Annotated in this window: 47 protein-coding genes and 1 pseudogene (2 of these 48 cut by a window edge); 37 read left to right on the top strand and 11 right to left on the bottom strand. The window is 38.4% G+C overall.

Features of this window, described 5'->3' with window-relative positions; all coding sequences use genetic code 11:
• The 5 genes from IGL37_RS11845 to IGL37_RS11825 form a co-directional block, all read right to left on the bottom strand.
• On the bottom strand, positions 1-1,106 hold the 5' portion of the coding sequence (locus IGL37_RS11845; protein WP_195757644.1) for a helix-turn-helix domain-containing protein. Its footprint begins 334 nt before the window's first position; only the first 1,106 of its 1,440 coding nucleotides appear in the window; its start codon is at positions 1,104-1,106; its stop codon lies beyond the left edge, outside the window.
• Between the two features lie 147 nt (positions 1,107-1,253).
• Positions 1,254-2,435: a hypothetical protein gene (locus IGL37_RS11840; protein ID WP_002370060.1), complete on the bottom strand. Its 1,182-nt coding sequence runs from the start codon at positions 2,433-2,435 to the stop codon at positions 1,254-1,256.
• Positions 2,436-2,478: 43 nt separating this feature from the next.
• Positions 2,479-3,903, bottom strand: a complete 1,425-nt coding sequence (locus tag IGL37_RS11835; RefSeq protein WP_002355045.1) for a DUF1116 domain-containing protein — start codon at positions 3,901-3,903, stop codon at positions 2,479-2,481.
• On the bottom strand, positions 3,890-5,449 hold the full coding sequence (gene fdrA / locus IGL37_RS11830) for an acyl-CoA synthetase FdrA (protein WP_033918089.1): 1,560 nt from the start codon (positions 5,447-5,449) through the stop codon (positions 3,890-3,892). Before fdrA ends, IGL37_RS11835 begins: the two co-directional genes overlap by 14 nt.
• On the bottom strand, positions 5,427-6,293 hold the full coding sequence (locus IGL37_RS11825; RefSeq protein WP_002365307.1) for a DUF2877 domain-containing protein: 867 nt from the start codon (positions 6,291-6,293) through the stop codon (positions 5,427-5,429). The genes fdrA and IGL37_RS11825 overlap by 23 nt, the downstream gene beginning before the upstream one ends.
• A 127-nt stretch (positions 6,294-6,420) precedes the next feature.
• Here IGL37_RS11825 and IGL37_RS11820 point away from each other — a divergent pair, with 127 nt between their 5' ends.
• From IGL37_RS11820 to IGL37_RS11805, 4 genes are all read left to right on the top strand, one after another.
• Entirely contained in the window at positions 6,421-8,082 is a 1,662-nt protein-coding gene (locus tag IGL37_RS11820) for a PucR family transcriptional regulator (protein ID WP_002371685.1), read from the top strand.
• Between the two features lie 103 nt (positions 8,083-8,185).
• Entirely contained in the window at positions 8,186-9,775 is a 1,590-nt protein-coding gene (locus IGL37_RS11815) for a type I restriction-modification system subunit M (protein ID WP_033918088.1), read from the top strand.
• An 8-nt stretch (positions 9,776-9,783) separates the two neighbouring features.
• Positions 9,784-10,998 carry a restriction endonuclease subunit S gene (locus tag IGL37_RS11810; protein WP_430598794.1) on the top strand — a complete coding sequence of 405 codons (1,215 nt, stop codon included), beginning with the start codon at positions 9,784-9,786 and terminating at the stop codon, positions 10,996-10,998.
• 123 nt (positions 10,999-11,121) lie between these two features.
• Positions 11,122-11,613 (top strand): hypothetical protein, encoded by a 492-nt coding sequence (locus IGL37_RS11805; RefSeq protein WP_033918085.1) that lies wholly within the window; start codon positions 11,122-11,124, stop codon positions 11,611-11,613.
• 35 nt (positions 11,614-11,648) lie between these two features.
• Here IGL37_RS11805 and IGL37_RS11800 read toward each other — a convergent pair whose 3' ends face one another.
• The gene (locus tag IGL37_RS11800; protein ID WP_033918086.1) at positions 11,649-12,578 is read right to left on the bottom strand and encodes a site-specific integrase; all 930 of its coding nucleotides are present in this window, start codon (positions 12,576-12,578) and stop codon (positions 11,649-11,651) included.
• Positions 12,579-12,661: 83 nt separating this feature from the next.
• The gene (locus tag IGL37_RS11795; RefSeq protein ID WP_202583909.1) at positions 12,662-13,684 is read right to left on the bottom strand and encodes a restriction endonuclease subunit S; all 1,023 of its coding nucleotides are present in this window, start codon (positions 13,682-13,684) and stop codon (positions 12,662-12,664) included.
• A gap of 162 nt (positions 13,685-13,846) precedes the next feature.
• On the opposite strand from IGL37_RS11795, the gene IGL37_RS11790 reads away from it, so the two are divergent.
• The 3 genes from IGL37_RS11790 (at position 13,847) to IGL37_RS11780 (ending at position 18,956) form a co-directional block, all read left to right on the top strand.
• On the top strand, positions 13,847-16,990 hold the full coding sequence (locus IGL37_RS11790; protein WP_033918084.1) for a type I restriction endonuclease subunit R: 3,144 nt from the start codon (positions 13,847-13,849) through the stop codon (positions 16,988-16,990).
• Between the two features lie 76 nt (positions 16,991-17,066).
• The gene (locus tag IGL37_RS11785) at positions 17,067-18,275 is read left to right on the top strand and encodes a chloride channel protein (RefSeq protein WP_033599308.1); all 1,209 of its coding nucleotides are present in this window, start codon (positions 17,067-17,069) and stop codon (positions 18,273-18,275) included.
• Between the two features lie 24 nt (positions 18,276-18,299).
• Positions 18,300-18,956 carry a glucose-6-phosphate 1-dehydrogenase family protein gene (locus IGL37_RS11780; RefSeq protein WP_010707056.1) on the top strand — a complete coding sequence of 219 codons (657 nt, stop codon included), beginning with the start codon at positions 18,300-18,302 and terminating at the stop codon, positions 18,954-18,956.
• Positions 18,957-19,007: 51 nt separating this feature from the next.
• On the opposite strand, the gene IGL37_RS11775 is transcribed toward IGL37_RS11780, so the two are convergent.
• Positions 19,008-20,075 (bottom strand): choloylglycine hydrolase family protein, encoded by a 1,068-nt coding sequence (locus tag IGL37_RS11775; protein WP_002384771.1) that lies wholly within the window; start codon positions 20,073-20,075, stop codon positions 19,008-19,010.
• 176 nt (positions 20,076-20,251) lie between these two features.
• Here IGL37_RS11775 and IGL37_RS11770 point away from each other — a divergent pair.
• Positions 20,252-21,912 (top strand): annotated as a pseudogene (locus tag IGL37_RS11770) (SulP family inorganic anion transporter).
• 164 nt (positions 21,913-22,076) lie between these two features.
• Here the strand turns inward: IGL37_RS11770 and IGL37_RS11765 are convergent.
• Complete coding sequence (locus tag IGL37_RS11765; protein WP_033918082.1) at positions 22,077-22,769, bottom strand: hypothetical protein; 693 nt, start codon at positions 22,767-22,769, stop codon at positions 22,077-22,079.
• 192 nt (positions 22,770-22,961) lie between these two features.
• Here IGL37_RS11765 and sylA point away from each other — a divergent pair, with 192 nt between their 5' ends.
• The 6 genes from sylA (at position 22,962) to allE (ending at position 29,613) form a co-directional block, all read left to right on the top strand.
• A complete protein-coding gene (gene sylA, locus IGL37_RS11760) occupies positions 22,962-23,414 on the top strand; it encodes a transcriptional regulator SylA (RefSeq protein WP_002370053.1) in 453 nt (150 codons plus the stop codon).
• An 18-nt stretch (positions 23,415-23,432) separates the two neighbouring features.
• A complete protein-coding gene (locus tag IGL37_RS11755) occupies positions 23,433-23,945 on the top strand; it encodes a GNAT family N-acetyltransferase (protein ID WP_002391365.1) in 513 nt (170 codons plus the stop codon).
• A 594-nt stretch (positions 23,946-24,539) separates the two neighbouring features.
• Positions 24,540-26,036 (top strand): allantoin permease, encoded by a 1,497-nt coding sequence (gene allW, locus IGL37_RS11750; protein ID WP_002396656.1) that lies wholly within the window; start codon positions 24,540-24,542, stop codon positions 26,034-26,036.
• On the top strand, positions 26,037-27,401 hold the full coding sequence (gene allB / locus IGL37_RS11745) for an allantoinase AllB (RefSeq protein ID WP_002406026.1): 1,365 nt from the start codon (positions 26,037-26,039) through the stop codon (positions 27,399-27,401).
• A gap of 181 nt (positions 27,402-27,582) precedes the next feature.
• The gene (gene allC / locus IGL37_RS11740; protein WP_002383320.1) at positions 27,583-28,806 is read left to right on the top strand and encodes an allantoate deiminase; all 1,224 of its coding nucleotides are present in this window, start codon (positions 27,583-27,585) and stop codon (positions 28,804-28,806) included.
• A gap of 21 nt (positions 28,807-28,827) precedes the next feature.
• Complete coding sequence (gene allE / locus IGL37_RS11735; RefSeq protein ID WP_002384779.1) at positions 28,828-29,613, top strand: (S)-ureidoglycine aminohydrolase; 786 nt, start codon at positions 28,828-28,830, stop codon at positions 29,611-29,613.
• A gap of 117 nt (positions 29,614-29,730) precedes the next feature.
• Here allE and IGL37_RS11730 read toward each other — a convergent pair whose 3' ends face one another.
• Entirely contained in the window at positions 29,731-31,356 is a 1,626-nt protein-coding gene (locus IGL37_RS11730; protein WP_002361079.1) for a PucR family transcriptional regulator, read from the bottom strand.
• A gap of 171 nt (positions 31,357-31,527) precedes the next feature.
• Here IGL37_RS11730 and IGL37_RS11725 point away from each other — a divergent pair, with 171 nt between their 5' ends.
• Together IGL37_RS11725 and IGL37_RS11720 are read left to right on the top strand one after the other, a co-directional pair.
• Positions 31,528-32,736: a pyridoxal-phosphate-dependent aminotransferase family protein gene (locus IGL37_RS11725; RefSeq protein WP_002355061.1), complete on the top strand. Its 1,209-nt coding sequence runs from the start codon at positions 31,528-31,530 to the stop codon at positions 32,734-32,736.
• A 97-nt stretch (positions 32,737-32,833) separates the two neighbouring features.
• Complete coding sequence (locus tag IGL37_RS11720; protein ID WP_002368361.1) at positions 32,834-34,093, top strand: MFS transporter; 1,260 nt, start codon at positions 32,834-32,836, stop codon at positions 34,091-34,093.
• 45 nt (positions 34,094-34,138) lie between these two features.
• On the opposite strand, the gene IGL37_RS11715 is transcribed toward IGL37_RS11720, so the two are convergent.
• Positions 34,139-34,399 carry a metal-sensitive transcriptional regulator gene (locus IGL37_RS11715; RefSeq protein ID WP_002355063.1) on the bottom strand — a complete coding sequence of 87 codons (261 nt, stop codon included), beginning with the start codon at positions 34,397-34,399 and terminating at the stop codon, positions 34,139-34,141.
• A gap of 168 nt (positions 34,400-34,567) precedes the next feature.
• Between IGL37_RS11715 and IGL37_RS11710 the strand changes: the two genes are divergently transcribed.
• From IGL37_RS11710 to IGL37_RS11610, 21 genes are all read left to right on the top strand, one after another.
• Positions 34,568-34,882 (top strand): rhodanese-like domain-containing protein, encoded by a 315-nt coding sequence (locus IGL37_RS11710; RefSeq protein ID WP_002365287.1) that lies wholly within the window; start codon positions 34,568-34,570, stop codon positions 34,880-34,882.
• On the top strand, positions 34,883-36,532 hold the full coding sequence (locus tag IGL37_RS11705) for an FAD-dependent oxidoreductase (RefSeq protein WP_033918081.1): 1,650 nt from the start codon (positions 34,883-34,885) through the stop codon (positions 36,530-36,532).
• Entirely contained in the window at positions 36,525-36,824 is a 300-nt protein-coding gene (locus tag IGL37_RS11700) for a rhodanese-like domain-containing protein (protein ID WP_002355066.1), read from the top strand. The genes IGL37_RS11705 and IGL37_RS11700 overlap by 8 nt, the downstream gene beginning before the upstream one ends.
• A gap of 171 nt (positions 36,825-36,995) precedes the next feature.
• Positions 36,996-38,162 carry an efflux RND transporter periplasmic adaptor subunit gene (locus IGL37_RS11695; RefSeq protein WP_002359132.1) on the top strand — a complete coding sequence of 389 codons (1,167 nt, stop codon included), beginning with the start codon at positions 36,996-36,998 and terminating at the stop codon, positions 38,160-38,162.
• Positions 38,155-38,829, top strand: a complete 675-nt coding sequence (locus IGL37_RS11690; protein WP_002365285.1) for an ABC transporter ATP-binding protein — start codon at positions 38,155-38,157, stop codon at positions 38,827-38,829. Before IGL37_RS11695 ends, IGL37_RS11690 begins: the two co-directional genes overlap by 8 nt.
• A complete protein-coding gene (locus tag IGL37_RS11685) occupies positions 38,826-40,034 on the top strand; it encodes an ABC transporter permease (RefSeq protein WP_002396661.1) in 1,209 nt (402 codons plus the stop codon). Before IGL37_RS11690 ends, IGL37_RS11685 begins: the two co-directional genes overlap by 4 nt.
• 380 nt (positions 40,035-40,414) lie before the next feature.
• On the top strand, positions 40,415-41,080 hold the full coding sequence (locus IGL37_RS11680; RefSeq protein WP_033918080.1) for a helix-turn-helix domain-containing protein: 666 nt from the start codon (positions 40,415-40,417) through the stop codon (positions 41,078-41,080).
• A 96-nt stretch (positions 41,081-41,176) separates the two neighbouring features.
• On the top strand, positions 41,177-42,625 hold the full coding sequence (locus IGL37_RS11675) for an amidase (protein WP_010710917.1): 1,449 nt from the start codon (positions 41,177-41,179) through the stop codon (positions 42,623-42,625).
• A 65-nt stretch (positions 42,626-42,690) separates the two neighbouring features.
• Positions 42,691-43,218 (top strand): histidine phosphatase family protein, encoded by a 528-nt coding sequence (locus IGL37_RS11670; protein ID WP_002393993.1) that lies wholly within the window; start codon positions 42,691-42,693, stop codon positions 43,216-43,218.
• Positions 43,219-43,339: 121 nt separating this feature from the next.
• On the top strand, positions 43,340-46,153 hold the full coding sequence (locus IGL37_RS11665; protein ID WP_033918079.1) for a sigma 54-interacting transcriptional regulator: 2,814 nt from the start codon (positions 43,340-43,342) through the stop codon (positions 46,151-46,153).
• Between the two features lie 71 nt (positions 46,154-46,224).
• Complete coding sequence (locus IGL37_RS11660; RefSeq protein WP_002365282.1) at positions 46,225-46,626, top strand: PTS sugar transporter subunit IIA; 402 nt, start codon at positions 46,225-46,227, stop codon at positions 46,624-46,626.
• 19 nt (positions 46,627-46,645) lie between these two features.
• Positions 46,646-47,140, top strand: coding sequence for a PTS system mannose/fructose/N-acetylgalactosamine-transporter subunit IIB (locus IGL37_RS11655; RefSeq protein ID WP_002355078.1), 495 nt, complete (start codon positions 46,646-46,648; stop codon positions 47,138-47,140).
• 23 nt (positions 47,141-47,163) lie between these two features.
• The gene (locus IGL37_RS11650; RefSeq protein WP_002355079.1) at positions 47,164-47,913 is read left to right on the top strand and encodes a PTS mannose/fructose/sorbose/N-acetylgalactosamine transporter subunit IIC; all 750 of its coding nucleotides are present in this window, start codon (positions 47,164-47,166) and stop codon (positions 47,911-47,913) included.
• Positions 47,913-48,764 (top strand): PTS system mannose/fructose/sorbose family transporter subunit IID, encoded by an 852-nt coding sequence (locus IGL37_RS11645; RefSeq protein ID WP_010827792.1) that lies wholly within the window; start codon positions 47,913-47,915, stop codon positions 48,762-48,764. The genes IGL37_RS11650 and IGL37_RS11645 overlap by 1 nt, the downstream gene beginning before the upstream one ends.
• Positions 48,765-48,775: 11 nt before the next feature.
• Positions 48,776-49,879 (top strand): DgaE family pyridoxal phosphate-dependent ammonia lyase, encoded by a 1,104-nt coding sequence (locus tag IGL37_RS11640; RefSeq protein WP_014525054.1) that lies wholly within the window; start codon positions 48,776-48,778, stop codon positions 49,877-49,879.
• A gap of 3 nt (positions 49,880-49,882) precedes the next feature.
• Positions 49,883-50,626 (top strand): 2-dehydro-3-deoxy-phosphogluconate aldolase, encoded by a 744-nt coding sequence (dagF, locus tag IGL37_RS11635; RefSeq protein WP_016635077.1) that lies wholly within the window; start codon positions 49,883-49,885, stop codon positions 50,624-50,626.
• Positions 50,627-50,972: 346 nt separating this feature from the next.
• The gene (locus tag IGL37_RS11630; RefSeq protein WP_002355085.1) at positions 50,973-52,886 is read left to right on the top strand and encodes an endonuclease MutS2; all 1,914 of its coding nucleotides are present in this window, start codon (positions 50,973-50,975) and stop codon (positions 52,884-52,886) included.
• Positions 52,887-52,973: 87 nt separating this feature from the next.
• Positions 52,974-54,419, top strand: coding sequence for an alkaline phosphatase (locus IGL37_RS11625; RefSeq protein WP_002392525.1), 1,446 nt, complete (start codon positions 52,974-52,976; stop codon positions 54,417-54,419).
• 111 nt (positions 54,420-54,530) lie between these two features.
• On the top strand, positions 54,531-55,502 hold the full coding sequence (locus IGL37_RS11620; protein ID WP_002367340.1) for a dimethylarginine dimethylaminohydrolase family protein: 972 nt from the start codon (positions 54,531-54,533) through the stop codon (positions 55,500-55,502).
• A gap of 425 nt (positions 55,503-55,927) precedes the next feature.
• Positions 55,928-56,617, top strand: a complete 690-nt coding sequence (locus IGL37_RS11615) for a WxL domain-containing protein (RefSeq protein WP_002355089.1) — start codon at positions 55,928-55,930, stop codon at positions 56,615-56,617.
• Between the two features lie 87 nt (positions 56,618-56,704).
• Positions 56,705-57,671 carry the 5' portion of a DUF916 and DUF3324 domain-containing protein gene (locus IGL37_RS11610; protein WP_002385299.1) on the top strand. It continues 167 nt past the right edge of the window, so only the first 967 of its 1,134 coding nucleotides appear in the window; its start codon is at positions 56,705-56,707; the stop codon falls past the right edge of the window.

The raw sequence follows: 57,671 nt of genomic DNA, 5'->3' as shown, positions 1-57,671 counted from the left end.
TCTTCAATCGTGGTGTAGCGAGATAAAATCTCCCAAAGTTCTTGGTTGCTCTTTGATAACGCAAGGTCCTCCGCGGCTTGTTCAGTCATTAATTCTTGATATTCCAATTGAAATTGCTCAGAAAGTGTTGGGGACTCGGTATATTTAATGAATAACAATAACAGATTATCCAATAAATTTGTTTGGATTAAATCAGGCCGGGCTTCTTCAGTGGACAAATTAGTGACAAACTGCTGTAATGATTTTCGCAGCTGACTGTAATGAGTGTGGAGCGCAGAAGCCAACGTTTCGCCATAGACATTATCGTAATTCCAGCTTTCTAAGAAACAAAAGAAGGCAAAAAAACTTTCTTCTCCTTGCAAATAGATGCCTTCAGAAGCATAAAGCTTTGCCAAGGACGGTTGATAAAGTTGAAACAAGACATCTTTTGAGTCAAAAGAAAATTGACTCACTCGGCAATTGGCTTTGTTGCGAATCGTGTTAATAAAAAACCAACAAGCGCCAAAAATTTCTTCCGTTTCCACCGTCAACTCACTACTGTAAACTTGTTTCAAAAATTGGAAATAATGCTCCTCATGAATAGAATAATCGTCAAAAAAATAATTATTATGAGTAAAAGGCACCAATAAACGATGATAAAAAATCCGAATATTGCTTTCTGCCCCGATTAGCTGAATGGTCGTCGTGGTTAGTTGAATCGTTAAATGAAAATCACGTAAGGCCTGATTCATTTTTTTGATATGTCGCTTCAAAGTTTCATAAGAAACACCACTAGTGCTCAAAAAAGAAGTTGTTACTAACTCTTTCGTAAATAGTAGCTCTTTTAATAGCTGAATACTAATGGATTGAGGTAAAAATAATGACCAAAGCTCATTGGTTTGCGCATTCCCCTGATTGCGTAGCCGAATACCACTGCTATCGGTTTCAATGGACCAGTCGGTGGGTAATTGACTGCGAATATACTGTAAATCCGAAAAAACGGTTCGCTCTGTCGTCTGGATTTGCGTGGCTAAACGCTTGGCTGTCAGCTGAGGAACATTTAATAACTGTTCCAACAAACGAATTTGCCGAAGCAAATCTTTTTCCGTTATCACACGTTTCAACATGGAGTACATGGCAAAACCTCCTTTTGCTTAAGAATACGGATAAAAAGGGGATTGGTCAATTAAAAAAAGCCTGGAACAAAAATCACTTTGAATTTTTGTTCCAGGTTCAAAACCTGATAAACGGTTCTGTCCCGACCTTTTTATTCACTATACAAAAATATCAAATGTATGCAAAACGGCTGACAATAAAATGGTTACAACAGCCATTCCTGATACAAAGCCGACAGCACCAGGAACAAACGGAGGTAATCGTTTAGCAATATAGTTACCGACAGGGGCCGCACTGATTCCTGCTAAAACAGCGATGGTCAGGGAAAGCCAAAAGCCACCACCCATCATTAAAATCACACCAGGAACAATACTGACCAGTGGCATAAACGTTGGATACCAACCTTCTTCAGCGAAATGTTTTCGATAAAGAAAAACACCAACAGCCGAAGCAATCATTTGTCCCATTAAAATGTCAGGAACCAAGCCAGAACCATTTGTAATATGATTAATATTGACAAACCAATCTGTCAAAACGCCTAGAATTACCAAACCTCCAACTAACTCATTTCCATAAAACCAAGCTTCGGAGAAGTCAGCAAAAGTGCGTCGTATTGACCATTGAAAGGTTTGCGTATTTTCAATTTTAGGTTGTTTTTGCCGCTTCTGAGCGATTGGTGCAACAGAAGGAACCATCCAAGGGAGTTGATGACAGATGGCTGAAACAATCCAGCCAACAAAAGCCATTGTGGTAACGTTGGAAACTGTCCCAGGTACATTTAAAAGGGGCATCAATTGCGCATTCAGCCAATTGGCAAACGGAAAAGTGAAAAGCGCACTCAACAGAGAAATCGTTCCTAATTTTTTCCAGCCAGGACCATAAACGAGCGTTAAAGCTGGCGGCGTGCCGACCACCACAATAAACGTTGGTAACCACAACACTTCTTTTGTAAAAAAGCGTGTAAAATCAAAAACATAAATAGTTAAAAAGAGGGAAAGTAGCTGAGAAGCAAGTACCCAAGGCCAAGCACCAGAGCCACCAGCAATTGCAAATCCCTGCCATTTTGAATTTTTCCGATAAAGTTGCCAAGCAATCAGACCGCCGATTAGTAAGAAAAGCGTTGTAAAAAGTCCACCGTAAAATTCCCCTTCCGTGAAGTTCATAACAAAATAGATAAATTTGTAAAATCCCTGCTGATTCACTTTGGTAACTACGTCATTGTAAGGAAAAAAGTTAGACACATGTCGAAAGCCATTCATGATCCAATACAGGAACATTCCCAAAAAAATTTTTACAACAAGAGCTAAAACGGCTTCGTAATTGATCGATTTATTTTTCATATGATCGCTCCAAAAAAAATGACATTTTACTAAGTTTTTGAAATTAGTTTATTTTAGCTACTAAAGCTTTTAGTGCCTCGTTAAAGACATTTGCTGGCGGATTAGTCAATCCAGCGCCAATCATACCAATCCCCGGTTCTTTATGAGCAATAGCAGTATTAATGACAGGCAGCATCCCTGTTTCTAAGACTTTTAAGACATCGATGCCTGAAGGAATCCCCATAAAATCTAAAACAGGAATCGTGACATTGGGATTTTCTTTCGTAGTAATTTCCAGCATTTCTTTTGAATAATTCAATGCTTCTGCCACTGTTCCGCCAACTAATGGGACAATTGCTGGTGCAGCTGCCATAGCAAATCCGCCAACACCATACGTTTCTGTAATAGCACTATCGCCCATATCCAAACCAGCATCTTCTTGTGTGTAACCAGCAAACATCGGACCAATCACCCGTTGGGCAGGCCCCGTAAACCAGTGATTTCCGCCAATTCCACTGACACGAATTCCAAATTCGACCCCATTGCGACACATGGTGGTGACAATTGTACTATTCTCCACATTATGACCAGCATCTAACGCACATTTAGCGGCACCCATCCAAGTTGGACCAGAAAAATAGTCAGAACTGCCAAGAAATTCAAATACTTCTTTTAATTGTTCACGAGAAAAATCAGTTTGAACCATGTAAGGTGTTAATGCTTGGACTAACAACGTACTTCCGGCTACATTGCGATTATGGCACTCATCGCCCATATGCAAGGCTTGCGAAAGCATTAAGCGTAAATCAATGCCTTCTGGACAAAAAGTCATGGCATCATGAAGTAATGGACCTAAAACATCGCGCATCCAAATCAGGCGATCCACGACGGATTGATCATTTGCACCAAATCGTAAAACTTTCGCCAATTGTTCACTTAAATTAGTAAAAGCCGTGTTGCCGTACGTTTCATTTTTGATAATATGAACGTACATATTCGGAGAAGTCACGCCAGCCATGGAACCAACGGCATCATGTTCATGACAAGGAGAAAACGTAATCGCGCCAGAACGAGCAACCCGATCGGCATCAGCTAGATCTTTTGCTAATCCTTCAAAAACAAGCGCTCCTTGAACGGCACCTTTCATCGGTCCGCACATATTTTCATAAGTAATGGGTGGCCCAGCATGTAAAATGGTCGTTTCAGTCATATCGGGCATGACATTAATTGCTTTATCAAATCCTACTAAAATAGGTTTTGATTGAATAATGCGGGTAACCGCTTCTTCGTTGGCTTGTTGGATTTTTTCATAAAGTGTTGGATTTTTTAACTGATCCAATAATTTTAATAGCTCTGGGTCGCCATTGGCTGGCGGTGCCCAATTTACTTGATGTGAAGGAATCCCTTGTTTTTTCATATCTTCATGAATAAAGTCAATGCCTACATTGATCGTATCTAAAGGCTGTTTAAAAAGATCATTTCTGCTCATGTTCGTTCGCTCCTTTTACAAAAGTTTTGGTGGCTTCGCAAAGTTGATGACTGCTGTCGACAATGAGAACCTCTAAATCTTCTAAAATTTTCCGCTGTTCATGAATATCTTGTGGATCTTCTTCGGTCCCTAAAACATAGCCAATAATGGCTAACTCACGCCCATCTGCTTTCGCTATTGCTTTGGCTTCCTTTAACGCCTCCGCTAACACGCCAACAGGATTTTCGTGAGAACCATAACCTAATTCAAAATCTAACGCTAAAACTGCCACTTCAGGATCTTTGGCTTCTTGAAGAATGCGAGTAATCCGAGAAGTCGGATCGATCATTGGATGTGGGCGGCCTTCTGTGAAACGATCATCACCGAAATCAATCAATGTATGTGCTTGGCTGTGGTCAGGATTTGCTAATTGTCGTTCAGGAATTTTATGAATATTACTATAAACATCATCAGAGACTTCTGTTAAAGCATATAAAAGTTCATCACAAAGAGTGCCACCACAGAACAACCCACGAACAAATTTTTGAGAAGGGGCTTGTTGCTGTTGGATGGCTGTTAACGTTGCGCCTGTCGGATTTTGATAGAGGCTGTTTTCCGCTTCCTGTGTTTGACTAAATTGAATCACTTTTTGAACTGCATCCAGAGAAGAAGTAGCAACAGTGACGTTGTCTATTTTTCGTTCCGTTTGTTCACTGCCGATAAAATAAATAACAACTGGTTTAGTTGAAACAGCTAATTTTTTTAAAATTTTCTCTGTTACTTCTGGAGCAGGCGGTTTAGAAATAAGCAAAATTGCCTTAGTTTGTTCGTCTACCATTAAAGCATCCAGCCCGTCAAGCATCATCAGCCCACCAATTTCAGCAGACAAATCACGGCCACCAGTACCGATTAATTGTGAAATCCCATAACCATATTTATGGATTTGAACACTAACTTCTTGGCTGCCTGTACCAGAAGCGCCGACAATTCCAATATCTCCTGAACGTACCTCGTTAGCAAAACATAACCCAACGCCATTAATAATCGCTGTTCCACAATCAGGGCCCATCACAAACAGTTCTTTTTCGTGTGCTTTTTGTTTTAACGCTAATTCCTCGTCAACCGTCACGTTATCACTAAAGAGCATGACGTGTTTTTGCTGATCTAAAGCTTTATGCGCTTCTCGTGCAGCAAATTTTCCATTGACAGAAATTACAACTAAGTTGGCATCAGGCTCTTCATGAAGGGCTGAATCTAACGTCTTATAGGTTACTTCAGAAGAAGCGGTTTTCTTTTTCTTCGTAAATAACTCGTCGACTTGCTGTAAAATTTCTTCTGAGTCCGCTTGGTCATCAAGATCTAAAACAATTAATAAATCGCCCGTTGTAACATGATCCAAGGCGGGTGTATATAAACCAACATTCCGAATCACTTCAAGATTCATGTCGGTTCCCATCCCAATCATTGCAGTTTTAACTCCAGCCAGTTCATTGGCTCGTGTTGAAATGGTCATTAAAGTAACTGAATCAAAATAGGCGTTCTCTTTAATTACTGTTTGAATTGTCATGATTATTCTCCTCACAAAATAGTTTTAAACCAAAAATAATGCCGCAAAGTATGTCGCTTCCTGAAGTTGAGCCCACCTCCTCTAAAGCTGAAACCGCTTGAGCCATTTCGTTTGTATTTCCACTTTCAATTGATAAAAAAACACGCTGAACTAGTTGAGAAAACCGCTCGTTCACTGCTTCATGGATTTCCGCATAACTGACCGCATTCGTTCGTTCCTTGGCTAGCACAGCCAGCTGTTGGAAATTCGAGGGAAGTTGCTGTAATGCAGAAAAACTAGCAAGTAATCCTGTGATAAAATCATCGCCAGTGGGGGTTAAACCAATCCCCAATCCCAAAATCTTCGTTAAACAATCAAGAGCTATTTTAAAAGATTTTTGCTCCCAAGCCTGTTGAAAATGAATCATTTCTTTTTGAATCTGGGTCCGACTATAAGAATCAAAAAGAAAGGTTGACGACGAAGCAGGAAAAAGCGCTTGCCAAGGATTGAAACGAGTTTGCTGAATATACGTTAAAAAAATAGCTATTTTTGTTTTACTGGGTGTTAAATAAAGTGGCGTTGGTTGCCAAATTTGGGCATCGGCTAGTGTTAATTGTCGTCGGCCTAACCGGATAAACAGGGGCTCAATTTGGACAGGTAAATCAGCGAAATGGCTAAGTTTTTTTTCATCGAGTATAATCGTGTTAGGTGCTATATGTTCGGGATGCGTTGAAATGGTCAAGAGAATTTCTTGGGTGTCTACATGACCATAATTAATAGCGTGCGTAAAACATTGCAAACTAGTCAATGTTTGATGAGGGAGTTTCGATAAAATCGTTTGGTCATAAGCTAAAATTTTTGTCATTCCAACGACCTCCTTTTTAATAGCGCTTTCACAACTTCATAATAAAAGAATCCAGCACGCTAAACAATTGCTAAAAATGACATTGATTTACAAGTTTGAATGGACAATTTGTACATTGGGAGGATAAATGATGTTAAAAGTGAGTGATTTATTAACGTTAGAAGAATTACCTGGCATTACCTTAGTGGCAGGACATAAAAATCAGGACCAACCGATTTTAAAAGTCAATATTTTAGAAAATCCTGATATTTTAGATTGGCTAACAGCAGGTGAGCTGCTGTTAACGACAGGGTACATATTTAAAGATGATCGGAAATTACAGAAAAATTTTTTGAAAGAACTAGCCAAACACCATTGTGCTGCCTTGGGATTTAAAACCCAACGTTATTTTGAAGAAGTTCCACCAGACCTAATCAAATTAGCAGATGAAATGAACGTTCCTATTTTAGCAATTCCTTACAATTACACCTTTTCGCAAATTGCTGACGTGTTGAAAAGTCGTGTCACGTTAGAACAATTTGACATGAATGCGCAAGAAACCGCATTGCATAATAAAATTTATCAAATCTTAGAAACGGGAAGTAGCAGTTTTCATTTGCTGCAGGATCTAGCAGAAACCATTCAAAATCCTGTCTTGTTATTGAATGACCACTTTGAAGGAGTTAATTTTTTTGACTTGCCTAAAAATCCAATTCGTATTTCTAGCATTTTAGAAGATAGACAAGAAACCTCAGAGTTCCAAAAACAATTATTGGAACAAAGTCATCCATTATTACGCTTTTATCAAGAACCGATTCATTTACAGTTGAAACTCCAGAACCAAGTGGTGCCAATTGAAATTTATCCAATTAAAAAGAAAAATGTTATTTTATATTATTTGCTCGTCTGGAACACCTTGGCCCCATTACGACCAGTCGACGTGGCTCATTTTAAAATCACAGCTCATTACTTACTTTTACAATTGCAATTGGAATACTCACGTAAATTTGAAGAATACCAACAACGAAACGAATTATTTTTTAAGCTGATTGCGCATGAAAAGAGGGATCAAGCTGTCTTCCAACAATTTCAACAATATTATCGCTTGGCAATAGATAAGCCCTATGCGATTTTGCTAATTTCATTAACCTTAAATGAACGCCAAAGGCAAGAAAGAATGTCTATTTTAGGTAACCAGCTAAACCAAGTTATCTTAGGGGACAAACAAAAAATTGTTTGTATTGAAATTGACAGTTCCTTTGTCTTATTAGTTGAAGATCCACCTGAAAAAGAAGGCGATTATCTGAAAATGATGCAACGCCTAGCACAAAGTAGTATAAATCAGTTAATGAAAGTACAAGAAGATGTGGAACTTTTCCTAACAATAGGACCTAAGATTCAAGGTCTGACCCAGATTCATGAATCTTATCAACAAGCGATTGACGTTTTAGCCTTTCAACGCCAATTCATTGCAGAAAAACCTGAAATGAGGATTGCTTCCTACGCGAATTTTCATCTTAGACAGACATTGCAACGTTATTTTTTAGAAGAAGGACAAGCAACCCTCAGAAAAAAATATCTTCAACCATTGCAGAAAAGTGATCAACAGCAACATACCGACTTTGTCCATACAATGAATGTCTATTTTCAATCAAAACGAAACTTGTCTCAAACAGCCAAAAAACTCTTTATTCATCGTAATACTTTATTACAGCGATTGGAGAAAATTGAACAGCTAGTGCTGTTGGATTTTGATAAGGAAGTGGACTTGTTGGCGCTGGAAGTGGCGTTGTTTGTGGGATTCGAGTAGTGAAAATTTGTCGACGATATTGCTTTTCTAGCAAAAAAGACTTACACTGTAAGGTTGTGTAAGTCTTTTTTTATTTGTCTTGAATAAATAGGAGGTTATAAATGTGGGAGCAGAATTAAATCAACGGTTATTCAGCGCTGCAGACAATCTTAGAAGTAAAATGGATGCGTCTGAGTACAAGAATTACTTATTAGGATTAATCTTTTATAAATATTTATCTGATAAATTATTACAAACAGTAGTGACATTAGCAGATGAGTCACTAGAAGAATATGATACGCCAACAAAACAAACAGAGCTATATAAAGAATTGCTAAAAGATGAGGACTCTCGTCAAGACTTAGTTGACACCTTAGTCGATACATTAAGTTATGATATTGAGCCAGATTATTTATTTAGCAGTTTAGCAGAACAGGCAAAACAAAATGTTTTCCAATTAGATGACTTGAAAAAAGCCTTTGTTTATTTATCTTCAAATTATAAACAATTTAATGGCTTATTTGATGATGTTGATTTACAATCGAAAAAATTAGGTTCCGATGACCAACAACGAAATGTAACAATTACGGAAGTATTAAAAAAATTAAATGATATTGATGTCACGGCTCATGAAGGCGATGTGATTGGTGATGCGTATGAGTTCCTGATTTCGCAATTTGCGTCTGAAGCTGGAAAAAAAGCAGGAGAATTTTACACTCCGCATCAAGTTTCGGATATGATGGCGCGGATTGTAGCGTTGGGTCAGGAAGATAAAAAGTTGTTTAGTGTTTTTGACCCAACGATGGGTTCGGGCTCGTTAATGCTGAATGTCCGTAACTACTTGAATTATCCAAAAAGTGTCAAGTATCATGGACAAGAGCTGAATACGACTACTTTCAATCTTGCAAAAATGAACCTAATTTTGCATGGTGTGGAAGCAGAAGATATGAACTTACGAAATGGAGATACGCTCAATAAAGATTGGCCAACCGATGAGCCGTACACCTTCGATTCAGTAGTAATGAACCCTCCATATTCGGCAAAATGGTCGGCAGATGCCTCATTTTTAGATGATTCACGCTTTAACCGTTATGGCAAATTAGCACCGAAATCGAAAGCAGATTTCGCCTTTTTACTGCATGGTTATTATCATTTAAAAGATTCAGGAACTATGGCGATTGTCTTGCCACATGGAGTTCTTTTCCGTGGTGCTGCCGAAGGTGTTATTCGTAAAAAATTATTAGAAGATGGTAGTATTTACGCAGTTATTGGCATGCCTGCCAACTTATTCTTTGGTACATCAATCCCGACTACGGTTATTATTCTTAAGAAAAATCGTGACAATCGAGATGTTTTATTTATTGATGCAAGTAAAGAATTTACAAAAGGGAAAAACCAAAATAAATTAGCAACCGAACATATTGACAAAATTGTTTCAACTTATATTGAACGTCAAGATGTAGAAAAATATGCGCATGTGGCGACTTTTGAAGAAATTGTTGAAAATGATTATAACTTGAATATCCCACGCTACGTGGATACATTCGAGGAGGAACCGCCTGTGGATTTGGTGGCATTAAATAATGAAATCAAATCCACAAACCAGGAAATAAAAAAAGTAGAAGCTGAGTTATTAGCTATGCTTGATGACCTGGTGGTAACGGAGGAAACTCAAGCACTGATAGATGCTACGAAAGAGGTGTTTGGAGGATGAGGGACGAGATGAAAAAGGTCCCTCGGCTCCGTTTCCGCGGGTTTCAGGAAGATTGGGAACTGTGTAAGTTAGGGGAGGAAAGTGATGTTCGAGATGGAACCCATGATTCTCCTAAATATTTTGATGATGGATATCCACTGGTTACTTCAAAAAACTTGAAAGATTTTGGATTAGACTTATCAGATGTTTCTCTTATTTCTTATAAAGATTTCAAATCCATAAATAAAAGATCAAAAGTTGATATTGGAGATATTTTATTTGGGATGATAGGAACTATTGGAAATCCTGTACAGATTTTTAGAGATGACTTTGCTATTAAGAATGTTGCGCTTATTAAAGAACAGAGGAAAATATTAAATGGCTTTTTGATACACATTCTTAAATCACCAGTGTTTGACAGATATATCAGAAATGAAAATGCTGGTGGCACTCAAAAATTCCTTGCGTTAAGTAAAGTTAGAGGGTTTGAATTCTTGCGTCCAAACATTGAAGAACAAGTTAGGATAGGAAACTTATTTAAACAAATCGACAATACTATCACACTTCATCAGCGTAAGTTAGATCAACTAAAAGAACTGAAAAAGGCGTACCTAAAAGCGATGCTCATTTCAATGAATACTAAAAATAATAAAGTTCCTAAGTTGAGATTTGCTGATTTTGAAGGAGAATGGGATCAGCGTAAGTTTAAAGCATTCAGTAAAAAAACGGGGAAAAAAAATTCTCAAAATTTAAATTACCCTGCGTATTCTGTAAGTAATAAATCTGGACTTATTTCTCAATCTGAGCAATTTAACGGAAATAGATTAGATACCTTAGAAAAACATTCATATAAGATTGTCGAACCATATGAGTTTGCATATAATCCAGCAAGAATCAACGTTGGATCAATTGCTTTCAATACGCTTGGAAAGCCTGTTATTGTTAGCTCCCTATATGTTGTACTTCAAATGGAAGATAATTTAAATAACGATTTTATTCTACAGTTTATAAAATCTCCTGCTTTTGTGAGAGAAGTAAAGAGAAATACAGAAGGTAGTGTTCGGGAGTATTTATTTTATGAAAATTTCGCAAACATAAAATTTCCTTATACGAAGAATATAAAAGAACAACAAAAAATAGGCGCTTTTTTTAAAAAAAGCGATGATACTATCGCTCTTCGTCAAAACAAACTCAACCAACTAAAGGCTCTTAAAAAAGCCTATCTCCAAAACATGTTCATCTAATTCAATCCCAGTTACTGCTACAAGCAGAAGTAACTGGGATTGTTTATATAAAATATTGTTCAACGTTGCACAATATCATCGAAAGGAGTATCCTTGTTATGAAAAAAGAAAGGATGATTATTATTGGCAAACAGCTTGCAAGAAGAATATCAAAAACTTGTGAAAATGAATTATTCTGAACTTGTCACGTACTTAAATAATAAGTATGGTCCAGTTCCAGGTTCTTATTTCAGGACTCCAACTTGTAAATCTAAAAATCCTAAAATTACTCGGTCAATGGAGGGATTGGAAATTCATCATGTTGGAGAGGATAACTATCCAAATTTATCAACTATAGATTATGCTCTAGTTGCGCCATGGGAAGAACAACTACCTGACCGTTTAGTTTATTGTAATTTATTGGAACATACTTTACTACACACTTTGATTTCAGAAAAACATGGAACGGCTCAGCCTTATTTTACGTTTAAAGCTCAGCTTGTTCAAGATATTATTAATGATTATGAATTTCAAAAAGATTGGCTAAAAGTTGTTTATTCGCAAATGAAAGACAATAAAGAATTGTTAATCGAATTGTATGATCGTGTAAATGCAAAATCTTTACTTAACTTATAACGAAAGAAGCACTCCGAAATTTGGAGCGCTTCTTTCTACATCAACATCGCCAAATGGCGCATAATTTTATCGTTATCCTGATTCTCTAATTCCTGAATAATATGCAGATAGGTTTCTTGCGTAGTTGTCATACTAGAATGGCCTAACCGAGTCGCCACGCTGGCAATTGAAACACCAGCAAATAATAATAGCGAGGCATGTGTGTGGCGTAAACTATGGACAGTAATCACTGGAATCTGCGCACGTTTACATAAGACTTTTAAGCGACTATTAATCGTAGAATTAAAGACACGTCCTCTCACAAAAATTGGTTCCATTGGTGGCATATTTCTTATCAATTGAGAAAATTGCATTGCCGTTTGCCAGTCAATTTGTACTTTGCGTTTAGAAGATTCATTTTTTGTTGATTGGAAAAAACCAGTGGGGTTCTTATAATTCCATGTTTTTTCAATAGTTATTTTTTGTTTAGAAAAATCAAAATCTTTTGGCGTTAGCGCCAATGCTTCCGAAAAGCGTAGGCCCGTTTTAACTACCAATAAAATAAACCAATCCCAGTTTAGCTGCTCGCCTAACTCTAATTCTTTCAAAAGAGCCTGAACTTCAAATTGGTTTAAAAATTTTGATTTTTTAGGACGTGGTGCTTTTCCTTTAATGACAATTTTTCGTGTTGGATTTTTTGAAATAAGTCCTTCGTCGACTGCATCTAAAATTGCTCCTTTTAATTGATGATGAAAATCCATGGTTGTCTGCCGTTCGTGGGTTAACGCGTAGTCATTTAATAACTGCTGATACCGTTGCCGATCCAAATGTTTTACTTTTAAACCAGGTGCCAACTCAGCAAGCCATTGTTCCGCAATATAATATTTTTGCAACGAAATATCCCGAATCGCCCCTACCTTATATAGCTCCACCCATTCACTAAAATACTCATGAAATAACTGCTCTGTTCTCTTTCTCTTAACCAAAATAAAACCTCCTCGATAATTGTTGATGAACGAATCATCTTTTTTATTATCTCGGAGGTAGGAAAGTGTGTAAATATTCAGTTTTATATGAACATATTTTGGAGGTAGGATTTTTTTAAGTTCTTTAGTTGGTTAAGCTTGTTTTGGTAAAGTGCTGTGATATCATCTAATTGTTTACAGAGTGTACTAATCTTAAGCTGTTCATCTTTTGAAGGAGTATTGATTTCCAAATTCATCATAACTTCAGAATTTAATTTTGAACGTCCTCCACCAACTAAAAAAGGCTCTATATTGATACTTTTTATTGCATTCATTAAAAATTTGTTATCAGCTTTAGACCTTTTTGCTTGGAGAACATGTGCATGATTATTAACCCAAACTTTACCATTGACGTATTGAACCGGATAATCCTTTAAATTGCTAGCTCCATCTTCTGCTACTAAAATGAACTCTCCATCATGTGTGTATCCCTCAACAAAATCTTGAATTCCGTTAGCTCCATAGTAGGGTGTATTTCCATAAATACGTTTAGATGCTGTTATTGGTATACGCAAATTATTATATTTGTTTGCTAAATCTTCCAACTTACGCAGTTCCCATTCTTCCTCAAAATCAGCAAATCGTAACTTCGGCACTCGTTCATCTTTTGCAGGAAATATTACTTGCAGATACGCTTTCTTCAACTCTTTCAACTGGTCTAACTTACGCTGATGAAGAGTGATGGTATCGTCGAGTTTTTTTAAAAATAAACCAATTTTCTTTTGTTCTTCAAGTTTAGGAATAAAAACTTGCTGTCTTAAAAAATGATTAGGATCTAATTTGTTTGAAGAATTACCCGAAGAAGTAATAGATTTTGCAAAAATAGGCCCCATAACTCGCTCAATTTGGATGGCGTTTTTCCAATAATAATTGTCATATTCTTGCTTATGTCTATATATTGGAAATAACTCTGATACAACTCCTGTTCCTATATCATTAGCGACAAATCTACCGAATTTAAATTCTTTATTTGGGTGTCCTTCAAAAGCAATGTCACCTGTTCTCATTACATAAGTTCTAGTGTCAATATTATTAGATTGAACTTTATCAGGATTTTGAAAATACATCTTTGCAACTGAAATCCAATGTTCTTTCCCTAATGAGCCATCATTTCTTTCATTAACTTTTTCAAATTCAGTAGATAACTTACACAGTTCCCAATTGTAATTGAACAAATTCTCCATATAGTGATATAATTTAATTAAATAAAACAATGTGAGGGTCAGGTTATGAAGCTAAGTGTCAACGATGAAGCAACAGTGGAAAACAAGTTAATTGCGATTCTTGGGGAAGATCGCAATCAGTGGACGTATCGAGCAGATTTAAAATCGGAACAAGATTTATGGCGTAATTTACGTGAAAAAATCATTCAAAATAATTTAGCCGCAATTGGGGAACATCCATTAACAGACCAAGAATTCGAACGCATAAAAACAGGATTATTAGAACGAACACGCACGCCTTTTGAAGCAGCCAAATGGTTAAAAGGGGAAAATGGTATTGCGAAAATTACCATCGAACGAGAAGATGCTTCTCTAGGAACAATGAGCTTGATTTTATATTCGAATCGTGATATTGGTGGGGGGATTTCTAGTTATGAAGTCGTGAATCAAATTGCAAAAAAGAATACTAATTCTGCAAAGCATGATAGTCGGTTTGATGTGACATTATTAATTAATGGGTTGCCTATTGTCCAAATCGAATTGAAACAAGTAACAGCGAAAGATGGTGTATTTCAAGCATTTAATCAAATTAAAAAGTATGCAGAGGAAGGTATGTTTCGTAATAATATTTTTTCAACTTTGCAATTATTTGTTGTTTCCAATGAACAAACCACTCGCTATTTTGCGAATGCGCTACCACAATTTATGCATAAAAAATTCTTGTTTAGTTGGCGAACAAAAGACAATAAAAAAGTTGAAAATCTTTATGAGTTCTGTCGTCAAGTGCTAAATATACCAGATGCCCATCGCTTAATTGCCGATTATACGATTGTTAGTGAAGAACAAGACAACAAAGTATTAATGGTTTTACATCCTTATCAAATTCATGCGATTGAAGCCTTATATGTTGCTGCTAGTAAGCACACCTCCGGCTATATTTGGCATGCTACAGGTTCTGGAAAAACATTAACCAGTTTCGTTTCTACTAAATTATTAGCGCGTAAACCAGGGATTGATCGGACGATTATGCTTTTGGACCGAAAGGATTTAGATAATCAGACAACTAGTGAGTTTACTAAATTTGCTTCGGAGTTTAACACAGGGATTTCATCAGGTGATGGTAAATCTAATAGTCTGATTGTCGGGACAGGTAGTGCCAAAGAATTGAGTAAAACATTATTGGCCGATGCGAATTCTAACGTAGTCATTGTGACAACGCGTCAAAAGCTGGATGCTGCTTTGAAATATGCACGAAAACAAGAAGAGCAGAAGGGCACAAATCGTTTTCAAAAATTAATGGGGCAACATATTGTTTTTATTGTTGATGAATGCCACCGAGCAGTTAGTGCGGAAAATATGATGGATGTTAAAAAAGTATTTCCTAGATCCACTTGGTTTGGCTTTACAGGAACACCAATTTTTGAAGAAAATAAAAAGCAAGCGCAAGGACAACTAGCCAGAACGACACACGACCAATATGGAGAAGTTCTACATACGTATACAATCAAAAATGCGTTAGAAGATAAAGCTGTTTTGGGCTTTCAAGTGGAACATGAAGATACGATTGATAGCGAGTCGTTGTATAAAAAAATCTATGATGGTTTGTCTAACGAAACCAAATATGCAGAATACACGCCAGAAGAGTTAGCGAATGAAGTAGAAGCAATGGACAACATTCAAAAAGAGAAAATGTTGGATCGTTCTATTTATGAAAATGATAAGCATATTCAAGAAGTCATTCATAAAATGTTCCGCCCCAATAATGCTTATACTAAATTTGATTTTGGGAATGGTCGCCCTCGAAAATCAGCAATTTTAACAACAAGTTCAATTGATATGGCGAAACGTTATTATCATGCCATTAAAAAAATGACAGCGAAAGAAAATTGGTTAGAAAAAGAATTTCCTAAGCATCAGATTCGTCAAGGGAGAACGATGGAAGACCCTGATTTTCCGCGAATTGCCATTACTTATTCATTAGAAGAAAACGCTGAGAATAGTAGCGCACAGCAAGACGAGTTAGCAAAAATTATGGCCGAGTATAATGCGTACTATGGTACTTCATGGACCTTACAAGACATTGAGCGCTATAACGGAGACATCAACAATCGCTTAGCTCGTAAAAAAGCAGAGTTTAAAGAATTTGGCCGTCATGTTGATTTGGTTATTGTGGTTGATCGGCTGTTAACAGGTTTTGATGCACCTACGATTCAAACGTTATTTGTCGATCGTAATTTAGAATACGCCAATTTGATTCAAGCATTTTCAAGAACTAATCGCACCTATCCTGATAAAACAAAAGGCTTAGTGGTTACTTTCCGAAAACCTCACACAATGGAACAAAATGTCGCAAATGCGACTCGTCTTTATTCAGAAGCAAAAGAAGAATCTGGATTAATTTATCCAACCTATAAAGAATCAAAACAACGATTTAAAAAAGCCTTTCGTAAAATGCAAGAATTTAATCCAGAAGAGATAGATGAGAACCAGCCGATTGATGTGCGAATTGATTATGTTCAATCGTTTCAAGCGTTAAGTAATAGCTATGAAGCATTAGTGACCTATGATGAATATAATGATGAAATGGAAAAATCACCAGCTTTAGCTGAGCAAGTCCATTTGATTGAAGAACAGATAGGAACATACGAAACAATCAAAGGCTCCTTAATAGAAGTAGAGCCAAAACCAGAGAATGATTTTTCGGAGATTGAATTTTACAGCGATAATCATGCCAAAATGTACGATATTGACTCTTCTTATATTGATCAATTATTAGGAAATTATTCCGCAAATAGCCAAGGCATTCGTGAAGAAATTGAAAAGGCTTTGCAAAAATTGAATAAAACGGAATGTGTTAAAGAAGTGTATCGGGAAATTTTAAATGCAATGGATAATGAAAAAGTAGATCAAAAAGAAGATGTATTTGTTTTGAAAAGACGCTACTTCACAGGAACTAGAAATCAAGTGATTGCACAATTTGCGCAAGAATGGTTTGTTTCAGAAGATCAACTTCATTCATCCGCTATTCAATATATGATTGGTATGAACCCAATCCCAAACATGGGGGATATTATCAGCAGCAAAGACTTCGAGTCATATAAAGCGACGCACCCAGAAGCAAAACCATTTAAATACCCGCAACAAATGAAGCGTGCTTGGCGTCAAACGTTAGATGAATATTTAGTACCGTTGGAGGATGAATTACGATAATCCTTCCCAAAATCTTCAAACACAAACCACTAACTATCTGCTACTATAAAAGAAACAACTATCATTTGGAGGAAGTATGCGTAACAGAAAAATGTGGACAATTATCGTCAGTGGGTTATTTTTAAGTAGTATCATCGCGGGAATTTCAGGAGCGTTTTTAATCATTGAAGGAGAGCTAACGACTCTGCTCTGGGAGGTGTTGCCAGCGCAAATGAAGTGGCCAATCCTCTATTATTTTGTCTTGTGTGTGCTAGGAGCGTTGGTATTGAGTTATCTGAAGAAACGCTTCGGACAAGTACCACAAACGGCGCATGAGGCGCTGACAGAATTGAAGGCGAAACAATCGGTCGATTATTCAGGTGTGTTTAGAAATTTATTGGCCGCCTTGGTAATTTTAATTTTCGGGGCTGGTGTCGGTCCTGAAGCCGCATTGTTGGGAGCGATTATTTCGTTGTCAGTCTGGCAATCTGATAAGTTACGGTACCTTTATTTTCATTATGACGAGCAAGAACAGCAAGTATTTTGGACAAAAATTCAGCGCTTGCTGCATCCGCAACAGTTTGTTCAGCGCTACGATACGATGCTCGCTCCTGCGGATAAAAAGAAACTCAAACAAGTGATGAACGGGTTATTTATTGTGAACGGGTTGGTGGTGTTTACCTTTTTAATGAAATTGGTGGGACACCCATCGTTTATTACGAAGTTAGGAACTGGAAAAATTGAAATGGCTTCGTTATGGCTGATTTTACCCGCTTTATTAACTGCTTTTGTAATTGGTAACGCCTATCGATGGTTGCAAGCTGCTCTGGCTAAACTATGCCAACCTTTTGAAGAAAAGCAAAGCATACTGGTAAGCTTTGGCGCAGCCTGTATTTTTCTTTTTGTTATTTTAATGCCAAGATTACTATTTTCAGGACAATCTTTTATGCATTTAGTTCCTAGTTTTGGTAGTCAACAAGCCTGGTATATCTTGGTGGTCGCTGCGATAATGAAACTAGTATTTTTACAAGTTTGTTTACAGACAGGTTGGATAGGTGGCGATATTTTTCCCGTCGTTTTTTCAGCTATTTTAATCGGGTTTGCGGTCGCACAATTTTTCCCAACAATTGACTCGCTTTTTGTTGTCGCAATTTTTGCTACGAGTTTAACAACCCAAATCTTAGGAACGATTCTTGTACCAGGCATTTTTGTGGGGCTCTTTTTCCCAATCACGCTTTGGCCAGTTGTAGTCCTTGTGTTATTTTTACAATGGCTATTGAAAAATAAAATTATTAAGAGTAACTAGAAGATACTAAAAAGAGGGAATAAAATGAACCTAACCCATCAAGACTTCAACCTATTCAACCGAGAAATCTTCACATTTAAACAACTCAAAGAGCAACAAACATCAGCAGAAATCGATGCCTTAAAGCAAACCTACAAGCAACATTGGGAAAAGTGGAAAGCCTTAAACCTCGCAATCGCTCAAGGTTTACCAGCTGAACTCGGCATCACTAAGCCGAAAATCGAAAGCTGGACCAACGGCTGGAATTTACGCAGTCATTTCTGGGCTGCGTATCGCAGTGAGCAACGCCAAGCGGAAAATGCTTGTCTGGCGTTGTTATTAAATAAAAAGCAATTTCAAGTATATTTGATGTTTCAACATTACAAAAGTGAGGAGCGGGCAGGCTCAGTCGTCGCTTACAATCAATTGCTTAATCGTTTAGAAGCTTGGAGTCAAACCATCGACTGCGAAGGCTATTATATTTGGCCGCAGGAAGAGCATGAACTAGTGGACCATTTGCCTTTAAAAGATTATTTAGCAGATGAAAAACAACGGAAAATTTTAGAAGAGCGGATAGGCAATCGCTCATTTCAGATCGGTAAGTTGTGGTTTGCGACGGAAAAGCTTGAAACGATTGAAGAAAAAAGTTGTCAGGCGCTTCAAGAATTAGCGCCGTTGTATAACGCATTATCTGAAAAATGAACGAAACAACGTCTCTGACCAAGTACCTGGTCAGAGACGTTGTTTGTGTTTTTATTGATTTAAATCTGTTAGTAGTAGCTCGTTAGAAACAGCAAAAGTAGTAACTTCTGTTAAAGCTGGATCCAAAGTGTATTTTGTAAATGAGGTAGTACTTTCTGGTTGGACATACATGGTTAGATTAGTCACATCATATCCTGACCAATAATGTGTGAAATCAGACAGAGAATTACTTTGACCTAAATGGCCAATTCCCCGAGGAATCATCACTGTTTGGAAGGCGCGATAGAGTTGCATAATCCCTTCAGAGCTATCAAATTCTTGGAGATTGTCAGAATAGTATAACGCACGAATGAAGCGTGACGGCGAAGTGAAGTCTCCTGGGATTCCTAATAGTCCGTAAGAAGTCCCACCTTCAATTGGGTCAAGTGTTGCGCCTGATTTTAAAGTGTAAGGTTCTTTAATAGCATAGTTGCGCATCCCGATATAGTTTCGTGCATTGGTTAAATGATAATTGTATTCTGGGCTGTTTGTGACTACGCCAATCGAATCATAAATGACGAACGCTCCGTTATCTGTTGGTTGCAAAACAATACTATTATTATTTTTATCATTAATGGTCCAGTGTAAGGTAAAATGAACTTCCCCCAATGAATCAAGTTGGAATTTTTGATCTAACAGGCCGATTTTTTCAAAAGCTACTTTTACTTCGTCAACGCTTTCAAAATTACTCAAAATATAAGCGAGAACTTCTTCTGCAATATGAGGTGTTAAACCACGATCTGCTAAACTTTCAGCAGGTGCTGTTGAAGATTCCATTAAATATTGAATATCACCAGATAAGCCGGCTTCATTGATACCATCTGTGATAGCAAGGCTGACGGTTTTACCATCGTTCGCTGGTTGATCTGTGCCTGACATTGCTAGTCCCATAAAGGAATATTTTGCCGTCCAAGGATTTAGTTGGCTATTTAGAACTGTACCTTTTGGAAATTGAGCAATTAGAGTAGGGATTTTTGGTGCAATTGGATCTTCGTTGCCAAAAAAGTCAAACGTAAAATCCATCGTACGTCCATAAAAAATATCATTTGTTTTGGAAATAATCTTGATGCCTGTACACATAATAGTTTCCCCCAATTAATGTAAGTTTGTGAAGCCTATTTACTAGTTAAGCATATCATACTCTAGGAAACAGCGGTGGCTAAATTCTTAAAATATTAGACAATTTTGTCTAAATGAGGTGAAAAAAATTTTTTAGCGATTTCCTTCACAAAACACCTTATTATCTTTCCGAAAATATGATATCTTTAGAATGGAAATTTCATGAAAAGAGGATGCGAATGTTTAAAAAGTACACACAAATGATAAGGGATGAATTTAAAGGGTATAATCAAAAAAATTGAAAAAAGATTTCTTGGCAGGTTTGACTGTCGCAGCCGTCGCGTTGCCGTTAGCGTTAGCGTTTGGGGTCTCTAGCGGCGCCACTGCAGCAGCTGGCATGATCACGGCGATTATCGCTGGAATTGTGATTGGGAGCCTTTCGGGTGGGTTTTATCAAATTTCAGGACCAACAGGTGCGATGGCAGCTATTTTAATGTCAATTGCGGCAGTGCATGGCATGCAAGGGATTTTGTTGGCCACCTTTTTGGCGGGAATTTTCTTGCTTTTGGCAGGGATTTTGCGTTTAGGGAGCTTGACTTCTTTTATTCCGTCACCGGTCATTACCGGGTTTACTTCAGGAATTGCTATTATTATTGCGTTGGGGCAGCTTGATAATTTCTTTGGGGTTCGTTCAGAAGGCCACAATTTAATTGAGAAAATCAGCAGTTATCGTTCATTGGGCTTTGATTTAAGTATACCAACGACGGTTATGTCGATTTTAGTGGTGCTTGGATTAGTGTTCTTTCCGAAAAAGTGGAATGCGATGATACCAGCTTCATTGGTGATGATTATTTTAGCTACGTTAGCAACAGTGGTTTTTCAACTCTCAGTGGCCACTGTAGGGAAAATTCCGACAAGTATTTTTAGTGATACACGTTTGGAAATTGGTTCGCTTCAATTAAGTGCGTTTCAGGATATTTTGGTGCCTTCGATTAGCATTGCTATGTTAGGTATGATTGAAAGTTTGCTTTGTGGCGCTTCGGCTGGTCGCATGACAGGGAAACCATTAGACAGTAATCAGGAACTAGTGGCACAAGGAATTGGCAACTTAATTTTGCCATTTTTCGGTGGCGTACCTGCAACGGCAGCGATTGCCCGCACGAGCGTAGTGATTAAATCTGGTGCGCAAACACGTTTAGCGGGTATTTTTCATGCAGTCTTTTTATTGTTATCGATGTTGCTTTTATCGCCAGTCATGTCTAAAATTCCCATGCCTGCGTTAGCTGGTGTTTTAGTGGTGACAGCGTGGCGAATGAATGAATGGTCGGTGATTAAAGAATTCTTCCAGAAACGTTTCCACACAGCCTTATGTTTATTCTTCTTAACGATGGTAGCGACCGTTATTTTTGACTTGAGTTTAGCGATTGTTTTAGGGGTCTTAGCGGGTTGCCTGTTTTTCATTGCGAAAAGTGCCGTGATTACGATTAATGTCGAGGAAGTTGATTGGTCAAGAATGGGGCTAGTACCGACCGATTGTACGGAAAATTGGGTGGTGGTTTATTTGAGTGGCCCGTTATTTTTCATGTCTTCTGAACGATTGAAACAAACGTTACTGCAATTGGAAACAAAAAGTGGTGTAGTATTTTCAATGCGAGGAGTTCCTAGCATTGATAGTACGGCGTTAGATATTTTAGAAGAGTTTTGTCTCGCAGCAGAAGGTCGTGGACAACAAGTTCAATTTGCCGCTCTGCAACCAGAAGTTGAAAAAATGATTCGAACCATTCAAGGAAATCAAGAGAAAGAATACCATTTCTCAGTCGCAGAATTTTTACAAACGGTGCATGTTGCAGAACCATAATTCATTTTCAAATGAAATGTTCTGTCTTCTATTGCGTGCTTAATGGGTGAAGAAATAAGAAAAATAAGTGGGGACTAAAACGAGTTTCTAGAGGAGTTCCTAAAAAATAATAAAGAGAAAACTTCTAAGTATGAAGTTTTCTCTTTATTATTTTTTTTGGTTATTTATTGAATTACTTCTAGCATAACGTCTTTTTGATCATCCGTAACATTGCCTGCGTAGTTAGGAGTGATTAAAGATATCGAACCATTTTTATTGTTGAATAAGTATAAAGTGCCCGATCTATTTTGTTCATCGTTTGAAGAAATATTAGTTTCTAAAATTAATTCTGTATTTACTTTAACGGTGCGAATACTGTTATCGCCCGCCGAAAATATTCTAATCTCTTTTGTAGGAATTGTATTTATCGATAGCTCATATTTATTAATGGCTTCTTTCACTTGACCATTTTCAGCCCCAAACAATTTAGTTCGGAAGGTAGCAGTTGGTGTTGAATTTAAGTTCTCTAACGTAATTGAAGTTGGCACATTCATTCCTTTAAAATTAAATACGAGTGGATTGTTTAAACTACTAAGATCGACAGCATAAGGTGTTGCTTCTAAAGAATTTGCTTCTTCGACATTTGTGGATGCTTCATTTTTAGATTTTGCCGAAGCCTGAGTGGTGCTGGCACTTTCTGAAGTTTCTTTTAGTTTATTATTAGAGCTTGTTTCTGTGCTAGAACTATAATGATTAGTACTGCTTTTCATTGATGTTGTATGATTGGTAGAATTTTCTTGTTTTTTATGTTCATTCGCTTTCTGAGAACTACAACCTGTTAAAAAAATAACTAAAATAACACAAACTAATTTTTTCATACTATTCCTCCTATAGACGCTATAACTAATTTTATCTTACTTGTTAATATAACAAAAGAAATAATTATTTTATTTTTACGAATGCTCAAATTGTTTAAATCTGTAGTTTTTATACTTATTTTTGTTGCATTTGCAACAAAAATAAGTTAAAGTAATGACAATCATAAAATATTAGCGAAAGGAAGTGTCCTAGTGACAGATATTTTAAGAGAAATTGGCATGATTGCGCGCGCCTTAGATTCAATCAGTAATATCGAATTTAAGGAATTATCTTTAACACGAGGACAATATCTTTATTTGGTCAGGGTCTGTGAAAATCCTGGAATTATCCAAGAAAAGATCGCCGAACTGATTAAAGTTGATCGAACCACAGCGGCGCGGGCGATTAAGCGTTTGGAAGAACAAGGCTTTATTTATCGTCAAGAAGATGCAAGCAACAAAAAAATTAAGCGGATTTATGCCACAGAAAAAGGGAAAAACGTTTATCCAATCATTTTGCGCGAAAATCAACACTCGAATCAAGTTGCTTTGCAAGGTATGTCAGAAGTGGAAATTTCACAATTGGCAGAGTACTTAGTCCGGATGCGTAAAAATGTCAGCGAAGATTGGGAATTTGTCAAAAAAGGGAACACTCGAAATTATTAAGGAAAGGACGACTGATTGATGGGAGAAATAAAAAAATTAACAATAGAAGATGCACCAGCGTTACAAGAAATCAGCATTGAAACTTATACAGATACTTTCGGACCATATAATACCCCAGAAAATATGCAAGCCTATTTAGTAGAAGCCTACAATTTAGAAAAATTACAAAAGGAATTGGCTAATCCCCACTCTGACTTTTATTTTATCTTTGTCGATAATCAATTAGCTGGCTACATGAAATTAAATCGTGAGAAGGCACAAACGGAACCGATGGGGCCAGAAAAGCTCGAGGTTGAGCGATTGTATATTTTGCCTGCGTTTAAAGGAAAGAAGCTGGGAACACAATTGTTAGAACTGGCGGAAGAAAAAGCTCGTGAATTTGGTAAAAACGCACTGTGGCTAGGTGTCTGGGAACACAATGATGCGGCGCGGGCATTTTATAAAACGATTGGCTACCGTTATTATAGTCAACATTCGTTTTTTATGGGAGACGATGAACAGACGGATTTTATTTTGTTAAAGGAATTGTAGCAAGAAAATTTAGAAACAAAGATTTCTGATAAAATCAGAAATCTTTGTTTATTTTTTTGACTAAAATTAAGCATTTTTTTATTTTCAAAATGTTATTTTTAAAAACGTAAAAATTGAAAAAGAAGATTTTGAATCTGTGAAAAGTTGTCGATCTTGTGAGAAAACTCTTTTGTCAGTGTCTTTTTTCAGGATGGGTCTCTTCCTGAAAATCCACTTCAGTTTATCTGTTTTGTGTGTGTTTGATTAAAAAATGTTGTGTTGGATTTCATTTAACTGTATAATTTATTTATGTCATTTTTAATAATAAGCGTATTTTAGCATTTGAAAAGAGAAGTTGTACATAATATGTGAATAAAAAGATTTGTTTCTTACTTTCTAGAGTGATAGGGCGATATAAAAAAGGTTGCTATTTTTTCGTTCAAAGTGAACAAAGAATCGTTTGTTATTTAGTTGGGGTAACTAATGATTGTTGTTATAAAAAGCGCTTACAATTTGTGTGATGAGAGTAGTACGCATGTTTGTGCAAAAGTGACAAAAAAGAGAAGGCAGGGTGTTTTAATAGAAAAAAATTTTTAATAAAAAGGAGAGTTTGTCGTGGAGAAAAATGTGTCTCAAGTAACAGCTCAAGAAGAAACAGCGATGAAAGCACGTGGCTACAATGAGGATTTGTTGCCAAGTAGCCCGAAACAACGGACAATGGGCGCGCGCAATTTTTTTACATTATGGATGGGTTCGATTCATAATATCCCGAATTATGCAGCAGTGGGCGGCTTTATTTTCTTAGGTTTATCGCCGCTGCAAGTTATGCTGGCAGTTGTGTTAAGCTCATTCATTGTAGCAACTTTCATGAATTTGAATGGCGTGGCTGGCTCTAAATATGGCATTCCTTTTGCGATGCACTTACAGTCTACTTACGGCAGTCTCGGGGCAAAACTGCCAGGGTTCTTAAGAGGTTGTGTGGCCGCGATTGCTTGGTTTGGTCTGCAAACATTTACAGGATCGCTGGCTTTATTAATTATTCTCGGGAAATTTTGGCCGAACTTTTTAGAAATTGGTGGATCATTCCAGTTTTTTGGTCTCAGGCTACCTGAATTAATGGCGTTTACTCTTTTCTGGCTCTTAAATGTGGCAATAGGTTTCGGTGGTAGCAAAATTTTGAACCGGTTTACCGCCATTTTAAGTCCGTTGATTTATGTCGTTATTATTGGATTAACGATTTGGGCCATTCGAGCTGGGGGCGGTTTAACACCAATTTTGTCCTATCAAGTTTCTGGTGCGATTCGTTCAGTCAATCCACTGGTGGCGTATCTGATTATTTTTAACTCGGTTGTGGCCGTTTGGTCAGCGCCTGGTGCGAGTGTGGCGGATTTTACTAAGAATGCGCGCTCGACACGTGCTCAGGTTGTGGGGCAAACAGCAGGTTTAGTTGTTGGTTATGGGATTTTCGCTTTTTCCAGTGTGGTTATTCTGTTAGGTGGTTCGCTGTATTTTGGGATTCAAGAATGGAATATTTTAAACATTATTGATCGTTTAGATAATGTGGCGGTGGTGGTCTTAGCCATGTCGGTTTTCTTATTAACAACTATTTCAACGAATGCAACGGGGAACATCATTCCGGCAGGTTATCAATTGGCGGCGCTGTTTCCTAAAAAAATGACGTATAAAAAAGGCGTCATGATTGCCAGTGTTATTAGCTTTCTCATTATGCCTTGGAAACTGATGGAAAACGCCGATAGTATTTTTATTTTTCTGAACGCAATTGGGGCTGTTTTAGGACCAGTCGCTGGTGTGATGATTGCGAATTATTATTTTGTTCAAAAGCAACAAATTAATTTAAATGCTTTATACGTAGACAAACACAAAAAAGAGGAAGCCAATCCTTTTTACGGATTAAACAAGCCGGCATATGTCGCTACTATTCTGGCGTTGGTTCTTTCCTTAAGTGGTCAATTTATTCCACAGGTTAAAATCATTGCTGATATTTCGTGGTTTGTGGGCTTTGCCACAGGTTTTGTGCTGTACTTAGTGTTAAAAAAATGGACTTGGGATTCAAAAAAAGTGAAAGAAACAGCTTATCAGGAGGGAAAATAAATGCAAGCAGAGTTAGTGATTAAAAACGGGTTAGTTATTTTAGAAACTGGAGAAGTCATTACGGATGTCGCCGTTCAAGGAGGAAAAATCGTAGCGATCGGGCAAGACTTGTCGGGAGAACGTGTGATTGATGCGACGGGTTTGGTCGTTAGTCCTGGGATGGTGGATGCTCATGTTCATATTACCGATCCTGGTGGTGGTTACCGCGATGAATGGGAAGGGTATGTCACAGGAACGGCCGCTTGTGCCAAAGGGGGCGTGACGACCTTTATGGAAATGCCTTTAAATCAGATTCCAGCAACTGTGGATAAGACCTCTCTTGAGATCAAATACAAGGCAGGAGAAAATAAACTAAAAGTAGATGTAGGGTCATTTGGAGGTGTGGTCCCGACCAACTTGGCTGGTGGGATTCAGGAACTTGATGAAGGAGGCGTTTCTGGCTATAAATGCTTTTTGGGAACGTGCGGCGATCGTTCAATTGAAGGAGATTTTCAAAATGTCGACGATTATTCACTATATGAAGGAATGAAACAAGTTGCTAAGACTGGCAAAGTGCTAGCAATCCATGCAGAAAATGCGCCAATTACGGATAAATTAGGCGCGTTAGCTTATCAAAATGGCGAAACGACTTTAGCAGCATATGTAGCTACACGTCCTGTGTTTACCGAAGTTGAAGCGATTCAAAAAGCCATTTTATTTGCCAAAGAAACAGGTTGTCGGATTCATATTTGTCATGTGGCTTGTCAAGAAGGCGTGGAAGAAGTTTTAAAAGCCCAAGCAGAAGGGGTAGATGTGACTTGTGAAACATGTACGCATTATTTATATTTTACCACGGATGAACTTGATGCCATTGGTCCAGTTGTCAAATGTTCGCCGCCGATTCGTGACGCGGACCAACAAGCCGCCTTATGGAACCACGTGCAAACAGGCGGAATCGCGTTTGTAACCTCTGACCATTCTCCTTGTACGCCAGACTTAAAAGATACAACCAATGCTTTTGAAGCTTGGGGCGGCATTTCTGGTGTTCAAAATAACGTCGATGTGTTATTCGATGAAGCCGTCCAAAAACGTGGTTTATCCTTGAAACAATTCGCGGATATGATTGCAGCAAACCCAGCTGACCGTTATCACTTAGCACAAAAGGGCCGCATCAGCATTGGTAAGGATGCCGATTTTGTACTAATTAAACCTAATGCGCCGTATATCTTAAAAGCAGAAGATTTAGAATATCGAAATCAAATTAGTCCTTACATTGGTCGTGAAATTGGGGCCCAAGTGATTCAAACAATTTTAAGAGGCGAAACAATTTACGCACAAGAAACAGGAGTAACTGAGGCGTTTAACGGCGTATTTATCAAAAATTAAACACCTATTTTAGAAATGAAAAGGGACAGAAGTGTGATTGAATTAGCGCCTCTGTCCATGAGTTAGAGGATGTTTATTGGTTGTTTTGCACAAAAAAAGGCTTAATTTTGTTTGATAAGTACAATGAAGATAACTAGGGAAACGTTTACAATCAGAGTGTAATCAGTCAGGAGGTTTTGTGATGGACTTGGAAAAAGTTTTAAAACAAAGAATCGAAGAGTTGTCAGCAATTGGGAGTGATCCTGCAGGAGGGATGACACGCTTACTTTATACAGATTCGTGGTTGGCAGCACAAAAGTATGTGCAAAGCCAAACTGAGGCGTTTGGACTGGAAACGCAATTTGACGAAGTCGGGAATCTGTTTTGTCGAGTGGCAGGAACGGAATTTCCTCAGGAAACGATTTTAACTGGGTCACATATCGACACAGTAGTTAATGGTGGGACCTTAGATGGTCAATATGGTGTTATTGCTTCCATGACGGCTGTTCAATATTTATTAGACAAATATGGGAAACCACGGCGTTCTCTAGAAGTGCTTTCCATGGCTGAAGAAGAAGGGAGTCGTTTTCCAACGGTTTTCTGGGGAAGCAAAAATGTCGTTGGTGAAGCCAAACGTGAAGAAGTAGTCGATATCTCTGACAACGAAGGTAAAAAGTTTGTTGATGAGATGCATCGCCAAGGCTTTGATTTTCGGCAGGAGCAAACTAGACGTGAGGACATTGAAGCATTTGTCGAAATTCATATTGAACAAGGCAATATTTTAGAGAACGAAAAGCTCCAAGTCGGTGTTGTTCATAGTATTGTAGGGCAACGTCGCTATACGGTTAACTTAAAAGGGCAAGCCAATCATGCAGGCACTACGCCAATGAGTTACCGTCATGATGCGGTGTACGGCTTTGCTAAAATTTGTGCAGAAGCCATTGATCGTGCGAACGAAATTGGGGATCCGTTAGTTTTAACATTCGGCAAAGTCATTCCGAAACCCAATACAGTCAACGTGGTGCCTGGAGAAGTGGAATTTACAATTGACTGCCGTCATACCGACGCTGCTTTTTTACGACATTTTACAGGTGAATTAGAAGAACGGATGAAGACAATTGCTCAAGAATTAGGCTTGACGATTGCGATTGATCGCTGGATGGATGAAGCCCCTGTACCGATGAATCAAGCAATTGTAGAAGTTATTGAACAAAAAGCCAAAGAAGGCAAGTATCAGTATCGTATGATGCATAGTGGTGCTGGGCATGATTCGCAAATTATTGCGCCCCATTACCCGACAGCGATGATATTTGTGCCAAGTATTGGTGGGATTAGTCATAATCCAGCAGAAGCAACGGCATTTCCAGATTTGGTTGAAGGCGTCAAGCTTTTAGCAGATACCTTATATGAATTAGCGTATAAATAAGATAGAAAAGGAAGAATTGTGATGGGTTATAAAAATAATCGAGTTGGTTACCAAAAAGAATTGTTAACATCAAGAGCTGTGATAAAAAAAGACAATTACGCCATTATTCCCCATGATGGTTTGGTGCAAAATGCAGTACCTGGTTTTGAAAATGTCGATATTTCCATTTTGGGATCACCTAAATTAGGTGCGACATTTGTGGATTACATTGCTACGTTTCATAAAAATGGTCAACAAACAACTGGTTTTGGTGGCGACGGGATTCAAACGTTGGTTTATGTCATTGACGGTCGTTTGCGCGTTTCAGATGGTCAAGAAACTCATGAACTTGAAGCAGGGGGCTACGCCTACTTTACGCCTGAAATGAAAATGTATTTAGCAAACGCACAGGAAGCGGACACAGAAGTTTTCTTATATAAAAAACGCTATCAGCCGTTGGCGGGCCATCAACCTTATAAAGTGGTTGGGTCAATTCATGACCAACAACCAGAAGAATATGAAGGAATGACAGACGTGTTACTTTGGAGTTTATTACCGAAAGAGTTTGACTTTGATATGAATATGCATATCTTATCTTTTGAACCAGGTGCTAGTCATGCCTATATTGAAACGCATGTCCAAGAGCATGGTGCGTATTTAATTAGTGGCCAAGGGATGTACAATTTGGACAATGAATGGTATCCAGTGGAAAAAGGGGACTATATTTTCATGAGTGCCTATGTGCCACAAGCAGCCTATGCGGTTGGCCGTGAAGAACCGCTAATGTACGTTTATTCCAAAGATGCCAATCGTGAACCAGAATTATAAAGAAAAGCCGAATGTAAAGTAATGACCTCGGAACAATAGGATTTGAACACGCAGTGGTGAACGGTAGAGTCCTTCTTCTTGGTAGACGTTACTTTTATTCGGCTATTTTCCTGTTAATTATTTTTCTGAAAGTTCTAGCGCTACCCGTAAGAGTAAACTCGTCTCAGGCTCTTGAATAGAGGTACCTAATAATTTTTCACATTGATTCATGCGATATTTAATGGTGTTTCTGTGAAGGTAAAGAGCGTTGGCCGTTTTAGTAATTTCGCAATTGAAATCTAAAAAAACTTTCAAGGTTTTTCGTAATTCTTGTAACGTCGGTTCCGTCGGGTAGGCCAACTCTTTCAATTGTTGCTGGCAAAAGTATTCAACATCTTCAGTGCCAATCTTTTCAAAAAGTCCAGCTAGGCCTTTGGGATGGAACAATTGCACAGTCGCTGGTTTTTGAGCGTGTAAAGAAGCCTCTAATGTCGAGGAAGCTTCAATATAAGAGTTAGGCAAATCTTCTAGGTTTTCATAAGCATTGCCTAAAGCAAAGCGAATGGTAATAGGCAAAGCCTGTTGCAAACGTTCAGCGAGGTTTTGCAAAATCATCAAATGGTCATTTTTCTTAGATTGAAAAATCAAGATACTTTTATTTTGATTTTTTAATTTAAACAAGGCGACATCTGGCAGGATTTCCGGCAATTGTTCTTTGAGCCATTGGAAAATTAGTTGCCCTTCCGCTTGCTGATAACGAATATGGGTTTCATTTTCTGGTTTAGTCACGCCGTAGACAATCGCTAATTGATAATAATCACTGTTGATTAAACGATAATTTTTCCAAAGTTCCAACCAATTTTGATGTTTACTCAGCGCTTCTTGATGTGTATCAAGCAAGCGGTCCAAAAAGTCTGTTTTGAGATGCTCAAAAGATTCAGCAATTTTCTGGTTTTTAAATAACATAAAAGTCAAAACTAAAATGGCCTGATCAATGGCAAATTCAGAAATAGGATAAGGAATCTGTTCAGGAGATAAGACCAATAGATAATAGGGAAAATAATCGTTCACACGAATTGGAAAGCCAGCTACTTGAATGTTTTCTTGTCGCTCATCCTGTAAACGAAAGATTTTCTTTTCTTGTGCCAATTGTTGAAAGTGGTCTTTTGATAATTGTTTGATAAAAAACTCCGCCGATTTTTGATTGCCATAAAAATAATTCGAGTGGGCAATCACCTGTTGCCAAGGACTTAATAAAATAATTGGCGCATTTAAAATTTTCGCAAATTCAGCGATGAAGCGCGTAGCATCAACATCTTGCATTAATAATGTTGAAAAACGCTTTTGTATGTCAAATGCTACAGACATCTGTTCGGTTTTGCTATCACGAAGATAGCCTACAATTTCATGCAACAACCCGCCTAGTGGCTGTGTGCTAGGAATTTTAATCAGGGGCAAATCAACGGCACTGGCATAGGCAACAATTTCTGGTGAAATTTCGTCAAGGAACCGCCCAACTTTGATTCCTAAAGCCGTACACTCTGCTTGTTTTAGCGAGTCAATAAAAGGTTTCAATTTTTCTTGATCATCTTTATAAATCATTGCCGTTGTTAAAATCATGACATTTTTAGGGATAAAATCAGCCACATCAGGTGTTTCCGTGATTTCTACACTTTCCAAGGGCTGTGTTAAGTTTGAGTGAGACGATAATAATTGTAAGTCAGAAAATCTTGGTAAAGCCAAGACCTCAGCTAATATTTTCATCACAACAACCTCCTTTTTTTATAGTATAGCGAAGAATAAAAAGGAGTACAAAAGATAGTTATTGAATATGTCTAAAAAACAAAGTCAAAATAGTGCAAATTGAACAATGAATTTCTGGGTTTTTCCAAAGATAATAAAAGAGAAGAATTAAAAATGAAGTGAGGGATTACTATGTATCAACAACCAAATTTTGTACGGCGAACAATCATGACGCCGGGACCAGTCGAAGCCCATCCATCGGTACTTCGTCAAATGGGTCAACCAATTTTAGGGCAATTTGATCCAGAATTTCTACAGATTATGGACGAAGTTCGGGAAATGATTAAAGTACCTTTTGCCACAAAGAATCAACAAGCCTTTGCCATTGATGGCACGTCACGTTCAGGCTTGGAAGCGGGGTTATTTGCGTTGATTGAGCCAGGTGACAAAGTGCTTGTGCCTGCGTACGGCCGGTTTGCTTATTTATTAGGTGAAATTTGCGAACGCGCCCGGGCCGAAGTCATTTATTTAGAAAAGGACTGGCTCGCACCGTTTGAACAAACAACGGTGATTGAAGCGATTAAAGAACATCAACCAAAAATTGTTGCGATGGTCCACGGCGAAACGGCGAATGCACAAATGCAACCACTGGATCAAATTGGCGCCTTTTGTCGGGAAAATGAAATTTTCTTTGTAGTAGATATGGTGGCGACTTACGGCGGTGTTGAAACAAAGGTCGATGATTGGAAGATTGATATTGCGGTAGCAGGCACTCAAAAATGTGTCAGCGTACCTTCAGGCCTTTCTTTAATTACCTACAACCAACGTGTAGCCGATTATCTGGCGGGCCGTTACCAAAAAGAGTTAGGGCTTGGCGCGGATGCGCGGAATGAACGGTTCATTCAAAGTAACTACTTGGATTTATCGCAATTAGAAAAATATTGGGGACCAGAGCGCTTAAATCACCATACAGAAGCGACTACAATGATTTATGGGCTACATGAAGGGTTGCGCTTGTTACTTCAAGAAGGCATGGAAAATGTCTACGCACGCCATCGGAAAAACGATCGTATTTTAGTTGAAAGTCTGCAAAAAATGGGCTTAGAAATTTTCGGGAAGTTAGACACAAAAACACCAACAGTCATTCCTGTGGTCATTCCAGAAGGAATTGATGGTGAAAAAGTGCGGAGCTTATTATTGGATCATTTTAAAGTTGAAATTGCCTCTTCCTTCGGTGATTTAAAAGGAAAAATTTGGCGGGTCGGTAATATGGGTTACAGCAGTCGCGAAGACAATGTGTTGCATTTCTTAAGTGCCTTTGAGACTGTATTGAAACACCAAGGTTATCAATTTGAAGGCGGTAGCGGTAGTACTCATGCATTGGCTGAGTATTTAAACTAAAAAAGAAGGTAGGACAAAGGTCACTACGTAAAAAAGCGTAGTGCTTTTGTTCCTTGTGAAACGTTAACCAAAAAAATGATTGGTGGAGGAAAAGAAAATGACAGACAAGACAAAAAGTTCGTTGGCTTATTGGAAAAAAATCGTTATTTTACTATGTATGGGCTGGGTAACAATCTGGATTTATCGTTCCGCGCTTTCTCCTGTTTATCCACAAATTCGTGCGTCTCTAAATGGTAACGCTTCCGATACGGCCCTAGGGTCCATTTCTAGCTTTTATTTTCTCGGTTACGTAGTCATGCAGATTCCTGCAGGCTTCTTGGTAGACAAAATTGGGAAAAAACGTGTATTAATTCCAGGCTTTATCTTGTTTGCGCTGGCAGCATTACTGATTGCCCAAGCCCAAACGATTGGAACAATTTACTTAGGTAGCTTATTGGCAGGCTTAGGATGTGGTTCTTTCTATGGCTCGGCTTACTCGTTGACGTCGCAAAACATTCCTCAAGCCAAAAAAAGTTTTGCAACAGCTATTGTCAACAGTGGTTCAGCAGTTGGTTCAGGTTTAGGGATGATTTTATCTAGTTATTTAGTTGCCCAAAAAGGATTACCTTGGCAAGTGATGATGTACATTTCCGCCTTTATGATTATTTGTATGTTAGTGGCTTTTCAAGTGATTATTCGCAATCATAAAGAAGACATGGCCTTGATTCAGCCAACCGTTGTTGATGAAAAAGATAACGGAGCGGTAAAAGAAAAAGTGCCCTTTAAAAAACTGTTTGCGCCACATATGCTATTTGCGTATATTTTATATTTTGGCACTTGTTATGCATATTATATGATTGTGACTTGGTTACCTAATTTTTTAAGTACCGAACGTGGTTTCCAAGGAGCAGCAATTGGATTGTCCTCTTCGCTGGTCGCATTTGCCTCTATTCCAGGAGCGTTATTTTTTAGTCGGTTGGCGGATAAGTACATGCATAAAAAAGTTCAATTCATCGTTGTTTTAGAATTTTTAGCAACAGCCATGCTCTTGTTAACTGTACAAGTAAGTAATGCGACGTTGTTATTAATTGCTTTAATTATGTATGGGTTCTTAGGAAAATTAGCTGTAGAACCGATTATTATTTCTTGGCTAGGTGAAAATGCACCAAAAATTGGAATTGGCACTACTTTGGGCGTGTTTAACTTTTTCGGCATGATGTCATCTGTGATTGCCCCAGCTTTAACTGGGAAAATTTCAGACACAACGGGTTCGAAAGTCATGGGCTTTTATATCGCCGTCGTGATTTTACTAATTGGCACGATTCTTTTTATGCTTGTTAATTTAAAAAAACGCGGGGCAGATTCGTCTAATAAATAAAAAAACAACGCAAACTTATCTTTCGCTGAATAAGTTTGCGTTGTTTTACTTTTTGACAATCATATTAATCGCTTGTGCTAATCGCTCTTCTTGTTCTTTAGGATCTTTTTCAGGATTTTCAAAGCAATGCTTTAAATTTTCCGCAACAATCATCCCCATTACGCGATCAATACTAGAACGGACCGCACTCAACTGAGTGATAACATCGATACATTCTTTTTCTTCATCAATCATTTTTTGAATCCCGCGAATTTGACCTTCTGTGCGGCGTAAACGATTCAGCACTTTCTTTTTTTCTTCAGTCATTTTGCCCCTCCTTAAGAGTAGTGATTGGTTTAAAATATACCTACACGAGGTATTTTTGTCAACTATCTTTTCTTTGAATCTAAAAATGGCAAAAATCTCTTCAGTTGACAAGTCTAACTTTTTCATGTTAAATATACCCCGTAAGGTATATAAGAGAAGGAGAACAAAATGTTATTTCAATTGTTTAAAAAAACGCCAAGTATTTCAACAAAAGAACTTCAGTCACGTTTATCTAAAGAGATAACGTTATTAGATGTCCGGACACCTAGCGAATACCGCGCAGGGCATATTCCACAAGCGATTAATGTCCCACTTAACAAAATTCCCGCCTACAACAAATCCGCTAACGAAGTCTATGTGATTTGCCAGTCCGGCATGCGCAGCAAAAATGCGGCCAAAATTTTAGCGAGAAAAAACTATCACGTGATTAACGTTCGTGGCGGTATGTCCCAATGGTCTGGTCAAATTAAAGGAGGAAAATAAATGAAAATTGTAATTATCGGAGGCGTGGCTGGTGGTATGTCAGCAGCGACACGTTTACGTCGCTTAATGGAAGATGCTGAAATTGTTGTCATGGAAAAAGGCCCTTTTGTTTCATTTGCAAACTGTGGTTTGCCTTACTACGTTTCTGGCGAAATCGCAGAAAGAGAGCAACTGCTTGTTCAAACACCCGAAGCGTTAAAGGCACGGTTTAATTTAGATGTTCGTCCTCACCATGAAGTCGTGGCGATTGATCCAATAGAAAAAGTGATCACAGTGAAACATGAAACAGAAATTTTAACAGAACACTATGACAAATTAATTTTATCACCAGGGGCGAAACCTTTTGTGCCACCAATTACAGGATTGGCAGAAGCCAAAAATGTTTTTTCATTAAGAAATGTTCCTGATTTAGATCAAATTATGACAGCCTTGACACCAGAAACAAAACGAGCCGTCGTGATTGGCGCAGGCTTCATTGGCTTGGAAATGGCAGAAAACTTGCAAAAACGCGGATTAGAAGTCACTCTCGTGGAAAAAGCGCCTCATGTTTTACCGCCATTAGACGAAGAAATGGCCGCTTTTGTCAAAGCTGAATTAAGCAAAAACAATGTTCAAGTAATTACGGGACAATCTGCGGTTGCTTTTGAAGAAGAAGGGCAAGTGATTCGCTTAGAAGACGGTCAAACATTAGCTTCTGATTTAACCATTTTGTCGGTGGGTGTCCAACCAGAAAATACCTTAGCAGTTGAAGCAGGTGTAGCAACTGGTTTACGTGGCGGTATTGTTGTTGATGAACACTATCAAACGAATCAACCCGATATTTATGCGGTTGGGGATGCTGTTGTAGTGAAACAACAAATCACTCAAGAAGATGCGCTGATTTCTTTAGCTTCTCCTGCCAATCGCCAAGGACGTCAAGTAGCGGATGTGATTGCTGGGTTAGAGAGAAAAAATCAAGGAAGCATTGGGACTGCCATTGTGCGAGTCTTTGATTTAACCGCTGCTTCAACTGGTTTAAGCGAACGGGCTGCTAAAGCTGCTGGACTAACAACAGCTGTTGTGCATATCAGTGGAAAAGACCATGCGGGGTATTATCCTGGCGCAACAGATCTTCAGTTAAAATTAGTTTTTCATCCTACGACAGGGGAAATTTATGGCGCACAAGGAATTGGGGCAAAGGGCGTAGATAAGCGGATTGATATTCTTGCGACCGCTATTAAAGGACAGTTAACTATTTTTGATTTGCCTGAATTAGAGTTTACCTATGCGCCGCCGTTTAGTTCAGCGAAAGATCCTGTGAACATGTTAGGCTATGCAGCGATGAACCTTGTAGAAGGGTTGAGTGAAAACATTCAATGGTATGAGCTATCCAACGAATTAGCTAAGGGGGCTGTTTTATTAGATGTCCGTAATCCCGCCGAACGAGCCAATGGTCAATTTAAAAATGCTGTGTCTATTCCTTTAAATGAGTTAAGAGAACGTTTGGAGGAATTAGACAAGTCAACGGAGTACATTGTTAGTTGTCACAGCGGTTTGCGTAGTTATATCGCAGAACGGATGCTAAAACAAGCGGGCATCTCAGCCAAAAATTTAGATGGTGCTTTTGCGCTATATCGAATGGTAAAACCGGAGGAACTAGAAAATGTATAACACGATTGGCATGCCTGAATTTTATCAGGAAGCAAAACGAAAAAAATTACCAATTATTGATGTACGAGAAGAAATGGAATACCAACTGGGGCATGTCCCTCAGGCCATCAACTTACCTTTAAGTACTTTAACCGAAAATTATCAGCAATTAGATAAAAACCAACCCTATTATCTGATTTGTCAAATGGGATCGCGCTCCGCACAAGCGTGTGCGTTTCTCAGTCAACAAGGGTATCAAGTAACCAATGTTCTAGGTGGTACATCTGGCTGGTTGGGTCAATTAGAACAATAAAATAACAAAAAACGTTTATCCTTTTACACAGGATAAACGTTTTTTTGTTAGATAAAGATGTGTCAAAACTGTAAGAGGAATGATAGGAAGATGAAGGGACCAGTTTTTTTATTCATTATATACTAAATAAAATGACAAACTCGTCAACAGAAATCAAGGAGGAACAAATAAATGAAAAAGTCAGGCCAGAAGAAGCGAAATAAAAAAGTGTGGTTCGGTATTGGTGCCGCAGTGGTCGTCGTCGGATTTATCGGAGCAAAAACAGTTTTTTCTTCAAAAGAAGTTGAACCTGAATACACAACGTATACCATTACAGAAATGGCCTCATTAAAATTAGATGGTCAAGTGAGTTTTCTAGATACTCGGGATATTTTCTTTGATCCTTCTCTAGGAAAAATTGCCGAAATAAATGTTGAAAATGGTAAAGAAGTCAAGAAAGATAGTCCATTGTTAACGTACAATAACTCAGACATCCAAGCCACAGAAACAGAACAAGCGAATGCCGTTAATCGGAACAATCTTCAAGTTCAACAAGCACAAGAGAACGTTAACTTAGCCACTCAAAAATACAATGAAGCGTTAAACAAAGTTGCTGCAGCCAAGCAAAAATTAAACACCGCAAAAGAGGCTGAAGAGAAAGAAACACTAAATGCGGAAATTCAGCAATTGAATGAAGCCGTTAGTGCTGCGAATAGTGAAGTCGCCCAAGCTAACCAAGCCCTTCAATTAGCCAACAGTGATGCCGTCGGAGCAGCAAACACGCTTGAACAAACACGTGGCAAAGTCAACACAGTTGTTACAGCACCAATTGATGGCCAAGTCACTGTTGATGCTAGTGCCATGAGTAGTACCGACAAACCAGTCATTAAAATTGCAACACAAAAGAAAAATATTCAAGGAAAAGTAACCGAATATGATTACGATAAATTACAGACAGGGGAAGAAGTAACAGTGACGACCGTTGGTTCAGGCAAATCAGCACCAGGCAAAATTGTTTCCATTGCGCAAACCCCAATAGCTAAAAATGAAGGCAATCCAGTAGTGAGTTATCAATTTACAGTAGAAGGTGATTTTCCTTGGGCAGAAGGCTTGTCTACTAGCATCGCTGTGCCGCAAAAGCAAATGATTATACCGACAGCAGCAATCCAAAAAGAAGGCCAAAAAGAATTTGTCTATGTTTACAAAGCGGGCAAAGCGAAAAAAACACCGATTGAAACAGAAACAAATTTAGGTCGTAAAGTTGTCAAAAGTGGCTTGAATTGGAAAGACCAAGTGATTGCCAATCCCAATAAAGAATTAAAAGATAATCAAGATGTTCAGGTAGCTGCCAATGATTAAGCTAGCCCATATTCATAAATATTATTATTCCGAAGAAGAAACACTGCATGTGTTAGATGATATTAACCTCCAAGTAGACGCTGGAGAATTTTTAGCGATTATGGGTCCTTCTGGTTCTGGGAAATCGACTTTGATTAATTTGCTAGGCTTTATTGATAAAAAGTTTGAAGGAACGTATTTATTTGAAGACCGTGAAATTGGCGACTTTTCTGATAAGGAACTATCCCGAATTAGAAATGAAGCAGTCGGCTTTGTCTTTCAGAATTTTAGTTTAATTGAAACACTAACAGTTGAAGAAAACATTGAATTACCTCTTTTATATAGTGGGTTAACCCCAAAAGAAGCCAAAGATCGTGTCCACGAAGTTCTGACAAAAGTCGGCTTGCCAGATAAAGGCAAGAAGCATCCAAAACAACTTTCGGGCGGACAACAACAACGTGTTGCCATTGCGCGTGCGATTGTCAATCGGCCAAGTTTTATTATTGCAGATGAACCAACTGGGGCTTTAGATAGTAAAACATCGGAAGAAATTTTAACGCTCTTTCAGCAATTAAACAATGAAGGTGTCACCATTATTTTAGTGACACATGATGAAGAAACAATTGAATACTGCAATCGTTTGATTAAAGTTCGTGATGGAAAGATTTTAGAGGAGGTGCTGACATGAAACGTTCAATTATTTGGAAAACCGCCTTCCGTTCCATTTTGAAAAATAAGCGACGCAGCTTGTTAACGATGCTAGGGATTGTCATCGGGATCGCTTCGGTGATTACCATCGTGGCTATCGGTAACGGCTTTAAAGAAGACATGGTCGATAAATTATCTGCTGAAAAACAAAAAGAAAATGTGAAAAAGATTTCTTTTTCGGCCTACAACACTTCGGATATGTTTAGTGACCAAGCGATGTTTACCGACAATGATTTAGGGGTCGTGCGCATGGTTCCTGGCGTAGAAAAAATTGATTTTGATCAAAGAGAAGTTGATGGCGCCCAAAAAGGTACACTGAATTTTCAAGCAGGACCGAAAAATCTTTCCGTAACCTATGAACTTGCCAACAAAACCACCAAAGAATTGTTGGCGGGACGCCAACTGAATGATGGAGACAATGCAAAACTGGATAAAACAGTGGTGGTGGATGAACTGGTTGCCAAAGAACTCTACCAAGACCCAACTGCAGCAGTTAATCGAACTTTTCCATATAAAGAGCAACTTTTTACCATTGTTGGCGTGACAACCAATACCAGCGGTGCCATTGGTCCAGGTAATGATGACTCATTACTTTATTTTCCAAAAAAGACCTATGAACATTATTTCGGCAAGCTAAAAGATACATCTACGTTGAAGCTAACAGTGGCACCTGGCTACCAACCAGATCAAGTATTGAAAGAAACAATAAAAACTCTCTCTCAACAAGGAACCATGAAAAACAGCGGGACGTATCAAGAATATAATGTTAAAGATACCATCAAAGAAATGGGCTCTTTATTAAATAATTTAACCTTGTTTATTTCCGCAATTGCGGCTATTTCACTGGTAATTGCTGGGGTCGGCGTTATGAATATGATGTACATTTCGGTCTCAGAACGGATTAAGGAAATTGGTATCCGACGTGCATTGGGCGGGACAGCCAGTGATATTAAAAAGCAATTCTTAACAGAAGGGATTGCCTTGACCTTAATCGGCGGAATTACTGGTTATCTTTTAGGAATGATTATTGCCTACTTAGCCTCAATGGCACTACCGTTTTCTGTTCGACCAGATTTAATGACCGTTTCATTAGCCATTGGGATTTCTGTCTTTATCGGGGTTGTATTTAGCTATTTCCCTGCCTCGGCAGCTTCAAAAAAAGACTTAATCGATATTATGAAATAAATATAAATAGCAAAGAAACAGCCATTTTTGGCTGTTTTTTTTAGTGAAAGTAGAAAAAAATCCAAATATTTCAAGAGAAAGTAGCTAACAAACGTCAAAAGGTTGATATTAGCTACCAACCTTTTGACGTTTGTCAGCTAAATAAAAAAGAAAAAAATTAAAAAAATAGCACGTTGAGGATTAAATAACAAACATTTTTTAAATAAGACTATTGGAAATCCTTTATAAATCGGGGATTACAGGAATGACTGTTAATGACTGATTTGCTTGTAAATTTCTAAATTTTAATTCGAAAAAATTCCAGTATACTAAATATATCAAAACAAAACACGAAAATTGAGAAAATTTTGAACCAAAAAAGAATTAAGGAGGAATCAAGAATGAAAATAATGGTCATCACAAAAAATATTTTATCAGAAACTGCTTTTCAAAACCGCTTACAGCATTTAGATCACCAAGTTTTTTGTACGACGTGTCTGATTGGTGAAATTAAGGAAAGTCATTTGTTTTATCGAAAATTTGATGCCATCATTCTCAGCGAAACGATTCCTCGCAAAGAACAATATTTATATCTAAAGGAATTAGCCAGAGTTAAAACGCCGTTGTTTCTTCGCTCGGAAGACATTCCTACCTCGGAAGAATTGAGCATTAGCTATCAATATGGCATTCTCAATTGGTTACGATTGGATGCGACTTTGGATACATTAAGAGAAAATCTCCTTTTGGCAGAATTAAATAAACCCATCCAACGAGAAGATGAAAAGTTAGATGTAGAGGGGATAAAGCTAACAGCCGCAGAACGTGCACTACTGGCTATCTTGTATAGTACGCCAAAAGAACACTTACCAATGGAACGCCTTTGTAAATTAATATATGACACAGAAGAAACAGCCAATAATCGAAAAAAAATGACCAAACAGCTGACAAAATTAAATAAAAAAATTCAAGTAGGGGGCTTTAAAAAACAAGGTATCCAAAATACACGGTATAAAGGCTACAAACTGCATCCGCAGTTGCTTCCTTACATTGGCGAATTATTTACTTAAATTAGAGAAGCACTTGACGAATGAAAATCCCCATCACAGGATGACCCCTAAAAACCATGCTATACTAATAAGGAATAGTATAGGAGGTGGGTCTGTATGAAAGACGGACTATATTGGGTACAACAATTAAAAGAACAGAAAGTAAGTCACACAGAACTCTTAAAGGATATTGAGAAAAAAGTCCAAAAGTTAAATCCAAAGATCAATGGCTTTGTAACCTTTGACAGCCAAAAAGCAGAAGCAACTTATCAAAAAAATAAACAGCAGGACACACTATTTGCTGGTTTGCCATTTCCTTTGAAAATGTTAGGCCAAGAAAAAGCGGGGTGGTCAGCAACGGCTGGCTCGCAACTTTTTAAAAATAGTACTGCAACAACGACCTCTAACTTTGTCAAACAAGCAGAAACGATTGGTTTGATGCCTTTAGGACAAACCAACGCTCCAGAGTTTGGCTTTAAAAATATTACGGACCCTGCGCTTTACGGGCCAGCCCGCAATCCTTGGAACCTGGAACATTCGCCAGGCGGTTCCAGTGGCGGCGCTGCCGCAGTTGTCGCTAGCGGGATTGTTCCTATCGCCGGCGCTAGCGATGGCGGTGGCTCCATCCGAATTCCCGCCTCTTTTAGTGGCTTAATTGGCTTAAAACCTAGCCGTGGCTCCATGCCTGTCGGCCCAGAAGGCTGGCGAGGCTGGCAAGGTGCCTCGATTGACTTTGCGTTGACTATTTCTATGAGAGACACCAAAGCGTTATTTTATGGCCTACGTGGTAGCCACAGTGGCGCCCCATACCAAGCGCCCTTGGCAGAATGGCAAACACACCCTAAAAAACAACGGCTAAAAATTGCTCTGTGTACCGCTTCGCCTATCGGCTCAATGATTTCGCCAGAAGCAACACTAGCGGCGAAACAAGCGGCTGATTTTCTGGCAGCCGCTGGTCATGAAATCATTGAGATTCCTTATCCAGTCGATGGTGCAGCGCTGATTCGCTCCTATTATCAAATGAACGGCGCAGAAACTACAGCAATGATGAACAGCATTCAACAGGGGCTCGGGCGCCCAATTCGTAAAGAAGAAATCGAACCTTTTTCATGGACCATGCATCAATTTGGCCAAAAGATTCCAGCAGCCACCTATGTTCATTCATTACAGTTGTGGGATCAAGCAGCAGTAACGATGGAAGAACTTTTTCAAAAATTTGATCTGTTTTTATCACCAACAACGGCTTTTTCAGCACCAAAAATTAACGAAGATTTGCAAAGTGAGCACATTCGTCAACGAATGGAGCAAGCAGCAGAATTAACAGAAGCAGAGTTAGCTGAATTAATCTATGATTATTTTGATAAAAGTTTACAGCTAACACCGTATACTCAACTAGCGAACTTGACAGGACAACCAGCCATCAGCTTGCCCACACATGTTACGGCAACGGGGTTACCCTTAGGCATTCAATTGCTGGCTGCTCGTGGACGTGAAGATCTCTTATTCCAAGTAGGCGAACAGTTTGAGCAAGAAGGTAAATTTAAATTACCAGAAAGTTACCGCTAAATAGGGTGTTATTGTGACCAAATTTCAGATAAAATAGACACAAGACAAAAAACTGAGGTGGAAAAATGCTGTACGTAGTGAGACATGGTGAAACAGATTATAATGTGGCCCGTAGAATTTGTGGTCATGCGGAAGCGCAATTGACCGAAAAAGGCTATCAACAAGCGGAATTGGTAGCTGAAAAAATTGCCAAACAAGGAATTCAAATCGACCGTTTACTGGCGTCCCCTTTAAAACGGGCGCAAGAAACAGCACGTAAAATTGCGGAACGAAATCAATTGACGACTGAAACAGAACCTCGTTTAATTGAGATGAATTTTGGCATTTATGATGGTGAACCGATTGAAACAACGGCTTTCCAAGAAAATCGTTCTGAGATTTCCTTGCCGTTTCCAGAAGGGGAATCAGTCCTAGATGTCGCGGGTCGAATTTATCCCCTGATTGAGGAAGCCTTGGCTTCAGAGGAAACTTACCTATTTGTTTGCCACAATGCGGTCATGCGAGTCATTGATAACTACTTCAATGGTAAAAAAATCCAAGATTTCTTGGACTTTCATTGTGAAAATACACAACTTGTACAATACGGAGAATAAAAATCAAGTCTTTAATCTTTTGGTTAAAGACTTGATTTTTTTTATGGTAAATAAGAAACCGCTTCCGTTTTAATGTATAATAAATTAACTTTTGGATCAAAAAAGAAATGGGGAAAAGACTATGAGAATTGATAATATTCATCAAGCGTTAAAACAGTTTCACGTACAAAATCCAAGTAGCAAAGAAACCTTGTTGCCCGCAACGGCTTCGCAATTAAGTCAGACCTCTGGCTATACCCGAACCGCTGTTAGTGAAGAGCTTTCAGAATTAGTGAGAAAAGACCAAGTCGTTAAAGTTAAATCAAGACCGGTGTTATTTTTTGATAAAGACTACTTAGAGGAACAGTTTCCTTTTTTTAAAAGTAGCACGTGCTACGATTCCCTCGCTTCGCTGCAAGAGGACATTTATCAACAGACAGAACAGATACATAAGAAAAAGCAGCTACTGAAAATGAATCCATTTGCGAACGTAATTGGTTTTGATGGGAGCTTAGCAGACGCCATCAAGAAGTTGAAAGCCGCTATTTTATATCCGCCTAATGGCTTGAATATTTTACTTACTGGAGAATCTGGGGTGGGGAAAACCTTAATTGCGGAACAATTACACCAATTTTATCAAGTTAAAATGAACCAAGAAGTTCCGTTTATTTATTTTAATTGTGCAGAATATTTCAACAATCCAGAATTATTAACTTCGCATCTGTTTGGCTATAAAAAAGGCAGTTTTACTGGTGCCGTCAATGACCAAAAAGGCTTAGTGGAGTTGGCAGATGGCGGTTTTTTATTTTTAGATGAAGTCCATCGATTAACGAGCGAAGGCCAAGAAAAATTGTTTACAGTTTTGGATAAAGGGTATTTTACACGGATGGGCGAAGCCGAAAAACAAAGAAATGTATCGATAAAATTTATTTTTGCAACAACCGAAGCAGTCAATCAACATTTTTTGAAAACGTTTTTAAGAAGGATCCCTGTGACATTAGCCATTCCAGCTTTAGCCGAGCGCTCTTTGAAAGAAAAAATTCAATTGATTTTGTCCTTTTTCTTAGAAGAAAGTCAACGGATTCAAAAGAATATCCATATTCGTTATGAGGCGTTGAAACAATTAACGTTTACTCATTTTGAAGCCAACGTTGGCGAATTGAAAGCGGCGATTCAATTTATGAGCGCACAAGCCTATTTAGAAGTGTTCGATCAATTAACGGAAACTATTTGCATTGAAGCAAACGAGGGAACAGTCAAAGAGCAACCTGATGTAGAAAGTCTGCTGGCTTTTAATGAGTGGATACCTAACGATGGCCTCACGATTCAATACAACCATTTTTATTTAAGCAGTCAAGAGTTACTCAAATCGGAAAGTCTGAAAAATGATCGTTTTTATAATTTTCTATTGAAAGAATATGCGGATTTGAAAAAATTAACTCTTTCGACAGAGGATGCGCTAGCAATCATGCAAAACAAAGTCGAGCAACTTTATGATATGGATATTTTTGCTCAAGAACCGCTAGCCATAGAGGCCATTGACGAAACATTGCAGCCAAAAATTCAAGAAGCCATTGTCTTTTTTGAACAATTAATCCAAGAAAAATTGACAGAGGATTTCCAGAATATTTTAATTGTCCACCTTTATTCTGCTGTTTTTTATTCTGCACAAATGAATGAAACATTTTATTCAGATACCAAAAATATCTATTCTGGCAAAGTAACCCAGTATCAAGCTGCTAAGACCATGGTGGACTTTCTACAAACGTTGTTTGGGATTTCTTTTGCTGATACGGAAATCCTCTTTTTTGATCTATTTATTCGTAAAGTCACAGCTAAAAAAAGAGCGCACTCAGTTGAAGAAAACTGTGGCGTTATCGTCGTTGCACATGGTGCCGCGACGGCTAGCAGCATGGTTGAGTACACCAACCTTCTGTTCTCAACAACGGTCATGCGTGCAGTTGATATGCCAATTAATCAATCAGTGGAAGAAACATTAGAAAAAGTCCGTGCAATTGTAAAGCAAAATCAGTATAAAAAAATTATTTTAATGGTGGACATCGGTTCCTTGGTTTACTTTGGTAATGCTATCAGTCAAACGTTTCAAATGGAAGTGCTGCTAATTAGCAATATCAATCTCTTAACATTGCTAGAAGTGGCCCGAGAAGTCATTTATGAATCGACGGCGTTTGAGTATCTATTACCAGTCTTAAAAGAAAAAAATCATCGCGCCTTGATTTGCAGTAAAGGTCGCTTCAACGAGGCAAAAGTTCTCATTATTTCCTGTCTAACTGGCATGGGGACTGCTATTAAAATTGAACAGTTGTTACTAAAAACTTTTCCCAATGAATTACTAACGAATGTACGCATCATTACTTTAGAGAAAAGAGAAGTGGAAGACATTGATCGCTTGCATTCTTTTGTTCGGAAAGAAGAGAAAATCGTTGGTATCATTGGCACCGTAAAGACAGAAGTGCCAGATATTCCGTTTATTTCTTTACAAGATTTACTATCGAAGCGGGGCATTCAGCTAGTTTTCGAATTATTAGGCCATCATTTAGAAGAAAAACAAAACCAAGAGTTACTAAAAAAAGTTTCAGCTAAATATATTCAAGGATTATCAATCGAAGCTATTACAGACTTACTAACGGTTTTGAATCCTACAACCATTTCAATCGAATTAGCTAAGATTTATTCAGACATTTGCTTGCAAACTAAAATAAAAAGTGACGAAAAGGTTTTACTTCGTTTTATCATTCATTGTGCTTGTATGTTAGAACGGCAATTGCTAAATCCAGAATATGACCCAACAGCTTATGAAGTGTCATACCGAGAGTTGCCAGAAGCTGTATCTGTCATAAAAATGGCGTTTCGACCGCTTGAAGTGTCCTATAATCTGTTGATTCCACCTTTGGAAGTGCGCTATATTTATGAATTGCTCTTTGAAAAGGCTTAATTCAAACGGAAATGAAAGTTGGCACACTTATTGCTTTTAATAAAATGATTAATTAGCAAAGGAGTTTGTTTATGGAAAATGAACCAATTTTACTTTTAACACATAATGGTTGGGGCTTGGAATTAGTCAAAAGCGTCCAGATGATTGTAGGAGAAGTCACAAATGTACATGAAGTAGCATTACAAGCAGAGGATTCACTGGGGGATTATTTAGAACGAGTCACAGAAAAAATTGACCAATTAACGTGGCACAACCAGTTGCTAATTTTAACAGATGTTAAAGGCGGCACACCTAGTAACGTTGCATTACGTTTATCAAAAGATTATGACCTCCTGATTGTGTCAGGATTATGCACATCGTTATTATTAGAATCCGTCATGAAACAAAGTGGTCCTGGGTTTCGTTTACAAGATGCAGAGATGATTCAACAAGCAGCAGTAGACAGTTGTCAAATTTTAGAAATTCCAAAATAAGAAAGTACAGGTGAACAGAATGTCAAAAATCGTATTAACAAGAGTCGATAGTCGTTTAATCCATGGACAAGTAGTGACTAAATGGTTACAACAATCAGGTGCAAATGAAATTTTGGTAGTGAGTGATGAACTAGAGCAAGATGAATTTTTACAAAGTATTTATTTAATGGCGGCGCCTCCAGGGGTTTCTGTAGTAATTAAAGGGATTGAAAGTGCCAAAGAATATTGGGAATCGCAAGAAAAGGAAGAGAAAAAGGTGTTATTTTTAGTGCCAGATTTAACGACCTTAAAAGCGATGGTGGACCAAGAAATTATTAAAGAGGAGATTCAAGTTGGTGGCTTAGGTGGCGGACCAAATCGGAAAAATGTTTTAAAAAATATCAATTTATCTGAAGAAGATGTTGCAATTTTGACTGAACTTTTAACGAAGGGCATCCATGTTTTCTTCCAAGCGATTCCCGAAGAAAATCCCCTACCAATTCAAAAATTAATTGAAAAATATCAATCACTATAATCAGAGAAAAAGGAGAGAATCATATGGGCGTTTTAGGTGTTTCAATTATTATGGGACTTTATTATTGGTTTGCACGTTTGCGTTTTGGGTACACATTTTCAGGCATGCTGTCTCAGCCATTAGGTGCAGCGTTGGTGGCTGGTTTAGCAACAGGAAAACTTAGTGAAGCAATGGTTGTAGGTGCGGGGATTCAACTTGTTTATCTAGGAGTCACCTCCACACCGGGCGGCAATGTGCCTAGTGATCCGGCTTTAGCTTCAGCAATTGCGATTCCAATTGCTTTAGGTGTGGGAATGAATGCCGAGGCGGCTGTTGCACTAGCTGTTCCTTTTGGTGTGTTAGGCGTCTTTATGGATCAATTACGGCGGACCATCAATGCGACGTGGGTGCATATGGCTGATAAATATGCAGAAGAGTTAAATTATGGGGGGATTTACCGAGCTGCGTTTGTTTATCCAGCTTTAGCGGGATTTTTAATTCGCTTTCCGTTGGTTTTTGCGGCGAACTTTTTTGGTCAATCCGTGGTGAATAAAGTCTTAGAAGTTATCCCAGCATGGTTGATGCACGGCTTTGAAGTAATGGGTGGTATTTTACCAGCGTTAGGCTTCGCCTTAACAATTATGGTAATTGGCAAGAAAAATTTGATTCCTTATTTTTTAATCGGTTTTGTTGCAGTAGTATATTTTGGCGCAGAAGTTATGGCCGTCGCTATTTTAGGAATCTGTATTGCCTTTTTAGTTAGAAACAAGGCATTGAGTGAGGAGGCAGCATAGTGGAACAAATGACACAAGCAAATGAACAACAATTGGAACAGAAAAAAATTACTAAAAAAGAATTATCCAAAGCCTTTTGGATTTATCAACTAGGCTGTGAATTATCAAATTCTTATGAACGTCTTCAAAGTTTAGTTTTTTGTGCATCGATGATTCCTACAATTAAAAAACTTTACGCAGACGATGAAGAACAACAAAGAGAAGCTCTGAAACGTCATTTGAATTTTTTTAATACTGAAGGAACAGTAGGAGCTTCCATTCAAGGGATTGCAATTGCTATGGAGGAAGAAAAATCCAATGGCGCAGCGATCTCTGATACGGCGATCACATCGATTAAAACTGGGCTGATGGGTCCGCTGGCTGGGATTGGCGATTCGATTATTTGGGCAGCATTAATGCCGTTAATCATTTCCATTTTTATTCCAATGGCTAAAGGAGGTAACGTGATTGGAAGTATCGGTCCGTTGGTTCTGTACACAGCCATTACGTTATACATCAGTTGGACGTTAGTAAATAAGTCCTATACATTAGGGCGTAATTCAATCTTAAGTTTGTTAAAAGACGGCAAAATTAAGCAAGTCATTTATTCAGCAAATGTTTTAGGAATGATGATGATGGGCGCTTTAAGTGCGAGTTATGTTAAAATTGCTAGCCCGATGACGTTTAAAGTTACTGGCGGTGCCACGATTGTTTTACAAGATATCCTAGATCAAATTATGAAAGGGTTACTTCCTTTAGCAGCAGTCATGGCTATTTATTTCTTCATGGTAAAAAAAGGTCCACGTTACGGTATCATTATCGGCACGATTGTCTTAGTTAGTTTGGTCACTTCATTCTTTGGTTTGTTATAAAGGAGAAAATAATGAATAGTTACGAAAAATTCCACTTAAAAGAAGTCATTAATGCTTCTGGCAAAATGACCATTCTAGGTGTCTCCAAAGTTTCGGAGGCAGTCCTAGCAGCTCAACGATTCGGCGGCGAACATTTCTTTGAAATGAGTGAACTTAGTGTGCAAACAGGGGCCTTTTTAGCTAACTTGTTGAAGGTAGAAGATGCCCAAATCGTTTCCTCGGCTTCGGCGGGGATTGCCCAATCGGTGGCTGCCTTGATTGGAAAAGGCAGCTTGTACCACGCGTATCATCCCTATTCAGAAAAAATTGAACAGCGAGAGATTGTTTTACCTAAAGGGCACAACGTGGACTACGGCACGCCTGTAGAAGTTATGGTAGCGCAAGGCGGCGGCCAAGTGGTGGAAGCTGGCTACGCCAACATGTGTAGTCCAGAACACGTGGAAATGATGATTTCTGAAAAAACAGCGGCCATTCTATACATCAAAAGCCATCATACCGTGCAAAAAAGTATGCTGACGGTAGCCGAAGCGGCCAAAGTGGCGCAACGCCACAAGGTGCCGCTAATTGTTGACGCGGCAGCAGAAGAAGATCTTTTCAAATACACTGAAGCAGGCGCTGATTTGGTGATTTACAGCGGCGCCAAAGCCATTGAAGGGCCAAGTGCCGGTTTAGTGGTCGGGAAAAAAGAATACATTGACTGGGTGCGCCTACAAGGCAAAGGCATTGGTCGAGCAATGAAAATTGGCAAAGACAATATTCTAGGCTTTACGCAAGCAGTGGAAGAATATTTGGCGCATGGCAGTGAATCAGGGGCTTCGATGCAAGAGCGCTTAAAACCGTTTGTTGAAGCCATCAACAACTTGTCAGATTTAACCGCTAAAATCGTCCAAGATGGCGCTGGCCGAGACATTTATCGCGCCAGTGTCAAAGTGGACGGCAGAAAAACCGCTAAGGAAGTCATCCAAGCGTTAAAAGCAGAAAGTCCAGCCATTTATACGCGAGAATATCAAGCCAACAATGGCATCATTGAATTTGACATTCGTTCTGTCAATCAAGAAGAAATGAACAAAATCGTGCAACGATTACAAGAAATTATGGACACAAAGGAGAAATAAGTCATGTCATTAAAACCTAATTATTTAGAAGAACGCATTTGTTTAAACGTTTTAGCCAATTCAGTAGAAAATGCCCAAGCCTGTTATGAAGCAGCAGAAGGGCATGTTGTGTTAGGCGTCCTTTCAAAAAACTATGAAACCGATGAAGCAGCCATTGACGATATGAAAAAATACCAAGCAGCAACCAACAACGCTTTATCTGTCGGCTTAGGGGCTGGCGATCCTAATCAAAGTCAAATGGTGGCTCGCTTATCAGAAGTTCTACAACCGCAACACGTGAACCAAGTCTTCACAGGTGTCGGCGCTTCGCGGGCCTTACTTCGTCAAGACGAAACAGTGATTAATGGCTTGGTTTCACCCACAGGCAAAGTTGGCTATGTCAACATTGCGACAGGTCCGTTAAGCTCTGGTGCGCCAGCGGCGGAAGTGCCTATCGAAACTGCCATCAAATTGTTGAAAGACATGGGAGGCAGTTCCATTAAATATTTCCCGATGAAAGGCTTGGCTCACAAAGAAGAATACCAAGCAGTAGCAGCAGCTTGTGCCAAGTATGACTTTTATTTAGAGCCAACAGGGGGCATTGATTTAGAAAACTTTGAAGAAATTGTTCAAATTGCGGTGGATGTCGGCGTTAAAAAAATCATTCCTCATGTTTACAGCTCAATTATCGATCAAGAAACAGGGGACACTAGAACAGAAGACGTGAAAACGTTACTAACCATGATGAAAAACACATTGAATAAGTAAAGGGCCAATCTTTATTTGACTTTCTTCGCCAGATTTGCTACTCTCAAGTGGAGAATAAATAAAAACCAACAAATGAATGTGGGGTATTTTGGTGAGTGTCGTAGGTATCTAATTGATAAGTTGAATAACCAGTGAACCAAGCAAGGTTTATTTGGTGTGCTTAGAAAGTGATACCTGTCAGTCATCTCAATTACTAAATACCTCCTTTAAAAGAGGTTTCTTTAGTAACCTTTATCCAATGATAAAGAGGACAGCGGTAGAACGCTGTCCTCTTTTTTCTGTAGAAACTGGTTTTTATTTAAAGGCGCCAGGTATTCTTTTCGTGATAGAAAGGAAGAAAAAACAAATGAATCATGAAACCATTCAAAAATTACAATTTACAACAATTCTTAAAGAAGTTCAAACACGTGCGATTGGCGAGTATAGTAAAGAACGGTTGGCGAAAATGGTCCCTGCAACACGTTTAGAAACAGTGCAGTCCCGCTTAACGGAAACAACCGAGGCCCGCTTAATTATTGATAGCGGACAACACGTCCCTTTCATGGGCTTGAGCCAAATTACCCGCTTGCTTCAACAAGTGAAAAAAGGCTTAATCCTTACACCAAACGAATTGATTGAGGTCGCTGACTTTTTAAGAAGTAGTCAGCGAATCCAGAAGTTTTTTGAAAAAAATCAATACCAAACACCACGCCTATTTAGTTACAGCCAGCACTTAGCTGATTTCAGAGCAATTGAAGAACAAATTTATACGAAAATCCATAATCAAAAAGTTGCCACCGATGCTTCTCGACAACTTCGGAAAATCCGGCGTCAAATCAATGAATGCCAACAAGAAATTGAAACAAAAGTCACCAAATTTTTACGTAATAAAAATAATCAACTGTATATTCAAGAAAATATGATGGTGAAAAAAGGGGAACATTACACGGTACCAATCAAAGCTAGCTATAAAAATAAGGTTTCAGGCACAATCATTGAGCAATCCAATAAAGGACAAACGGTCTTCATTGAACCTGTAGCAATTAGTAAATTAAATGAACAATTGACACTCTTAAAAGCGGAAGAAACAGCGGAAGAATATCAAATTTTGGCAGAACTAACAGGGTTAATCAATGAGCAAGAACGACTAGTCGATCAAGCCGTCGATACAATGACCACCTTAGATATTATTTTTGCACGAGGAAAGTATAGTCGCGAAATTGGTGGGATTACGCCAAAAGTAAACAAAGAAGAACGCTTGCGCATTGTTCAAGGAAAACACCCTCTTTTATTAGAACACGCAGTACCATTGACGTTTTCTTTAGGAGCAGAGTATCGAGGACTTGTCATTACAGGTGCCAATGCTGGTGGTAAAACGGTTGTCTTGAAAACAGTTGGCTTATTGACTGTCATGACACAATTTGGGTTGCAAATTCCAGCACAAGCAGGCACAGAGATTCCAGTATTAGATGAAATTTTTGTCGATATTGGTGATCAGCAAAATCTGGAAAATGCGTTAAGCACTTTTTCTGGGCACATGAAAAATATTGCGGAAATGTTGCGTAATGTTAAGCGACACACGCTTGTTTTATTAGATGAAATTGGCAGTGGTACCGAGCCGAACGAAGGAGCTGGCTTAGCGATTGCTATCATGGAAACGATGTATCAAAAGGGAGCCTTGGTAGTTGCAACGACCCATTATGGTGAAATTAAACGTTTTGCCCAAGAGCATGACGATTTTGTGCCCGCCGCAATGGCCTTCGATCGTGAAACATTAACGCCCAAATATCAATTGAAAATTGGTGAAGTTGGCGATAGTCAGGCGCTTTGGATTGCACGTAAAATGAAGATGGAGCCACAGCTCATTGAAAAGGCGGCTCATTATATTCAGCGGAAAGAATACCCTACTAATCGAAGTCTATTTAAACCCCTGAAAGCAAAAGAAACGACCTTTGCCACGTTTGTAGAAGAAACACACCGTTATCAAAAAGGTGATCGTGTCCTATTGACAGAAACACAACAAATTGGGTTGGTTTTTACAGATGAGGGTGAACAAGAAATCCAAGTATTTGTGAATGATAAAATTGAAAATGTACCACGAAGACGGTTGAAATTACAAGCGAAAGCACAAGATCTATATCCGCAAGACTATGATTTAGAAAGTTTATTTACAGATTTCCATGAACGAAAGAAACTCAAAGATATTGAACGCGGCTCAAAAAAAGCGCAGAAACAATTACGCAAAGAGGCCGAAAAAAGAGCAGCAAGACGCGATAAATAAGGAACTTAACAGAAGCAATACAACAACTTAACACTTTGTTTACTTGTTATTTATCAGAAATCAACTAAGACTTGTTATAGTCAATGTATGGGTAGATATGAAGGAGGAAACAAGGAAATGAAGAAAAGAGCTTTGCTAGGGGTTACCTTATTAACATTCACAACATTAGCGGGTTGTACAAATTTATCTGAACAGAAAAGCGGCGAAAAACAAACAGAGGTTGCTGAAGCGAAGGCAACTGAATCTGAAAAAGCATCAGTAAAAAATGTTATTTTTATGATTGGAGATGGCATGGGGAATCCGTATACAACGGGCTATCGCTATTTCAAAGCCAATCACTCAGACAAGCGTGTTCCCCAAACAGCTTTTGATACCTATTTGGTCGGACAGCAAGCCACTTATCCAGAAGATGAAGAAGAGAATGTCACCGATTCAGCTTCCGCAGCGACAGCGATGGCTGCCGGAGTGAAAACCTATAATAATGCTATTGCACTCGATAATGACAAGTCCAAAACAGAAACAGTGCTGGAACGTGCGAAAAAAGTGGGGAAATCAACGGGTCTTGTAGCAACATCTGAAATAACACATGCAACCCCTGCTGCATATGGCGCACATAATGTTTCACGCAAAAATATGGCAGAAATCGCCGATGACTATTTTGATGATCAAATCGACGGACAACACAAAGTCGATGTGTTACTTGGCGGCGGCTCCGAATTATTTGCCCGGAAAGATCGTGATTTAGTCAAAGAATTTTCCCAAGCGGGTTATGGTCATGTCACAGACAAAAAGTCGTTAAATGAGAACCAAGACGACAAAATTTTAGGCTTGTTTGCACCAGGCGGGCTACCTAAAATGATTGACCGAACGGAAGAAGTCCCTTCATTAGCTGATATGACAGAAGCGGCTCTTCAACGGTTAGATAAAAATGAAAAAGGTTTCTTTTTAATGGTTGAAGGTAGTCAAATTGATTGGGCCGGGCATAGCAATGATATTGTTGGCGCGATGAGCGAAATGCAAGACTTCGAAGCGGCGTTTGAAAAGGCCATCGATTTTGCCAAAAAAGATGGTGAAACATTGGTGGTTACAACTGCAGATCATTCAACAGGTGGCTTGTCTTTAGGCAAAGGAGATCAATACAACTGGTTGACGGAGCCTTTACATGCGGCAAAACGCACGCCTGATTTCATGGCAGAAGAAATTATTAAAAATGGTAATGTGGAAAAAACAGTGACTGAGTATATTGATTTTCAATTAAGTGAGGCTGAATTGAAAGCAGTGAAAACAGCGGCGGAGTCAAAAGATGTTGAAAAAATCGCTCAGGCATTAAGAAAGATTTTTGATGAACGTTCGAATACTGGTTGGACTACTGGCGGACACACAGGAGAAGATGTAAATGTCTATGCTTATGGCCCACAAGCAGAAGCTTTTTCAGGACAAATTGATAATACAGACCAAGCGAAGATTATTTTTGGCTTAGTAGATGGCACCGGGCAAAAAGCTGAGATTAAAGATAAAGGTATTGGTAAATAACAAAATGAAGAAAAAGCAGAACGTATAGAAGTTCTGCTTTTTCTTCATTGAAGGCATAAAAATTTTATCTCTGTTATAATGAAGGTAACCAGATAAAAGTGAGGTCAAATAATGAAAAAAATGCATGTTGAAAGTGAATTTGCACCGTTGCGTTCAGTTGTTTTAGCACAATCGCAATTTTGTTTACCAGATAAATTTGATGAAGCGGATACGACTTTTTTAACAGAGGAAAATGCCCGTTTAACACAGAATAATGAAGGGCGTGATTTAGCAGACTTTGCACCAGAACAACAAGTGCGTTGGGAAAAAGAAAAAGAAGTCATGCAAGGAGTATTAGAATCTTATGGCGTAGAAGTATTTCGTCCACGTTTATTGACAACCTATGAAAAAGAACATGGCAAGGAATTGGGCGTAGGATATAGTAACTTCTTTTCACGGGACCCTTTTTTTACAATTGGCAATCTCTTAATAGAAGGAAACTTAAGATTTCAACACCGTCGACAAGAAATTTTACCAATTCGTCCGATTATTCAGCAGTGGACACAAGAAGCAGAAGGCTATTATTTTGCTGCGCCACAACCTGACATTTCTGAAGGGGCTTTAAGTGAAGCAGGTCCCTTTATTGAAGGCGGCGATGTTTTAGTTCTAGGAACAACAATTTTTGTGGGCTACTCTGGCTTGGCAAGTAACCTAGCAGGAATTCAGTGGTTAGCCAATATGATTGGTCATTTTGGTTATGAAGTGGTGCCGGTTCGGTTACATCCGCATATTCTCCACTTAGATTGTGCGTTGAGCTTGTTGAGAGAAGGCTTGATGATTGTTTGTGAAGAGGCCTTTTTGGATGGACTTCCTGCGCAATTAGCAAACTGGGAAAAAATTCACGTTACTTTGCAAGAAGCAGCGTATTTAGTGACAAATGGTCTACCGCTTAACGAAGAAACGTATATAACGGACCAATCGTTTACAACTTTAATTCCTCAAATAGAAGCAAAAGGTATCAAAGTTGAGGCAATTGATTACCATGTTTCTAGAATGTTAGGTGGTTCCTTCCGCTGTACAACGCAAGCTTTGATTAGAGAATAGTCAGCGAGTGATTATCAATTTTCGTAAGAAAAAATGTACGTTTTGTCTATGAAAACGATATAATTTTAGTTTTCACTATTTTTTTTAAAAATATTGAGGAAATTTCGATTTAATAAATGCGAGAAAACGTCAAAATGTTAGTGTTTGTTACTAATGTTTTGACGTTTTCTCGCTGTTTTTTTATAAAATTACTACTTTATATGTGAAAAAAAACAATATATTTTTTGAAAATTACGTTTTCAAAGACACAAAAAGTCGTTGGAACCTTGCTGTTATAGTAAATTCATTTTTTTTGCATGAGGTGTTTAAAATTTGAAATCACAAGCAGTCTTTTTTTCGCTATACTTAGTTTACGTTCTACTGAGATAGAAAAGTTTTTCACTTTTTTATTCATTAATTAACCAAGATATAAAGGAGAGAGTAAAATGAAGAAAAAAACATTGGTAACTTTATTTGCAGGAACGGCAATTTTAGGGGCAAGCATCGCTCCTGCAGCAGCACATGCAACAACGACTGGTACAACACCAGCAAACGTAGAAATGACGAGTGGTTCATTACCAGGTGGTAATGGTGATGGAGAAGATGGAAGTACCCAAGAACCAGAACCAGGTACGAATACTAACTTTGATTTGTTATATGTTCCAACAGAATTCAAATTTGCTTCGACAGAAGTTAGTTCTGATTTATCAGCGATTTCATTAGATGCAAATGGTACACAAACAAAACGTTATGCGGTCGGGGATGTTCGTGGAACACAAGCGGGTTGGTCAGTTACTGCAGGCGTTGCTGAAATGAAAAATGGTACTGCTACTTTAGAAGGTTCAATTACCTTTGCGCAAACAGGAGCAGTAGCTAAATACGATGAAACAGCAAAAACATACTCACGTGATGTGGCTGCCTTTGCAGCAGATCCAGGAAGTCCTGAATTTGCTGGAACAACTATTCCAGTAGGTGGAGCAGCTGTATCAATTGCTACAGCAGCAGTTGGTAAAGGTCAAGGTACATGGGATTCTGAATTATCAAATGTAAAATTAAACATTACAACACCTAGTTCACAAATTACAAATGGTGCGTATACAGGTAACGTAACTTGGACATTAGTGGCTGCGCCATAAAAAGTTACTAACGAGAATACTGCATTACTAGAAAAGGAGCTGCGCAGTGGTGCACGGCTCCTTTTCGATACATAGGAGGAACAAATAATGAAGACAATGCGCTGGCTAATCGTCACAGTTTTTATTTGTGTGATGGCATTAAGCATCCCTTCTGCTGTACAAGCAGAAGAAGCGGATGACAACATGAATACAAAATTTACAGTTAAGCCCAATATTCCTGAGAATCAAGCGAAAAATACGCAATCCTACTACGATCTCATTGTAAAACCAGGACAGAAACAAGAAGTCGAATTATCTTTAATTAATAAAACAGATGAAGAATTGACGATTGATTTAAATTTGGCGAATGCTGTGACGAATGACAATGGTTTAATTGTGTACAATGATTTCGAGAAAAAACCAGATTCAAGTTTAAAAGTACCCTTGACAACATTAATTAAATTACCTGAGGAACATGTAAAAGTTCCCGCTAAGAAAACCGTAACAGCCAAAATGACTGTCGAAATTCCAGCGAATGGTTTCCAAGGATTAGTTTTGGGTGGTGTTTATGCTTCGCTTGCAGAAGATGAAAAGGAAGAAAAAGGAAAATCAACGGGTTTAACCAGTCGATATGGATTTAATGTAGCAATTGCTTTACGAATGTCAGAAGATACACCGATGTATCTAGCAGAGACTCTTCAATTAGTTAAATTAGTTCCGACCATTGCTTTAGGAAATAAATCGGTCCAAGCGGTTATTCAGAATCCGACATCCGCTATTTTTCCTGAAGTGCGTTTAGAAGGAAAAGTAACGAAAAAAGGCGAAACGAAAGAATATGCCAAACGGATTTTACCAAGTGTTCGTTTTGCGCCAAATTCGACGATGAACTTCCATTTAGATTTCGGGAAAGAAGATGTTCGTCCAGGAACCTATATTTTTGAAGGAAAAGCGGTCTTGAAAGAAGATGAACAACAAGTGTGGCCGTTTAAGCAAGAATTTACCATCAGTAGTCAAGAAGCCAAAAAATTAAATAAAGAAGCAGTAGTGAAATTGGTCCTACCGACTTGGTGGAATC

Source organism: Enterococcus sp. AZ119 (assembly GCF_050546175.1).
GTDB lineage: Bacteria > Bacillota > Bacilli > Lactobacillales > Enterococcaceae > Enterococcus > Enterococcus faecalis.
The sequence above is the reverse complement of the archived record's forward strand: the minus strand, read 5'-3'. Positions and strand labels throughout refer to the sequence as shown.

Excerpts from the sequence above, each read along its gene's own strand:
- IGL37_RS11840 (WP_002370060.1), bottom strand. The coding sequence starts at position 2,435 with ATGAAAAATAAATCGATCAATTACGAAGCCGTTTTAGCTCTTGTTGTA.
- IGL37_RS11835 (WP_002355045.1), bottom strand. The coding sequence starts at position 3,903 with ATGAGCAGAAATGATCTTTTTAAACAGCCTTTAGATACGATCAATGTA.
- fdrA (WP_033918089.1), bottom strand. The coding sequence starts at position 5,449 with ATGACAATTCAAACAGTAATTAAAGAGAACGCCTATTTTGATTCAGTT.
- IGL37_RS11825 (WP_002365307.1), bottom strand. The coding sequence starts at position 6,293 with ATGACAAAAATTTTAGCTTATGACCAAACGATTTTATCGAAACTCCCT.
- IGL37_RS11820 (WP_002371685.1), top strand. The coding sequence starts at position 6,421 with ATGATGTTAAAAGTGAGTGATTTATTAACGTTAGAAGAATTACCTGGC.
- IGL37_RS11810 (WP_430598794.1), top strand. The coding sequence starts at position 9,784 with ATGAAAAAGGTCCCTCGGCTCCGTTTCCGCGGGTTTCAGGAAGATTGG.
- IGL37_RS11795 (WP_202583909.1), bottom strand. The coding sequence starts at position 13,684 with ATGTATTTTCAAAATCCTGATAAAGTTCAATCTAATAATATTGACACT.
- IGL37_RS11790 (WP_033918084.1), top strand. The coding sequence starts at position 13,847 with ATGAAGCTAAGTGTCAACGATGAAGCAACAGTGGAAAACAAGTTAATT.
- IGL37_RS11785 (WP_033599308.1), top strand. The coding sequence starts at position 17,067 with ATGCGTAACAGAAAAATGTGGACAATTATCGTCAGTGGGTTATTTTTA.
- IGL37_RS11780 (WP_010707056.1), top strand. The coding sequence starts at position 18,300 with ATGAACCTAACCCATCAAGACTTCAACCTATTCAACCGAGAAATCTTC.
- IGL37_RS11775 (WP_002384771.1), bottom strand. The coding sequence starts at position 20,075 with ATGTGTACAGGCATCAAGATTATTTCCAAAACAAATGATATTTTTTAT.
- IGL37_RS11765 (WP_033918082.1), bottom strand. The coding sequence starts at position 22,769 with ATGAAAAAATTAGTTTGTGTTATTTTAGTTATTTTTTTAACAGGTTGT.
- IGL37_RS11755 (WP_002391365.1), top strand. The coding sequence starts at position 23,433 with ATGGGAGAAATAAAAAAATTAACAATAGAAGATGCACCAGCGTTACAA.
- allB (WP_002406026.1), top strand. The coding sequence starts at position 26,037 with ATGCAAGCAGAGTTAGTGATTAAAAACGGGTTAGTTATTTTAGAAACT.
- allC (WP_002383320.1), top strand. The coding sequence starts at position 27,583 with ATGGACTTGGAAAAAGTTTTAAAACAAAGAATCGAAGAGTTGTCAGCA.
- allE (WP_002384779.1), top strand. The coding sequence starts at position 28,828 with ATGGGTTATAAAAATAATCGAGTTGGTTACCAAAAAGAATTGTTAACA.
- IGL37_RS11730 (WP_002361079.1), bottom strand. The coding sequence starts at position 31,356 with ATGAAAATATTAGCTGAGGTCTTGGCTTTACCAAGATTTTCTGACTTA.
- IGL37_RS11725 (WP_002355061.1), top strand. The coding sequence starts at position 31,528 with ATGTATCAACAACCAAATTTTGTACGGCGAACAATCATGACGCCGGGA.
- IGL37_RS11720 (WP_002368361.1), top strand. The coding sequence starts at position 32,834 with ATGACAGACAAGACAAAAAGTTCGTTGGCTTATTGGAAAAAAATCGTT.
- IGL37_RS11715 (WP_002355063.1), bottom strand. The coding sequence starts at position 34,399 with ATGACTGAAGAAAAAAAGAAAGTGCTGAATCGTTTACGCCGCACAGAA.
- IGL37_RS11710 (WP_002365287.1), top strand. The coding sequence starts at position 34,568 with ATGTTATTTCAATTGTTTAAAAAAACGCCAAGTATTTCAACAAAAGAA.
- IGL37_RS11705 (WP_033918081.1), top strand. The coding sequence starts at position 34,883 with ATGAAAATTGTAATTATCGGAGGCGTGGCTGGTGGTATGTCAGCAGCG.
- IGL37_RS11700 (WP_002355066.1), top strand. The coding sequence starts at position 36,525 with ATGTATAACACGATTGGCATGCCTGAATTTTATCAGGAAGCAAAACGA.
- IGL37_RS11695 (WP_002359132.1), top strand. The coding sequence starts at position 36,996 with ATGAAAAAGTCAGGCCAGAAGAAGCGAAATAAAAAAGTGTGGTTCGGT.
- IGL37_RS11690 (WP_002365285.1), top strand. The coding sequence starts at position 38,155 with ATGATTAAGCTAGCCCATATTCATAAATATTATTATTCCGAAGAAGAA.
- IGL37_RS11685 (WP_002396661.1), top strand. The coding sequence starts at position 38,826 with ATGAAACGTTCAATTATTTGGAAAACCGCCTTCCGTTCCATTTTGAAA.
- IGL37_RS11680 (WP_033918080.1), top strand. The coding sequence starts at position 40,415 with ATGAAAATAATGGTCATCACAAAAAATATTTTATCAGAAACTGCTTTT.
- IGL37_RS11675 (WP_010710917.1), top strand. The coding sequence starts at position 41,177 with ATGAAAGACGGACTATATTGGGTACAACAATTAAAAGAACAGAAAGTA.
- IGL37_RS11670 (WP_002393993.1), top strand. The coding sequence starts at position 42,691 with ATGCTGTACGTAGTGAGACATGGTGAAACAGATTATAATGTGGCCCGT.
- IGL37_RS11665 (WP_033918079.1), top strand. The coding sequence starts at position 43,340 with ATGAGAATTGATAATATTCATCAAGCGTTAAAACAGTTTCACGTACAA.
- IGL37_RS11660 (WP_002365282.1), top strand. The coding sequence starts at position 46,225 with ATGGAAAATGAACCAATTTTACTTTTAACACATAATGGTTGGGGCTTG.
- IGL37_RS11655 (WP_002355078.1), top strand. The coding sequence starts at position 46,646 with ATGTCAAAAATCGTATTAACAAGAGTCGATAGTCGTTTAATCCATGGA.
- IGL37_RS11650 (WP_002355079.1), top strand. The coding sequence starts at position 47,164 with ATGGGCGTTTTAGGTGTTTCAATTATTATGGGACTTTATTATTGGTTT.
- IGL37_RS11640 (WP_014525054.1), top strand. The coding sequence starts at position 48,776 with ATGAATAGTTACGAAAAATTCCACTTAAAAGAAGTCATTAATGCTTCT.
- dagF (WP_016635077.1), top strand. The coding sequence starts at position 49,883 with ATGTCATTAAAACCTAATTATTTAGAAGAACGCATTTGTTTAAACGTT.
- IGL37_RS11630 (WP_002355085.1), top strand. The coding sequence starts at position 50,973 with ATGAATCATGAAACCATTCAAAAATTACAATTTACAACAATTCTTAAA.
- IGL37_RS11625 (WP_002392525.1), top strand. The coding sequence starts at position 52,974 with ATGGGTAGATATGAAGGAGGAAACAAGGAAATGAAGAAAAGAGCTTTG.
- IGL37_RS11620 (WP_002367340.1), top strand. The coding sequence starts at position 54,531 with ATGAAAAAAATGCATGTTGAAAGTGAATTTGCACCGTTGCGTTCAGTT.
- IGL37_RS11615 (WP_002355089.1), top strand. The coding sequence starts at position 55,928 with ATGAAGAAAAAAACATTGGTAACTTTATTTGCAGGAACGGCAATTTTA.